The organism is Acidovorax sp. M14 (genome assembly GCF_049331375.1).
In the GTDB taxonomy this organism is placed as follows: domain Bacteria; phylum Pseudomonadota; class Gammaproteobacteria; order Burkholderiales; family Burkholderiaceae_C; genus Acidovorax.
The window spans coordinates 1,406,872-1,464,542 of sequence record NZ_CP186263.1 but is presented as its reverse complement, the minus strand read 5'-3'; the positions used below and the strand labels follow the sequence as shown (position 1 = coordinate 1,464,542).

Annotated in this window: 42 protein-coding genes and 1 tRNA gene (2 of these 43 only partly in view); 24 read left to right on the top strand and 19 right to left on the bottom strand. The window is 65.2% G+C overall.

The genetic code is table 11. The features are described from left to right. From ACOYR4_RS06805 to argH, 3 genes are all read right to left on the bottom strand, one after another. Positions 1-946: the 5' portion of a diguanylate cyclase domain-containing protein gene (locus ACOYR4_RS06805; RefSeq protein WP_422849047.1), read on the bottom strand. It extends 512 nt beyond the left edge of the window; only the first 946 of its 1,458 coding nucleotides appear in the window; it begins with the start codon at positions 944-946; its stop codon lies beyond the left edge, outside the window. A 200-nt stretch (positions 947-1,146) separates the two neighbouring features. Beyond that, the gene (locus ACOYR4_RS06800; protein ID WP_209817219.1) at positions 1,147-2,136 is read right to left on the bottom strand and encodes a Bug family tripartite tricarboxylate transporter substrate binding protein; all 990 of its coding nucleotides are present in this window, start codon (positions 2,134-2,136) and stop codon (positions 1,147-1,149) included. Positions 2,137-2,177: 41 nt separating this feature from the next. Beyond that, the gene (argH, locus tag ACOYR4_RS06795) at positions 2,178-3,647 is read right to left on the bottom strand and encodes an argininosuccinate lyase (protein WP_422849046.1); all 1,470 of its coding nucleotides are present in this window, start codon (positions 3,645-3,647) and stop codon (positions 2,178-2,180) included. A 52-nt stretch (positions 3,648-3,699) separates the two neighbouring features. On the opposite strand from argH, the gene ACOYR4_RS06790 reads away from it, so the two are divergent. Further along, on the top strand, positions 3,700-4,956 hold the full coding sequence (locus ACOYR4_RS06790; protein WP_422849045.1) for a sensor histidine kinase: 1,257 nt from the start codon (positions 3,700-3,702) through the stop codon (positions 4,954-4,956). Further along, positions 4,937-5,686 (top strand): LytR/AlgR family response regulator transcription factor, encoded by a 750-nt coding sequence (locus ACOYR4_RS06785; RefSeq protein ID WP_015013141.1) that lies wholly within the window; start codon positions 4,937-4,939, stop codon positions 5,684-5,686. Before ACOYR4_RS06790 ends, ACOYR4_RS06785 begins: the two co-directional genes overlap by 20 nt. A 100-nt stretch (positions 5,687-5,786) precedes the next feature. Here ACOYR4_RS06785 and arsA read toward each other — a convergent pair whose 3' ends face one another. The 3 genes from arsA to ACOYR4_RS06770 form a co-directional block, all read right to left on the bottom strand. After that, the gene (arsA, locus tag ACOYR4_RS06780) at positions 5,787-7,619 is read right to left on the bottom strand and encodes an arsenical pump-driving ATPase (RefSeq protein WP_422849044.1); all 1,833 of its coding nucleotides are present in this window, start codon (positions 7,617-7,619) and stop codon (positions 5,787-5,789) included. A gap of 66 nt (positions 7,620-7,685) precedes the next feature. Beyond that, positions 7,686-8,528 (bottom strand): ZIP family metal transporter, encoded by an 843-nt coding sequence (locus ACOYR4_RS06775; RefSeq protein ID WP_060985008.1) that lies wholly within the window; start codon positions 8,526-8,528, stop codon positions 7,686-7,688. A gap of 126 nt (positions 8,529-8,654) precedes the next feature. Then, positions 8,655-9,551 carry a dienelactone hydrolase family protein gene (locus tag ACOYR4_RS06770; protein WP_015013138.1) on the bottom strand — a complete coding sequence of 299 codons (897 nt, stop codon included), beginning with the start codon at positions 9,549-9,551 and terminating at the stop codon, positions 8,655-8,657. Positions 9,552-9,810: 259 nt separating this feature from the next. Between ACOYR4_RS06770 and ACOYR4_RS06765 the strand changes: the two genes are divergently transcribed. Both ACOYR4_RS06765 and ACOYR4_RS06760 read left to right on the top strand, forming a co-directional pair. After that, positions 9,811-12,201 (top strand): PAS-domain containing protein, encoded by a 2,391-nt coding sequence (locus tag ACOYR4_RS06765; protein ID WP_422849043.1) that lies wholly within the window; start codon positions 9,811-9,813, stop codon positions 12,199-12,201. 92 nt (positions 12,202-12,293) lie between these two features. Then, entirely contained in the window at positions 12,294-13,184 is an 891-nt protein-coding gene (locus ACOYR4_RS06760) for an NAD-dependent epimerase/dehydratase family protein (RefSeq protein WP_422849042.1), read from the top strand. A 21-nt stretch (positions 13,185-13,205) separates the two neighbouring features. On the opposite strand, the gene ACOYR4_RS06755 is transcribed toward ACOYR4_RS06760, so the two are convergent. The 3 genes from ACOYR4_RS06755 to ACOYR4_RS06745 form a co-directional block, all read right to left on the bottom strand. After that, entirely contained in the window at positions 13,206-14,162 is a 957-nt protein-coding gene (locus ACOYR4_RS06755) for an amino acid ABC transporter substrate-binding protein (RefSeq protein ID WP_422849041.1), read from the bottom strand. Between the two features lie 155 nt (positions 14,163-14,317). Beyond that, positions 14,318-15,130 (bottom strand): aspartate/glutamate racemase family protein, encoded by an 813-nt coding sequence (locus ACOYR4_RS06750; protein WP_422849040.1) that lies wholly within the window; start codon positions 15,128-15,130, stop codon positions 14,318-14,320. Between the two features lie 11 nt (positions 15,131-15,141). Continuing rightward, on the bottom strand, positions 15,142-16,032 hold the full coding sequence (locus ACOYR4_RS06745) for an amino acid ABC transporter substrate-binding protein (RefSeq protein ID WP_422849039.1): 891 nt from the start codon (positions 16,030-16,032) through the stop codon (positions 15,142-15,144). 359 nt (positions 16,033-16,391) lie between these two features. On the opposite strand from ACOYR4_RS06745, the gene ACOYR4_RS06740 reads away from it, so the two are divergent. After that, positions 16,392-17,606: a D-amino acid dehydrogenase gene (locus ACOYR4_RS06740; protein WP_422849038.1), complete on the top strand. Its 1,215-nt coding sequence runs from the start codon at positions 16,392-16,394 to the stop codon at positions 17,604-17,606. A gap of 75 nt (positions 17,607-17,681) precedes the next feature. Here the strand turns inward: ACOYR4_RS06740 and ACOYR4_RS06735 are convergent, their stop codons facing one another. The 5 genes from ACOYR4_RS06735 to polA form a co-directional block, all read right to left on the bottom strand. Next, the gene (locus tag ACOYR4_RS06735) at positions 17,682-18,611 is read right to left on the bottom strand and encodes a LysR family transcriptional regulator (protein ID WP_110959435.1); all 930 of its coding nucleotides are present in this window, start codon (positions 18,609-18,611) and stop codon (positions 17,682-17,684) included. 86 nt (positions 18,612-18,697) lie between these two features. After that, entirely contained in the window at positions 18,698-19,330 is a 633-nt protein-coding gene (locus ACOYR4_RS06730) for a glutathione S-transferase family protein (protein WP_295942835.1), read from the bottom strand. 22 nt (positions 19,331-19,352) lie between these two features. Next, positions 19,353-20,258, bottom strand: a complete 906-nt coding sequence (gene yghU / locus ACOYR4_RS06725; protein WP_422849037.1) for a glutathione-dependent disulfide-bond oxidoreductase — start codon at positions 20,256-20,258, stop codon at positions 19,353-19,355. 166 nt (positions 20,259-20,424) lie between these two features. Then, entirely contained in the window at positions 20,425-20,901 is a 477-nt protein-coding gene (locus tag ACOYR4_RS06720; RefSeq protein ID WP_422849036.1) for a polymorphic toxin-type HINT domain-containing protein, read from the bottom strand. A 52-nt stretch (positions 20,902-20,953) separates the two neighbouring features. Further along, entirely contained in the window at positions 20,954-23,752 is a 2,799-nt protein-coding gene (gene polA / locus ACOYR4_RS06715) for a DNA polymerase I (protein WP_422849035.1), read from the bottom strand. A 64-nt stretch (positions 23,753-23,816) separates the two neighbouring features. Here polA and ACOYR4_RS06710 point away from each other — a divergent pair, with 64 nt between their 5' ends. The 5 genes from ACOYR4_RS06710 to ACOYR4_RS06690 all read left to right on the top strand — a co-directional run bounded on the left by ACOYR4_RS06710 (position 23,817) and on the right by ACOYR4_RS06690 (position 29,192). Beyond that, on the top strand, positions 23,817-24,179 hold the full coding sequence (locus ACOYR4_RS06710; RefSeq protein ID WP_060986888.1) for a hypothetical protein: 363 nt from the start codon (positions 23,817-23,819) through the stop codon (positions 24,177-24,179). Positions 24,180-24,284: 105 nt separating this feature from the next. Continuing rightward, entirely contained in the window at positions 24,285-25,238 is a 954-nt protein-coding gene (locus ACOYR4_RS06705) for a homoserine kinase (protein ID WP_422849034.1), read from the top strand. 167 nt (positions 25,239-25,405) lie between these two features. After that, positions 25,406-26,260 (top strand): BPSS1780 family membrane protein, encoded by an 855-nt coding sequence (locus ACOYR4_RS06700; RefSeq protein WP_422849033.1) that lies wholly within the window; start codon positions 25,406-25,408, stop codon positions 26,258-26,260. Continuing rightward, positions 26,208-26,999, top strand: coding sequence for an iron dicitrate transport regulator FecR (locus ACOYR4_RS06695; RefSeq protein WP_422849032.1), 792 nt, complete (start codon positions 26,208-26,210; stop codon positions 26,997-26,999). Before ACOYR4_RS06700 ends, ACOYR4_RS06695 begins: the two co-directional genes overlap by 53 nt. A 240-nt stretch (positions 27,000-27,239) precedes the next feature. Then, positions 27,240-29,192, top strand: a complete 1,953-nt coding sequence (locus tag ACOYR4_RS06690; RefSeq protein ID WP_295944637.1) for a PhoX family protein — start codon at positions 27,240-27,242, stop codon at positions 29,190-29,192. A gap of 178 nt (positions 29,193-29,370) precedes the next feature. Here the strand turns inward: ACOYR4_RS06690 and ACOYR4_RS06685 are convergent, their stop codons facing one another. Then, entirely contained in the window at positions 29,371-31,845 is a 2,475-nt protein-coding gene (locus ACOYR4_RS06685) for a UvrD-helicase domain-containing protein (RefSeq protein ID WP_422849031.1), read from the bottom strand. A gap of 43 nt (positions 31,846-31,888) precedes the next feature. Between ACOYR4_RS06685 and ACOYR4_RS06680 the strand changes: the two genes are divergently transcribed. After that, on the top strand, positions 31,889-32,614 hold the full coding sequence (locus ACOYR4_RS06680) for a hypothetical protein (protein WP_422849030.1): 726 nt from the start codon (positions 31,889-31,891) through the stop codon (positions 32,612-32,614). Between the two features lie 204 nt (positions 32,615-32,818). Further along, the gene (locus ACOYR4_RS06675) at positions 32,819-33,796 is read left to right on the top strand and encodes a GMP reductase (RefSeq protein ID WP_422849029.1); all 978 of its coding nucleotides are present in this window, start codon (positions 32,819-32,821) and stop codon (positions 33,794-33,796) included. Positions 33,797-34,110: 314 nt separating this feature from the next. On the opposite strand, the gene ACOYR4_RS06670 is transcribed toward ACOYR4_RS06675, so the two are convergent. Next, positions 34,111-34,992, bottom strand: coding sequence for an alpha/beta hydrolase (locus tag ACOYR4_RS06670; RefSeq protein ID WP_422849028.1), 882 nt, complete (start codon positions 34,990-34,992; stop codon positions 34,111-34,113). Between the two features lie 210 nt (positions 34,993-35,202). Here ACOYR4_RS06670 and ACOYR4_RS06665 point away from each other — a divergent pair, with 210 nt between their 5' ends. The 11 genes from ACOYR4_RS06665 (at position 35,203) to ACOYR4_RS06615 (ending at position 52,476) form a co-directional block, all read left to right on the top strand. Further along, complete coding sequence (locus ACOYR4_RS06665) at positions 35,203-36,087, top strand: NAD(P)-dependent oxidoreductase (protein ID WP_043566181.1); 885 nt, start codon at positions 35,203-35,205, stop codon at positions 36,085-36,087. 83 nt (positions 36,088-36,170) lie between these two features. After that, a tRNA-Lys gene (locus ACOYR4_RS06660) sits at positions 36,171-36,246 on the top strand. 496 nt (positions 36,247-36,742) lie between these two features. Beyond that, on the top strand, positions 36,743-39,121 hold the full coding sequence (gene bcsB / locus ACOYR4_RS06655) for a cellulose biosynthesis cyclic di-GMP-binding regulatory protein BcsB (protein ID WP_422849027.1): 2,379 nt from the start codon (positions 36,743-36,745) through the stop codon (positions 39,119-39,121). Next, positions 39,114-40,268, top strand: a complete 1,155-nt coding sequence (bcsZ, locus tag ACOYR4_RS06650) for a cellulose synthase complex periplasmic endoglucanase BcsZ (protein WP_422849026.1) — start codon at positions 39,114-39,116, stop codon at positions 40,266-40,268. Before bcsB ends, bcsZ begins: the two co-directional genes overlap by 8 nt. Further along, complete coding sequence (locus ACOYR4_RS06645; protein WP_422849025.1) at positions 40,265-44,182, top strand: cellulose synthase subunit BcsC-related outer membrane protein; 3,918 nt, start codon at positions 40,265-40,267, stop codon at positions 44,180-44,182. Before bcsZ ends, ACOYR4_RS06645 begins: the two co-directional genes overlap by 4 nt. 1 nt (position 44,183) lies before the next feature. Beyond that, complete coding sequence (bcsE, locus tag ACOYR4_RS06640) at positions 44,184-46,004, top strand: cellulose biosynthesis protein BcsE (RefSeq protein WP_422849024.1); 1,821 nt, start codon at positions 44,184-44,186, stop codon at positions 46,002-46,004. Then, positions 46,001-46,186: a hypothetical protein gene (locus ACOYR4_RS06635; RefSeq protein WP_343735213.1), complete on the top strand. Its 186-nt coding sequence runs from the start codon at positions 46,001-46,003 to the stop codon at positions 46,184-46,186. Before bcsE ends, ACOYR4_RS06635 begins: the two co-directional genes overlap by 4 nt. Positions 46,187-46,199: 13 nt before the next feature. Further along, entirely contained in the window at positions 46,200-46,991 is a 792-nt protein-coding gene (bcsQ, locus tag ACOYR4_RS06630; RefSeq protein WP_422849023.1) for a cellulose biosynthesis protein BcsQ, read from the top strand. Between the two features lie 311 nt (positions 46,992-47,302). Then, positions 47,303-49,498 carry a UDP-forming cellulose synthase catalytic subunit gene (bcsA, locus tag ACOYR4_RS06625; RefSeq protein ID WP_422849022.1) on the top strand — a complete coding sequence of 732 codons (2,196 nt, stop codon included), beginning with the start codon at positions 47,303-47,305 and terminating at the stop codon, positions 49,496-49,498. After that, complete coding sequence (bcsG, locus tag ACOYR4_RS06620) at positions 49,495-51,072, top strand: cellulose biosynthesis protein BcsG (protein WP_422849021.1); 1,578 nt, start codon at positions 49,495-49,497, stop codon at positions 51,070-51,072. The genes bcsA and bcsG overlap by 4 nt, the downstream gene beginning before the upstream one ends. Before the next feature lie 171 nt (positions 51,073-51,243). Then, positions 51,244-52,476 (top strand): multidrug effflux MFS transporter, encoded by a 1,233-nt coding sequence (locus ACOYR4_RS06615; RefSeq protein ID WP_422849020.1) that lies wholly within the window; start codon positions 51,244-51,246, stop codon positions 52,474-52,476. Positions 52,477-52,488: 12 nt separating this feature from the next. Here the strand turns inward: ACOYR4_RS06615 and ACOYR4_RS06610 are convergent, their stop codons facing one another. The 3 genes from ACOYR4_RS06610 to orn all read right to left on the bottom strand — a co-directional run bounded on the left by ACOYR4_RS06610 (position 52,489) and on the right by orn (position 56,917). Next, positions 52,489-53,961, bottom strand: a complete 1,473-nt coding sequence (locus tag ACOYR4_RS06610) for a sensor domain-containing diguanylate cyclase (RefSeq protein ID WP_422849019.1) — start codon at positions 53,959-53,961, stop codon at positions 52,489-52,491. 154 nt (positions 53,962-54,115) lie between these two features. Then, on the bottom strand, positions 54,116-55,936 hold the full coding sequence (locus ACOYR4_RS06605; RefSeq protein ID WP_422849018.1) for a DEAD/DEAH box helicase: 1,821 nt from the start codon (positions 55,934-55,936) through the stop codon (positions 54,116-54,118). Positions 55,937-56,323: 387 nt separating this feature from the next. Beyond that, positions 56,324-56,917: an oligoribonuclease gene (gene orn, locus ACOYR4_RS06600; RefSeq protein WP_422849017.1), complete on the bottom strand. Its 594-nt coding sequence runs from the start codon at positions 56,915-56,917 to the stop codon at positions 56,324-56,326. Between the two features lie 37 nt (positions 56,918-56,954). Between orn and ACOYR4_RS06595 the strand changes: the two genes are divergently transcribed. Next, a protein-coding gene (locus ACOYR4_RS06595; RefSeq protein ID WP_422849016.1) for a M48 family metallopeptidase crosses the window boundary here: on the top strand, positions 56,955-57,671 show its 5' portion. Its footprint extends 591 nt past the window's final position; 717 of the gene's 1,308 nt are visible here — the first part of the coding sequence; it begins with the start codon at positions 56,955-56,957; the stop codon falls past the right edge of the window.

Below are 57,671 nucleotides of genomic sequence, written 5' to 3'. Positions count from 1 at the left end.
GGTTGGGCAAGCCTGTCAGGCGGTCATGGCTGGCCAGGGCCAATACCTGCTGGTGGGCGCGCACCAGCCGCGCGCTCAACAGCCCCAGCACCAGCGCAAACGCATAGGCCAGCATCACCACCAGCACGGGTGCGCGGCCTGCCGCTCCCCAGCCGCCGGTAGGGACCGCGCCCAGAATCCAGCTGCCGCCACCCGGCAAAGGCACATCGAGCGTGGCGGGCTCCTCGTCGAACAACTGGGGGCGGCCGATGAACACCGCGCCCTGCGCGCCCATGGCGTCCAGGCCACGTGCCGCCACCTGAAAGCCCATCTGATCAGAGTTCAGGCCCACATCGGCGAACAGGGTGTCGGCATTGACGGTGAGCGACACGATGCCCCAGTAACGGGGCCCGCCCACCGGTGCGCGCCCCGGCGGATGCGCCAGAAACACCGGCGTGCGGCTGATGATGCCGAGCCCCCCTTGCACCAGCGGAATGGGGCCCGCAACGACCGTGCGGCGGGTCTGGATGGCGCGCTCCACCGCGCCACGCTGCTGCGGGTTGTCCAGGTACCGCAGGCCAATCGCCCGCTCATTGCCAACGCGCGGGTACACATCGCTGATGACGTTGTCGGGCGCCAAGGCCAGGTTGCGGATATTGCGCTGGTGCTCCAGCAGGCGGCCCACCACGGTGGCAAAGATGTCGGGCGACATGCTGCCTTGTGCGGCAATGAAGGCGGACACCGTTTCGGGCACCGACAACGTGCTCTGCAATTGCCGGTCCAGGCGGTCGCGGATCTGTAGCAGGTGGCTTTGCGCTTGCGCAGCAATCTCGGCGCGTGCCTTGGTGTGCGAGATGTCGATGACCACCCAGGCCAGCAAGGCAGCCAGTGTGCTGCTGCACACGCCCACCGCGAGGGGCAGGTACCGGTGATGGATCCAGTTCGAAGGAAGGCGGCTGGTGGGCATGAATGAGGTCCGGGGTGGGTGCCGGATGGTGCCATGGTCTGCGCAGGCCAGCCAGCACCGAATGCGCAGACGCTGAACGCGCGGATAACATCCAGGGCGATCGGGCCAAAGGCCTCACGTCGGCCCCTCAGGGGACGCACCGCCCGCGCTGCGAATCCGGGCGGGGTCAGGTGTATGACCCGCCGCCCGTTTGACGGCCCTTACTGCGCCACAAACCCGCTGGTCTTGATGATGCGCGTCCAGGCTTCGGTGTATGCCTTTTCGCGCGTGGCCAGCTGCTGGGGCGACATGTAGCCCACCGTGAGGCCCATGGCAGTCAGGTGTTCACGCACGTCGGGCTGGGCCACCACCTTGGCCAGCGCGTTCGAGAAGTCAGTGATGAACTTTTGCGGCGTGCCGGTGGGGGCGTAGATGCCGTAGTACGGCAGGTCTTCAAAGCCTTTGAGACCCATCTCGTCGAACGTGGGCACGTCGGGCATGGAGGCCTGGCGCTTGGTGCCCAGCACGCCCACCACACGCACCTTGCCAGCCTTGTGGTTTTCCATGAAGTCCTGCACCGAGGCCACGCCCGCGCTGATCTGGTTGCCCAGCATGTCGGCCATCATGGGGGCGCTGCCCCTGTAGGGTGCCGACACCAGGTCCAGCTGGTACTTTTGCCCGATCAGCTTGACCAGGAACTCTGGCGTGGACGCCGGGGCCGGAATGCCCACCGCCCCCTTGCCGCCGCCCGAGGCCTTGACCCAGCCCACGTACTCGGTGAAGGACTTGGCCGGCGTGCCGCCCGACACGGCAAATGCGTTCACAAACGTGGCAAAACCGCCCACCGCCACAAAGTCGCGCGCGGGTTCGTAGCCGGGGTTCTTCACCACCTGGGGCAGGATGGAGATGGTGTGGTCGTGCGTGAGGAACAGCGTGGTGCCATCAGGCGCCGAGGCCTTGAGGGTCTGCGCGGCAATCTGGCCGCCCGCGCCGGGGCGGTTTTCCACCACCACGGGCTGGCCCAGCTCGTCCTTGAGCTTCTCGGACAAGGTGCGCGCAATGGCGTCCGTGCCGCCGCCGGGCGGAAAGCCCACGAGCAGGCGAATGGGCTTGGCCTGCTGGGCAGACGCCAGGCCCACGGCCAGTGCGGCCCCCACAAAAGCACCTGTGCGCACAAGGCGGGACAGCAGGCTGCGGCGAGAAGTTGTCATGAAAAAGCTCCAGGGTAGAAGGTCAAGCGGCGGTGCAAGGATCAGGCCAGGCGGGCGCGGTGGCGGGCCAGCTGGGCACGCACTTGCGTTGGGGCGGTACCACCCAGCGTGTTGCGGGCGTTGAGCGAGCCGCGCAGGCTCAGGCATTCGTACACGTCCTTTTCAATGGCGGGGTGGAAGCCCTGCAGCACGTTCAGGGGCAGCTCCGACAGATCGCAGTTGTGCGAGGTTGCCGCCTTGACGGCGTGGGCCACGGTTTCGTGCGCGTCGCGGAAGGGCAGGCCCTTTTTGACTAGGTAGTCGGCCAGGTCGGTGGCGGTGGCGTAGCCCTTGAGCGCGGCCTGCTCCATGGCCTGGGCGTTGACGGTGATGCCGCCCTCTTTCTTGCCCGTGGCGGGGTTCAACTGGCCGCCGACCATCTCGGCGAAGATACGCAGCGTGTCCTTGAGCGTGTCCACGGTGTCGAACAGCGGTTCTTTGTCTTCCTGGTTGTCCTTGTTGTAGGCCAGGGGCTGGCCCTTCATCAGGGTGATCAAGCCCATGAGGTGGCCCACCACGCGGCCAGTCTTGCCGCGTGCGAGTTCAGGCACGTCGGGGTTTTTCTTCTGCGGCATGATGGACGAGCCAGTCGTAAAACGATCGGCGATCTTGATGAAGCCGAAGTTCTGGCTCATCCAGATGATGAGCTCTTCGGACAGGCGGCTTACGTGCACCATGCACAGGCTGGCGGCGGCGGTGAATTCGATGGCGAAGTCGCGGTCGCTCACGGCGTCCAGGCTGTTCTGGCAGACGCCCTCCATGCCCAGCGTGCGCGCCACGCGTTCGCGGTCCAGCGGGTAGGTGGTGCCGGCCAGGGCCGCGCTGCCCAGCGGCAGCACGTTGGTGCGGCGGCGCACGTCGGCCATGCGCTCGGCGTCGCGCTTGAACATTTCCACATAGGCCAGCATGTGGTGGCCAAAGCTCACAGGCTGCGCTACCTGCAGGTGGGTAAAGCCGGGCAGGATGACTTCCACGTTCTGTTCGGCCACGTCGACCAGCGATACCTGCAGCTCTTTTAGCAAGTCGCCGATCAGGTCAATCTCGCCGCGCAGCCACAGGCGCACGTCGGTGGCCACCTGGTCGTTGCGGCTGCGGCCGGTGTGCAGGCGCTTGCCCGCGTCGCCCACCAGCTGGGTGAGGCGGGCTTCAATGTTCAGGTGCACGTCTTCCAGGTCCAGCTTCCACTCAAAGGCGCCGGACTCGATCTCCTCTTTGATCTGCGCCATGCCACGCTGGATGGAGGCATGGTCTTCGGGGCTGATGATGCCTTGCGCGGCCAGCATTTCGGCGTGCGCCAGGCTGCCTGCAATGTCGGCCTGCCACAGGCGCTTGTCGAAGAACACGCTGGAGGTGTAGCGCTTGACCAGGTCGCTCATGGGCTCGGAAAACAGCGCCGACCAGGCCTGTGCCTTGGTGTCGAGCTGGTTGTGGGACGGCGCAGAGTCGGCGCTGGTGGCTTGGGCTTTGGACATAAGGAGGGCAATAATCCGATGGTTCAGACACCCGGACTGCCCGGATGCCGCAATGCAAAACACCCAAATTTTATCGACCCAGCCCCCGCCGCCGGATTCCGCCCTGCCACACAGGCCCGTGCGCAGCGTGCGGGCGGCTGCAGGCGCCGGCCCGGGCGGGCAGCCGCCACGCGGGCGGGCCCTGGTGTTCGATGCCTGCCAGGTCGGTGTGGTGCTGCGGGCCGTGCTGTTTGTGGAGGTGGTGGTGGGCGTGGGCGCCATGTACGGCGCCAGCAGCCCGTCCGCATGGCTGGCCAGCTTGGCGCTGCTGACCGGCGGTGCGCTGCCGGCCACACTGGTGTGGCTGGTCACGGCGTGCAGCCTCAAGACAGTGCTGCAGCGCCTGACCACCGCGCAGCAATATGCCGCCGGGGTGCTGCTGGGCGCCGTGGCCGGTGCCTATGCCTGCGCCATGCTGGCGCTGGTGGGCCTGTCGGCATCGCCCCCCTGGCTGGCCAGCGCTGCCACCGGCGCATTGCTGGCAGCCATGCTGGTGGCCGCGCTGGTGCTGCGCGCCCGGGGCCGCACCCCAGCCGCCACCACGGCGCGCCTGACGGAGCTGCAGTCGCGCATTCGCCCGCATTTTTTGTTCAACACGCTCAACAGCGCCATTGCGCTGGTGCGTGAGGAGCCGGCCAAGGCCGAGTCGCTGCTTGAAGACCTGTCGGACCTGTTCCGCGTGGCCCTCATCGAGCAGGGCGAATCCACAACGCTGGCTGAGGAGATCACCCTGGCGCGGCGCTACCTGGGCATTGAGCAGGTGCGCTTTGGCAACCGCCTGCAAGTGCAGTGGAACCTGGACCCGCGCACCGACAGCGCGCGCCTGCCCCCACTGCTGCTGCAGCCGCTGGTGGAAAACGCCGTCAAGCACGGCGTGGAGCCCAGCGCCCGGGGCGGCAAGCTGCGCGTGCTGACCGAGCTGCGCGGCAACCGCGTGGTGGTGCGCATCACCAACACCCTGCCCCCCAAAGAGGGCAAACCCGGCAGGCACGACGAGCCCAGCACACGGGGGCACGGCATCGCACTGGCCAACGTGCGCGCGCGGCTGGCCTTGCTGCACGACGTGCAGGGCGAGTTCACCGCCGGTGTGCAGGACGGGCTGTACCAGGTACGCATCACACTGCCCGCTGCCGACCCCACGCCCCAGCCCACCTCCCGCCAGCGCAAGGCCCCACGCGGGCGTGGCGACCCACGCGGCAGCTCCCGCCGTGGCGTGGTCGCGCCCACCGAACCTACCCCCTCCAAACCCCATGAACATCCTGATCGTTGACGACGAAGCCCTGGCGCGCAGCCGCTTGCGCACCCTGCTGTCCGACTGCTCGGATATCCAGCGCTGCACGGTGGCCGAGGCCTCCAACGCCGCCGAGACCATGGCGCTGCTGGGCCCCACCGGGGGGCGTGCGTATGACCTGGTGCTGCTGGACATCCACATGCCGGGGCAGGACGGCCTGGCGCTGGCGCATGCGCTGCAGGCCCTGCCCCAGCCGCCGGCTGTGGTGTTTGTGACGGCCCATGCGGACCACGCGGTGAGCGCGTTCGAGCTGGACGCCGTGGACTACCTCACCAAACCCGTGCGCCGCGAGCGCTTGCAGCAGGCCCTGGCCAAGGTGCAGCGCACCAGCCGCCCTGCAGGGCCCAGCGCCGTGCCCAGCCTGCCCGAGGGCGAAACCTTGCTGATCCAGGACCGGGGCCGCACCGAACGCCTGCCCCTGGCCGAGGTGCTGTACTTCAAGGCCGAGCAGAAGTACGTGACCGTGCGCACCACCACCCGCAGCTACATCATGGACGGATCGCTGAGCGAGCTGGAAACCAAGTTCGCGCCGCGCTTTCTGCGCATCCACCGCAATGCCCTGGTGGCGCGCCGCGCCGTGCGCGCGCTGGAAAAGCACTACGACCCTGAAGAGGGCGAAGGCTGGGCGGTGCGGCTGCAGGGGTCGACCGAACTGCTGGCGGTGTCGCGGCGGCAGGTGGCGGCCGTGCGCGAGGAACTGGCGCGCTAGCCGCGGGGCTGCACAGGCCTGTGGAAGCCTTGGAACACCACTACGGATATTTTTGAGCCATTTTGGCCGCTAGCGCTAGTTCCATATACCCAAGCAGCTATCAATGAGATAGCAAATTCCCTGCAACGGCAGAAGGCGCAGCCACCAGCTGCTCTAACGCCTCCACCCCCACCGGCGGTGTCGCCAGCCAGGGCAGCACGTAGGTGCGCTGCGCCAAGCCGCTGGCAATGCGCGCGGCCTGCTGCTGCTCGCCCACCAGTCGGGCCTGTAGCAGCGGGTCGCTGGTACCCGTGGCCGCCACGCTTTTGTTGATGACCCAGGCCCAGGGCTCGATGCGGGCGCGGCGCAGGTCGTCCTGCAGCGCGGCGGCCTGGCTCACGGGCGTGACCTCGGGCAGCGTGACGATGACCACGTGGGTCATGTCGGCGTCCTGCAGGCGCATCAGCGGCGTGATGATGTGTTTGGCGTTGGCGCTGCCTTCGTACTGCTGCGTCATCTGCCGGTGGTAAGCGCCGGTGGCGTCCATCAGCAGCAGGCTGTGGCCAGTGGGCGCCGTGTCCAGCACCACAAAGGCGCTGCGGGCCTCGTTCACCACTCGGCTGAACGCGTGGAACACGGCCACCTCTTCGGTGCAGGGTGACTGCAGGTCTTCCAGCAGCAGGGCGCGGCCCGCGTTGTCCAGCGCCTTGCCGCGCGTGGCCATGATCTTGTTGATGTAGGCCTGGGTTTCAGCGCGCGGGTCGATGCGCCCCACTTTCAGCCCCGGCAGGCTGCCGTCGAGCTGGCTCTGCACATGGGCCGCCGGGTCGGTGGTGGTGAGGTGCACGCTGTGCCCACGCTGCACCAGCCCCACGGCCAGCGCGGCGGCAATGGTGGTTTTGCCCACGCCGCCCTTGCCCATCACCATGATCAGGCCGTGACCCTTGGCGGCCAGCGCGTCGGCCAGGGCTGCGAGCGGCTCGGCCTGCAAGGGCGCTGCGCCTGTGGCGCTGTGCGGACTGGAAGGCACGTCGCCGCCGCCCAGCAAGGCCCGCAGCGCGGGCAGGCCCACCGTGTCAAAGGCGCGCAGCGGCACCTCGTCGCGCGGCAGTTGCGCCAGGGCGTCTGGCATCTGGTCCAGGGCCTGGCGGCCCAAGGCCTCGATGGCGTCGGCCACCGCATCCTGCCCCGGCTGGCTGGCATGGAACACGCCGTTGATGGCCAGGCGCTGGTTGGCCAGGCCCAGGGCGCGCAGCTCCAGCGCGGTGCGCGCGGCCTCTTGCATGGGGCGGGGGTCGGGGCGGGTGACCAGCACCACGGTGGTCAGTGACGGGTCGCTCAGTGCGGCCAGGGCAGCGTTGAAGCGCGCCTCCTGCATCTTGAGGCCCGAGTGCGGGCCCAGACACGACGCCCCCCGGTCGTTGCCCGCCAAAAACCCGGTCCAGGCCTTGGGCAGGCTCAGCAGGCGCAGGGTGTGGCCGGTGGGTGCGGTGTCGAACACCACATGGTCGAACCGGTGGCCCACCGCGTCGCCCTCGCTGGCCAGCAAGGCCGCAAATTCGTCGAACGCCGCAATCTCGGTGGTGCAGGCACCCGAAAGCTGCTCGCGCACGGTGGCGCGCTCTTCGCTGGTGGCCGTGGCCTCCAGCTGCGCCAGCACGCGCTGGCGGTAGGCTTCGGCCGCCGTGTCGGGGTCGATATTGAGCATGTGCAGCCCCGGCACGCCGGGCACGGCCACGGGCTGGTTGGACAGCGGCACGCCCAACATTTCATCCAGATTGGAGGCTGCATCGGTGCTGACCAGCAGTACCTGCCGCCCGGCATCCGCCAGGGCAATGGCCGTGGCGGTGGACAGCGAGGTTTTGCCCACCCCTCCCTTGCCGGTGAAGAACAGAAAACGCGTGGGCTGGGCGAGCAGGCCCAGGGAGACGGTGCTGGCGTGTGGAGCAGTCATGCGTCCAGCATGGCATAACCGCCTGGTACGGCCTTGAGCAAAGTCAAGGCCTCAACTCCCTGCGCATCAATGCGCGTGCGCCGCCCCGCTCACCAACGTCACGATCACCATGCCCGCGATCAGCCAGGCAATCTGCGCAATGGTCTCCCTGGCCGTAAGGCGCTTTTGCAGCTGGGGGATCAAATCGGCCAGCGCCACGTACACAAAGCTGCTCGATGCCACGGCCAGGAAGTAGGGCAAAAAGTCTTGCAGCTGGCCCACCAGAAAGTAGCCCACCACGCCGCCCAGCGCCGTCACGGCGCCTGCCAGCGACACCTTGACCAGCGCCATGCGGCGGTTGGGGCTGGTTTGGCGCAGCACCACCAGGTCGCCCATGTGGTGCGGCACCTCGTGCGCCAGCACCGACACAGCGGCGATCACGCCCAGGCGGATGTCAGCCATGAAGGCGGAGGCGATCAGGATGCCGTCGCCAAAACAATGCACGCTGTCGCCCGTCAGCACCGCCCAGCCGCCCGAACGGGGGCCGTGGTGATGGTGGTGGGCATGGCCATGGCTGTGGTCATGCGCGTGGCCGTGGTCGTGCGGGGCGTGACTGTGTGCAGCGGTCTCCGCATGGCTGTGCTCGTGCCCGTGGTGCCACAGCTCGGCCTTGTCGAGCAGGAAGAAGAACACCACCCCCACCAGCAGGGTGGCAAACAGGTCGTGGGCGCCGGCCTGGCTCTCGAACGCCTCGGGCAGCAGGTGCATGAAGGCCGTGGCCAGCAGGGCGCCCGCCGCCAGGCTCAGCAGGTGCTGCGGGCCCACGCTATCGCCCCGCCCGCCCAGACCCAGCCGCATGAGCAAGGCGGCCAGCCACACGCTGCCGATACCAGCGGCCAGGGTGGCCAGAATGATTGCTACCAATGTCATAGCTTGTTGCGCTTTATCTGTATGCCTTAAAACCTGTTCAAGCTCTGCACGCCCGATGCAAGATGAAAAAAGCCGCCCCGGGTGTGGGGCGGCTGTGGGTGGCCTGGTGGGCCGGGGGTTTGTGCATCAAACCACACCGTGCGTCTTGAACCAGGCCAGCGCACGCTTCCAGCCGTCTTCGGCCGCTTCCTTGCGGTAGCTGGCGCGGTAGTCGGCATGGAAGGCATGCGGTGCATCGGGGTACACCACAAATTCCGACGCCTTGGCCTGTGGCGAGCCGCTGGACAAGGCCGCTTTCATCTTATCAACCGTGTCAAGGGGGATGCCGGTGTCTTTTTCACCATACAGGCCAAGCACCGGCGCCTTGAGGATAGGCGCCAGGTCCACGGGGTGCTTGGGGGTGAGTTCGCTGGCCTGGCCCACCAGCCGTCCGTACCACGCCACGCCAGCCTTGACGGGGCCGTGGGCGGCATACAGCCAGGTGATGCGGCCGCCCCAGCAAAAGCCGGTGATCCCCACGCGGGCGCCATCGCCCCCGTTGGCGGTGGCCCAGGCCACGGCGCCATCCAGGTCGGCCATCACCTGGGCATCGGGCACCTTGGACACCACTTCGGCCATCAGCTTGGCGATATCGGTGTAGGCCGAGGCGTCGCCCTGGCGCGCGTACAGCTGGGGCGCAATGGCCAGGTAACCCGCCTTGGCAAAACGGCGACAGGTGTCGGCGATGTACTCGTGCACACCAAAAATCTCCTGGATCACCAGCACCACGGGCAGGCCGGTCTTGCCTGCGGGCGCCGCGCGGTAGGCGGGTACCTTGAAACCGTTGACCGTGAAGCTCACCTCCCCCACCGTCAGACCGTCTGCCGGCGTGGCAATGGCCGTCTGCGCCATGATGGGTGCGGCTGCGGCCGCATAACCCAGGCCCAGCGCCGCCTGCAGCGCAGTGCGGCGCGTGGCGCCCGCTTCGGTGGTGCGGCCGGGCAACAGCGCCTGGGCGTCGGCATGGAGGTCGTCATTGAACATCGGGTTTCTCCAAAAGAAGGGATGGGCGAGGGGTATGAAGTGCCAGCCCCGGAGTCTATGGGGTTTGCACCGCCTCCGCATTTTCGGATACCGGAAAACGGGGAGCGCTGCTAGACTTTCTGCGAGCACCGTCGTCAGGGGCCTGCGTCCACGGACTGCCGCCACTCAAACGTCTGCTCGCCCGCCCCTTTGTTGTCGATTTTTTCTCACCCCCACCCGCCCGACCACTTTCCGCAGTCCATCGCAACGACCCCAGCGCATGCCCCCTCACCCCACCCCCCTCCCCCTGCGCGGACAGCTGCTGGTCCGGCTGGTGGCCGGGATTTGCGGCGCCGGGGGCCTGGGGCTGCTGACCTGGGCCCTGGCCCGCCAGAGCATGGACCCCGCCATGCGCCTGGCCAGCGTGGGCGCCGGGCTGGGGCTGGTGGCCAGCGCGGTGCTGTGCTGGTGGCTCAGCCTGCGGCTGGTGGCCCTGCATGCCACCGCCAGCGCCGCCCAGGACGCCGCGCAGCGGGCCACCAACCAGCTCTGCGCCACGCTCGACATCCTGCCTGATGGCCTGGCCATCTACGACGCCGACGACCGCCTGGTGCTGTGCAATCCCCGGTACCGGGAAGTCAGCCCCGGCACCACCATGGCCGTCGAGTACGGCACCCGCTTTGAAGATGTGCTGCGCCGGGCGGCCGAGTCCGGCCACATCGTGGCCGCACGGCAGGACACCAACGCCTGGCTGGCCGACCGCATGGCCCGCCATCGCTCGCCCGGCCAGCCCGAGGTGCAGGAGGTCGAGGGCGACCGCTGGATGCTCATCACCGAGCGCCTGCAAGACGAGGGCGGCATGGTGGTACTGCGCGCCGACATCACGGACGCGGTGCACAAGGAGCGCGCACTCAAGCAGGCCCTGCATGACGCCGAACGAGCCGAACGCAGCCTGCGCGAAGCCGTCAATGCCATGCCCGCCGGGCTGGACATCTACGACGAACAAGACCGGCTGGTGCTGTGCAATGACCAGATGGCCCGCCTGCGTCCGCACCTGCCCGTGGCGGAGTCCCTGGGCAAGACCTACGAAGAACTGCTGCGCGAAGGCCTGCGCCACGGCATCCCCGAAGAAGCCAAGGGCCAGGAAGAACTTTGGCTGGCCCACGAGCTGGCCATCCGAGGCCACCGGCCTGGCCCCGAGGTGCGCCACTACCCCAACGGCACGTGGATGCACATGCACGAATGCCGCACCCCATCCGGCATGACGGTGTGCGTGCGCCTGGACATCAGCGACCTGATCGAACAGCGCCAGAAGGTCGAGGCCGCCCGCCAGGAAAGCCAGCGCATGCGCCAGCTGCTGGAGCGCGCGGTGGAGGCACTGCCCGTGGGCATCGAGATCTTCGACGAGCAGGACCGGCTGGTGCTCTACAACCAGCAGCTGTCCCGCATGTACCCCTACATCGACTATGCCGAGCACCTGGGCAAGGGGTTTGTGGACATCCTGCGCTATTCGGTCTCGCGGGGCCTGATCCCGTCGGCCAAGGGACGCGAAGAGGCCTGGATCGCAGAGCGCCTGTCGGAGCATGGCAGCAGCACGTCCACCCTGGTGCAGCGCCTGAGCGACGGCCGCTGGATCAACATCTACGAAACCCGCACGCCCGAGAACTATGTAGTGGCCGTGCGGCTGGATATCACCAACCTCATCGAGCAACGCCAGGCCCTGGAGGCCGCCCAACAGGCCGCGCAGCAGGCGCGCCAGCTGCTGCAGGACGCCGTGGAGTCGCTGCCCGAAGGGTTTGCCCTGTTCGATGCGGAGGACAAGCTCGTGGTGTGCAACGCCCAATACCGGCGCCTGTACCCCATCTCGGCCCCCATGATCGTGCCCGGCAGCACGTTTGAGCAGATCGCGCGCTACGGCGCGGAGCGCGGCCAGTACCCCGACGCCGTTGGCAACGAAGAAGCCTGGCTCGCCCAGCGCATGGCCGACCACCGTGCGGCCAACCATGCCGTGCTGCAGCGCCTGCCCGAGGGCCGCTGGCTGCAGGCCGACGAGCGGCGTACCCCCCAGGGCGGCATCGCCGGTGTGCGCACCGACGTGACCCAACTGGTGCGCAAGGAACAGGAACTGGCCGCCGCCAACGCCAAGCTGGCCCTCCTGTCCACCACCGACGGCGTGACGGGCATTGGCAACCGCCGGCGCTTTGACGAGCGGCTGGCCACCGAATGGATGCGCTGCGGGCGGCACCAGCTGCCGCTGGCCGTGATCCTGATCGACATCGACCACTTCAAGCTCTACAACGACCACTACGGCCATCTGGCCGGTGACGAATGCCTGCGCCGCGTGGCGCAGCTACTGCAGGGCACCATCCGCCGGGCCGACGAGGTGGCCGCGCGCTACGGCGGCGAGGAGTTCGTGCTGCTGCTGCCCGATGTGCCCCTGCCAGAGGCCGTGACGGTGGCAGAGCGCTGCATGGCCAGCCTGCGCGAGGCGGCCCTGGCCCACCCCCGCTCTCCCACGGCGCCCTACATCACGGCGAGCATGGGCATTGCCAGCCTGGTGCCACGCCCCGGCACCAGTTCTGACACACTCGTGCACGCGGCCGATGCGGCCCTGTACCGCGCCAAGTACGGGGGGCGCAACCGCTTCGAGGTCTTCACGCCTCCGCAGTGACCGTGTTGCCTGCGGGGTAGCGACGGCCTGAGCAGGTCCGCGCCGGGCCCTCGGTTTTTTGCGCGCTTCACCTTCTTCGCAGGACAACGCTGATGAACATTTTGCTCACCGGCTCCACGGGTTTTGTGGGCCGCACCGTGGCTGCCGCACTCACCCGGGCAGGACACCAAGTGCACGGCGGCATATCGCCCCGCCACCGGTCACCCGGCGCCTTGCAGGTGCCCATGAACTTTGCGCGGGACACCTCGGCCCAGGCCTGGCTGCCGCGCCTGGCGGGTATCGATGCGGTGGTCAACGCCGTGGGGGTGCTGCGCGACAGCCGTGCGCGCCCGATTGATGCCGTGCACCAGCACACGCCGGTCGCGCTGTTTGACGCCTGCGCCAAGGCGGGCGTACGGCGGGTTGTGCACGTCTCGGCACTGGGCATTGAAGGCAGCGCCACCCGCTACGCCACCACCAAACGCGCAGCAGACACGCACCTGCTGGCGCTGGCCCAACAAGGTGCATTGCACCCCGCCATCCTGCGCCCCAGTGTGGTGTTTGGCAAAGGCGGTGACAGCAGCGCGCTATTCATGAACTTGGCGCGCCTGCCGGTGGCACTGTTCCCCGGCCCCATGCTCACGGCGCGGGTGCAGCCCGTGTCGGTGCACGACCTGGCCGCCGCCATCGTTGCCCTGCTGGGCCCTGCCATCGCCACGCAGGGCATCGTCGAATGCGCTGGCCCCGAGGCCCTGACCATGGGCGACTTCATTGCCAGCCTGCGCCAGCAACTGGGCCATGGCAAGGCGCATGTACTGCGTCTGCCCGACCCGCTCACCCAGTTGAGTGCCCGCCTGGGCGACGCCGTGCCCAGCGTGCCCTGGTGCACCGAAACCCTGACCATGCTGGGCAGCGACAACGTGGGCAACCCTGCGGTGTTCGAGCAGCTGTTGGGCCGCAAGGCGGTGCACTACAGCCAGTTGGTGGCGACCGCCTGGCGGTGACGCGCACAGCCTGAGCCCTTGTCACTGGGGCACGTAGTCCGACGGATACCGCAGCGAATCCACCAGCAGGTGCGACATGCGCATGCCCAGGTTGATGCCGTGGGGTGGAATGGGCTGGGTGAACCACTTGTCGTACAGGCGGTGCAGCTCCCGCGTCTGGATGAGCCGCCGCAGCTCGGCGTCGACCTCGGCCTTGAGTGCCAGGTCGCTGCGGTCAAACGCCACGGCATAGGGCTCGATGGTCATGGGCTTGCCAATCACCTTCAGGTCTTGTGGTCGCGCATGGCTGGCACGCAGGCCGTAGAGCAGCACATCGTCCATCGCGAAGCCGTCCACCTTGCCATCCACCACCCAGCCAAAGCCCTCGGCATGGTCCCGGGCGGGCTCGATGCGCAGGCGCACCGATTTGTTGGCGGCCTCGCGCGCCAGCGAATCGATGTTGGTGGTGCCCACCGTCGAGGCCACGGTCTTGCCGTCCAGGTCTTCAATGCGCTCGTAGGGGCGCTGGCTCTGCACCACGATGCGCGACGACGCAATGAAGTGCGCAATGGTGAAGGCCACCCGCTGCCTGCGCGCGGCCGTGTTGGTGGTGGAGCCGCATTCCAGGTCCACCTCGCCGCGCTCGATGGCCTCAAAGCGGTTGCCCGACGTGACCTGCCGGTAGTCCACCCGCAAATCCCGCCGCTGCAGATGGCGCCCGATGGCCTGCGCAATCTGCAGGCACACATCCACGCTGTAGCCCATGGGCACCCCGTTGGCCACGTAAGACATGGGCAAAGAGGACTCGCGGTGGCCGATGACCACCACCCCGGAGGCCTGGATGCGCTGCAGCGTCCTGCCCGGCGGCTGGGCAGAGAGCGCAGCGACGGTGGCAGACGCGCCTGCCTTGGGCAGTAACGATGGGCTAGCTGCCGCACCACTGCTCTGCGCCATGGCGCCCGCCATGGGCCCCATGGCACAGGCGATCAGGGCACACACCAGTCCCCGTCTCGGTAGGGTTGCTCCAAAGCCCATGGCGTACCTCTAATCAATCTGGATAACTGCCGCCGTCGAAGTGGCCTTTGTTTGCCCTTTGCATCAGACCCGGCAGGCGCGGCGGCGCTACCGGTCTGCAGCGCAACGGCGCGAGGCCGCTACACCAACGCTCGTGGGGTGGAGGACGCAGCGGTGGGTGACACTCCCGCGCCCATGGACCCGTACGCATGCCGCGCCAAGGCGGCCGCCAGCACCAGAGACGGGTTGACCAGCGTCAGCCCCTCCAGCCGGGAATGCTCCGACAGTGCCAGCGGAATCTCGGTGCAACCCATGATGAGCGTGGAGATCCCATAGCGCTGTTGCAACACCAGCGACACCGCCTCAAACCGCTGGCGGGCCAGTGCGTAGTTGCCGGCCTTCACGCCGTCATAGATGCCCTGCATCAGCTGATCACGTTCGCGCGGTTCGGGCACAAAGCAGTCGATGTCGCGGTGCTCCAGTTCGCGCTGGTACAAGCCCGCCTCGTACGCGCCTTGTGTGGCGAGCAGGCCCACGCCGTGCACCTTGCGCAGCGCCAGGTCGGCAGCCACTTCTTGCACCCCATGCAGCACTACCAGCTGCGGGAAGCGCTGCTGCAGCAGACCATGCCAGGCATGGGCCGTGTTGCAGGCAATGGCCACCACGCGCGCGCCCAGCGCCGCCAGGCGGCCCGTGGCCTGCAGCATCGGGTCCGCAGGCTGGTGTGCGCCGGGCCGCGTGTCGTGCAGGGCGGCAGTGCGGTCGGGGATGGGCACCTGCGCCAGCCAATGTTCAGGGTAAGCCTGGTCGTGCACGGGGATGCCCAGCGCCGCCATGCGGTCGGTGCAGGCCTGCACGAACAGGCGCACAAAGTCGGCCCCTGCAGCAGGCCCCATGCCGCCCAGAATGCCCACCACCTGCGGTGCCTGGAGCTGCGGGGGGGACGGCAACATGCTCACGCTCATCACAGCGCAGGCTTGTCGCTCTGGGCCACCAGGTTGTCGCGCAGTTCCTTGCTCATGGGCAGGTTGAGGTTCTGGCCGCGCGGGGGCACGGGCGACATGAACCACTTGGCGTAGAGCTTTTCGAACTCGCCCGACTTCATCATCCCGCCGATCACGCCGTTGACCAGCGCCTGGAACTGCGGGTCGTCCTTGCGCAGCATGCACGCATAGGGCTCCACCTGCAGCGAGTCGCCCACCACCACCCAGTCGGCCGGGTTGCGCGTGTTGCCCATCAATCCAAACAGCAGGATGTCGTCCATGGCAAAGGCCTCTGCACGGCCGGTGTCCACCAGCAGCAGCGAGTCCTCGTGGTCCTTGCCCAGCACGATGTCCATGTCCAGGTTGTTATCACGGTTGTACTTGCGGATCACCTGCGCGTTGGTGGTGCCCGAGGTGCTGGCCACTTTTTTCTTGGCGAGGTCGGCGTAGTTCTTGACGCCCGAGGCCTTCTTGGTCAGCAGCCGGGTGCCGGTGTAGAAATAGTTGATGGCAAATTGCACATCCTTGCCACGCGCCGTGTTGTTGGTGGTCGATCCACACTCCAGGTCCACGGTGCCGTTGGTCAGCAGCGGAATGCGGTTTTGCGAAGTCACGGCCTGCAGCTCCACCTTGATGGCGGGGTTATTCAGGCGCTTCTTCACCGCATCGACGACAGCGTTGGAGATGTCCACCGACATGCCCACCGGGTTGCCCGGGCCCGCCAGATAGCTGAAGGGCACGGACGACTCGCGGTAGGCCAGTGTGATCTTGCCGGTGTCGGCAATCTTCTTGAGGGTGTCGGCACTGGCCACGGTACTGGCCAGCACACCGGCGACCACGAGGACAGCAGCGGTGATAGCGGAGAGCTTCATGGGAATCCCTTTGCAAAAAATCAGGTGAACAGACAGTCGGACAGACGAGAAAACAGGACGCAGGGGCACTGTAAAAATTTGCGGCGGTCTTGAACAATTCATTTACACGGGTCCACCATGATGAAAAGTTATGGCTCTGTTTCGGTGCTCATCCATGCACCATCGTGGACCGCCTCGCCCTCTTTTTGAACCATGGCGTCGGCAGCCCCCCACTCCACCTCCACATGCCTGGTTGAATGCGTCAGGCGCGGACATGTACATAACTTCCCGGCATGGCAAGGCACTGCTTTGGCATTGTTCAGCAGGGGCATCGCCCCCTACATTCGTTGGCACCTCCTCCAACCGTTTCACTCTCTCCGATGCAGGTATGTGTATTGGGCGCAGGCATCGTCGGCCTGGCCACGGCGTATGAACTTCAACAGCGCGGCCTGCAGGTCACCGTCATCGACCAAGCGCAGCCCGGCACGGGCGCCAGCGGTGGCAATGGCGCGCAGCTGAGCTACAGCTATGTGCAGCCCCTGGCAGACGCCAGCATCTGGCGGCAGCTGCCCCGGCTGCTGCTGTCGCCCAGCTCACCGCTCAAGCTGCGCCTGCAGTGGGACACCCACCAGTGGCGCTGGGGGCTGAAGTTTCTGCGCGCCTGCAACCGGCGAACCTCTGAACGCAGCACCGCGCAGCTACTGGCGCTGGCCGCCCTGAGCCGCCACCACTTCGAGGCCATGCTGCGGGCAGAAGCTCTGGACTGCGACTTCTCCCGCACCGGCAAGCTGGTGCTGTACGACACCGCCACCGGCCTGGCCGCTGCGCAACGCCAGATGGACCTGCAGCGCCAGTGGGGCTGCGAACAACAGGCGGTGTCAGCCCAGCGCTGCACAGAGATCGAGCCCGCGCTGCAGCACTACCAGCCGCGCATTGCCGGAGCCATCTACACCCCCAGCGAATGCGCGGCCGACTGCCTTATGGTCTGCCAAGGCTTGCAGGCCGTGCTGGCCGCACGGGGCGTGCGCTTTGTACTGGGTGCCACAGTTCAGGGCTTTGTGCGCCAGGGCTCCCGCATTGCTGCGGTGCGGACCAGCGCAGGCGCCATCGAGGCGCAGCAGTTTGTGCTGGCCCTGGGCAGCCGCAGCCACCAGGTGGCGCAGGCGCTGGGCTTTCGCCTGCCCGTGTACCCCCTCAAGGGCTACAGCATCACACTCGATACCAGCGCTGCACCATCGGCAGCGCCTCGCGTCAATGTGACCGACGCTGCACGCAAGGTGGTGTTTGCGCGCATCGGCCAGCGCCTGCGGGTGGCGGGCATGGCCGAACTGGTAGGGCACGATGCCCGCATACCTGCCGCGCGCATACAGAGCCTGCGCGACGCCACACGCGCTGTCTTCCCCCACTGCCATCAAGGCGGGGAGCTGCATGCCTGGACCGGCATGCGCCCCGCCACGCCCACCGGGCTGCCTGTGGTGGTCCGGTGGGTGGGCGCGCCCGACAACCTGTTGCTCAACACAGGCCATGGGTCTCTGGGGTTCACGCTGGCGTTTGGCACGGCGGCACAGGTGGCCGAGCTGCTGGCACCCGCCTGATCCCATCGCACTCACAACCGCGCTCCAGCGCTCTATAGCAACCTAAGGTGCCGCCCGCCTCGGCGGGGGGAGCGTTCATTCCACCTCAGGCTGCAGACCCACCGCTTCCAGCGTCTCAGCCACCGCCTGGCGCATGCATTGCGTCATGGCACTGGCCAGCAGTGAGCTGGGCCGGTTCACGGTGCGCAGCGACTTGATGGGTACGGCAATGCGCGGCGCGAGCGCCAGCACATCCACCTTGCTGCGGTCGGCCGATGCCGCCGTGCAGGCATCCACCAGCGCCACCGCGTGACCATGGTGTGCCAGTGCCAGCGCCGCATGGTAGGTCTGCACCGTGAACGCTGTCTGCAGGCCCACACCCGCCTCGCGGCACGCGTGGTTGACCACCGTGCCGATGGGGTCGCGCACATCCAGCCGCACCACGGGCGTGTCTGCCAGGTCGGCCAGATGCACCACCCCGGCCATCACCAGTTCAGCACCCAGCATGCCCTTGGGCGCCACACACACCATGCGCCCATCGGCCAGATGCTCTTGCGTCAACGCGGGGTGGGCGATGGCACTGAACACAAAACCCACATCCGCCTCCTGCAAAACCAGGGCCGAGACGATCTGGGGCGAGTGCAGCGCATCGATGGTGACCTGCACATCCGGGTGCTTTTGCCTGAAGAATCGCAATGCACGCGGCAGCACCTCGTAGCTCAGCGCCAGCACGCTCAGGATGTGTAACTCCCCTTCGCGCCGGTCGCTCTTGAGGCTGTTGGCCAGGCGCTGCACATCATCCAACTGGGTGAACAGGCGCTCGATGTGCGGGTACAACGTCTGCGCCTCGGTGGTGGGCACCAGCTTGCCCTTGAGCCGGTGAAACAGCGGAAAGCCCAGCTGCAATTCAGCATGCGCCAGGATGCGGCTGACCGCAGGCTGCGTGACGTTGATGAGGCGGGCCGCCGCGCTCACGCTGCCGGTGAGCATGACGGCGTTGAAAACTTCTATGTGGCGAAGGCGCATCAACTAACAATGCAAGGAACAGGCCCGATGCGCAATCCTTGCATCCACCCATTGCAACTAGAACGGGTGCTTGAGCAGCGCGATAGTTAGAGCGACATCGACGGCCGCTGCGCCATGGCTGCACGCCAGCGCAGCAAGTGTGGGTGCTGCTCACCCGGCTTGTGCTTGACCACTCGCGCAAAATCCACCGCCACCACGGCCGTGATGTCGGCCACGCTGAAGCGGCCAGTGGCAATGAAGTCGCGGCCCGCCAGGCGCTCATTGAGCAGCTGAAAGAACTGCCCCACACGCACCAACCCACGCTCGGCCAGGGCCGGGATTTGGGGGTAGTCCACCGCGCCGGGCAAGGCCCGGTTGGCCATGGCGGGCGCGCTGTTGCGCAGCGCCTCGGCAATGGCCTGCAGCCCCTCGAACTCCATGCGCCAGTTCCAGCTCGCAATCTCGGCCTTTTCTGCAGGCGTCTCGCCCAGCAGTGCAGGCTGCGGGTAGCGCGCTTCGACATACGCGGTGATGGCCGCGTTGTCGGTCAACAGCAAACCGTCTTCCGCGCGCAGCGCAGGCACCGTGCACTGTGGGTTGATCTGGCGGTAGGCATCGCTCAGTTGCTCGCCATTGCGCAGATCCACCTGCACGGTGTCGTGGGCCACGCCCTTTTCTGCCAGCAGGATGCGCGCACGGCGCGGGCTGGGGGCGGTGGAGCAGTCGTATAGGGTGATCATGGAGACGCCTTGCAAAAAACAATCAGCGTGCGGGTGAAGAATCTGCTGCTGCCGCAGCCTCGATCTTGTCCTGCGTCTTCGTGTCAAAGTCGCTCGCGTCATGCCGCTCGCGCAACTGGCTGGCCGGGTCGCCCTGCACGCGGTTCACCTTGCGCCCCCGCTGCACTGCAGGGCGCTTGGCTACTTGCTCGGCCCAGCGCACCACATGCGTGTATTCGTGCACCTGCAAAAACTCGCCAGCGTTGTAGGCCTGCCCTTTCACCAGCAAACCATACCAGGGCCAGATTGCAATGTCGGCCACCGTGTACTCATTACCCGCCACGTACTCGGTTACGGCCAGGCGCTGGTTCAGCACATCCAGCTGGCGCTTGGCCTCCATCGCATAGCGGTCAATGGCGTACTCGATCTTGACCGGCGCGTAGGCATAAAAATGCCCAAACCCGCCGCCCACAAACGGCGCACTGCCCATCTGCCAGAACAACCACGACAGGCACTCCGCCCGCGCCGCGCCATCTTTGGGCAAGAAGGCGCTGCCGAACTTCTCGGCCAGGTACATGAGGATGGCACCGGACTCGAACACCCGCACCGGGTTGGCCGGGTCGGTGCGGTCCAGCAGCGCGGGGATCTTGGAATTAGGGTTCACAGACACGAACCCGCTGCCAAACTGCTCGCCCTCGTTGATGCGAATCAGCCACGCGTCGTACTCCGCCCCGCTGTGGCCCAGCGCCAGCAGCTCTTCCAGCATGACAGTGACTTTTACGCCATTGGGCGTGCCCAACGAATAGAGCTGCAGCGGGTGGCGACCTACGGGCAGTTCCTTGTCATGCGTAGCACCGGCAATGGGCCGGTTGATGCTGGCGAACTGACCGCCGTTTGCTTTGTTCCATTGCCAGATGGCGGGGGGGGTGTAGGAGGTAGGTTCAGACATCAAGGACTCCCAAATGAAGTTAGAAGGGGCGATTGACTTGCGGTTGCCGGACGGCGAGAGCAAAAGAAGTCGCGCCGGGGCTCCTGCAATGGCGGGCAGTCCGCCGACTACGCTGCCTCAGTCTGGCTTGAGAGGGGAAACCTCTCAATCAACAAGGGAAAGCGGGTCAGTCGATGCTGCACGAGTGCGCCCAAACGCCATGAACACCGACGTAAAACGTGTGATGCTTGTCCAGCGACAGGTTATAGGCAACCCCAGGCTTCGCGTCAGCGTAGTTCCTGGCCACCATCAAATTCCCGAAGTAATAGTTCTCCAACGTGCTTGTAGCCCTCAGGCTTTGTAACTTTGCCCAACCATGGTTCGCCAAATAGATGGGTTGGTTGGGCGTCGCAAAAATTTCATCACGCTGGTTATTGGCCAAGTGATCAATCAGCAACCTCGATAGAGAACTTTCTGGAATACGCCAGACTTCCGCGACCTTTGCGAATATGTACTCGCTTTCCTCCCTTTTGTGGCTTGGGGGTGTCTGCATATCGGGAAATGTCAGAACCCACTCACCCACTTTGACATCTTCGATCGGTTTGGAGCCTTCCTTCGTACGGACCAAGGTTCCAGCGGCAAATCCAAAGTCAGGATCGCTCATATCAGGTCTCACTCTCATTAAATTAATTTGCAGAGCTTGAGCATGGGTGGGCTCAATGCGCCTTATCCCAATTAGCCCCCACCCCCACCTCTGCCAACAACGGCACCTTCAGCGCCGCCACCTCCGCCATCAGGCGCGGAATGTGGGTCTTGAGCCAGTCCACCTCGCTCTCGGGCAGCTCGAACACCAGTTCGTCGTGCACCTGCATGATCATCTGGATGTTCGGCTTGTGAGCATCCAGCTCCTTCTGCACGGCCACCATGGCCAGCTTGATCAAATCTGCCGCCGTGCCTTGCATAGGGGCGTTGATGGCAGCGCGCTCGGCACCGGCGCGGCGGGGGCCGTTGGGGGAGTTGATTTCGGGCAGGTACAGGCGGCGGCCAAACACGGTTTCGACGTAGCCCATGGATTTGGCGGCGGCCTTGGTGTCGTCCATGTACTGCTTCACGCCGGGGTAGCGCTGAAAGTACTTGTCGATGTAGGCGGCTGCGGCCTTGGTTTCGATGCCTAAGTTCTTGGCCAGGCCAAAGCTGCTCATACCGTAGATGAGGCCAAAGTTGATGACCTTGGCGTAGCGGCGTTGCTCGCTGGTGACCTGATCGACCTCCACACCAAACACTTCGGCGGCGGTGGCGCGGTGCACGTCCAGCCCGGCGTGGAAGGCGTGCAGCAGCGAGTGGTCGCCGCTCAGGTGGGCCATGATGCGCAGCTCGATCTGGGAGTAGTCGGCGCTCGCAATCACGCGGCCTGCGGGCGCCACAAAGGCCTCGCGCACGCGGCGGCCTTCGGGGGTGCGGATGGGGATGTTTTGCAGGTTGGGATCGTTGCTGGACAAGCGGCCGGTGACGGCCACGGCCTGCGCGTAGTGCGTGTGCACGCGGCCGGTGCGTGGCAGGGCCAGTTGGGCCAGCTTGTCGGTGTAGGTGCCTTTGAGCTTGACGAGGCTGCGGTGCTCCAGCAGCTTGGCGGGCAGGGGGTAGTCCTCGGCCAACTTTTCCAGCACTTCTTCGTCGGTGCTGCGGGCGCCGGTGGCGGTTTTCTTCACCACAGGCATGCCCAGCTTGTCGAAGAAGATTTCGCCGAGCTGCTTGGGGCTGCTCAGGTTGAAGGGCTGGCCTGCAATCTCATACGCCTCGGTTTCGAGCTGCAGGATGCGCTGGCCCAGCTCGTGGCTTTGCGCGGCCAGTGTGGGCGCGTCGATCAGCACGCCGTTGCGTTCGATGCGGTACAGGGCTTCGCTGCTGGCAATCTCCAGCTCGTAGATGAAGCGCAGTTTGTCGTCCGCCTGCAGCAAGGGCCACAGGGCGTTGTGCACGTCCAGGGTCTGGTCAGAGTCTTCGCACGAGTAGGCGGCGGCTTTGTCCACGGGCACCTGCGCAAACGGGATCTGGTGCGCGCCTTTGCCGCACAGGTCTTCGTAGGTGATGCCCTTGCGGCCGGTATGGCGCTCGGCCAGGCTGGTGAGGTTGTGGGGCTTGTGCACTTCCAGCACGTAGCTTTGCAGCATGGTGTCGTGCGCGTAGCCCAACACTTCGATGCCGTGGTTGGCAAACACATGGCGGTCGTATTTGATGTGCTGGCCCAGCTTGTGGTGCTTAGGGTCTTCGAGCCAGGGCTTGAGACGGGCGAGCACTTCATCCATCGGCAACTGCGCGGGGGCGTCAGGGCCTTCGTGGCGCAGGGGGATGTAGGCGGCTTCGCCGGGCTGCACGCTGAAAGAGATGCCGACGATTTGCGCGCGCATTTCGTCGAGCGAGTCTGTCTCGGTGTCGATGGCAGTCAGCGGGGCCTTGAGCAGGCGCTCCAGCCACTGGTCAAAGTCGGCCCAATTCAGGATGGTGTCGTACACCACCGTGCGGTGCTGGGCTTCCTCGGCCACGGTGCTGGCGGAATGGTCGGCAAACAAATCGCCGCTCTGGCCGGGCATGGCAACGGTGGGGGCCGTGGCTGCAGGGGCAGTCGCGCCCTTGATGGCCGCAGCCAGGCCCTTGAAGCCGTACTTTTCGTAAAACGGCAGCAGGCCCTCGTTGTCGGGCGCATCCAGCGTGATGTCGTCAAACGCGGGCAGGCCGGGGATGTAGTCGGCCAGCGCGCAATCGGTCTTCATGGTGACCAGCTGGCGGCTCAAAGCCAGCTGGCCGCTGGCAATGGCTTCGCGCAGGTTGTTGCCCGCCACGCCCTTGATGGCGTCGGCGTTGGCAATCAGGTTGTCGAGCGAGCCATATTCTTCCAGCCACTTGGCGGCGGTCTTGGGGCCCACCTTGGTCACGCCGGGCACGTTGTCCACGGTGTCGCCTACCAAGGCCTGGTAGTCCACCATCAGCGCGGGTGGCACGCCAAACTCGGCCGTCACGCCCGCCACGTCGCGGCGCTTGCCGCTCATAGTGTCGATGATGGTGATGTGCTCGTTGACCAGCTGGCTCAAGTCTTTGTCGCCGCTGGACACGATGACTTCAATGCCTTGCGCTGCGGCCGTGTGGGCCAGGGTGGCGATCACATCGTCGGCCTCCACGCCGGGCACGGCCACCACCTTCCAGCCCAGCAGGTCCACCACCTCGTGGATGGGCTCGATCTGGCTGCGCAGGTCGTCGGGCATGGGCGAGCGCGTGGCCTTGTATTCGGTGTACAGCGCATCGCGGAAGGTGGGGCCCGAGGCGTCGAACACGCATACAGCGTAGTCGGCAGTCACCTCTTTGCGCAGGGCCTGCATCATGTTGATCATGCCGCGAATGGCGCCTGTAGCAGGGCTGGTGGGGTCGCCCGGCACGGCCCGCAGGTCGGGCATGGCGTGGAAGGCGCGGTACAGGTAGCTGGAGCCGTCCACCAGCACCAGGGTCTTTTTGTTGCTCATCCGGCAATTGTGCACGTCCACGCCCTATGACAATGCCTGCCGGGCGGCGCTCTACAATCGCCCGATGCGCGCTGTTCACCTTCTCCTGCTGCTGGGCATGGCCTGCGGCAATGCCCTCGCCCAAGCCCCGTCTCCATCCCCTGCACCCGCCGCTGCGGGCGCCCAGCGCGAGGCGCTGCCCGATCCCGAGCCGCTGTCAGGCCGCAGCAACCAGCGCACGGAGCGCATCCAGATCGAAGACGCGGGCAGCCGTGTGGATGAACTGCGGGTCGGCGGGCAAACCCAGAACATCTCGGTGCAGCCCAAAACCGGCAACCTGCCCGCCTACGAAGTGCAGTCGCCTGACGGCGCGCGCAGCCGCTCTGGCGGCAACAATGGCGCCGAGACCACCACAGCGCCCCGCGTCTGGAACGTGTTCAAGTTCTGAGGGGCTGCAGGGTGGCGCGCGCACTGCGCAGCCACCGGTTGAGCCCCCGCTTGCCGCCCGTTGTCCCGCCCCTTCCTCTTTCTCATTTCTTCGACCCCCTGAGCGATGGCCGTTTTTACCGAAGTCTCCAATCCCGAGGCGCGCGAGTTGCTGCGCCGTTTGCAACTGGGCGAGCTGGTGGAGCTGCGCGGCATTGAGGGCGGCATCGAGAACACCAACTACTTTCTGACCAGCGACCAGGGCGAGTTCGTGCTGACGCTGTTCGAGCGCCTCACGGCCGAGCAGTTGCCGTTCTACCTGTACCTGATGAAGCACCTGGCGCACGGCGGCGTGCCCGTGCCCGACCCGCGTGCCGACAAGAACGGCGACATCCTGCACACCGTGTGCGGCAAGCCCGCCGCCGTGGTCAACAAGCTGCGCGGCAAGAGCCAGCTGGCCCCACAGGGCGTGCACTGCGCAGCCGTGGGCACCATGCTGGCCCGCATGCACCTGGCGGGCCGCGACTTTGACCGCCACCAGCCCAACCTGCGTGGGCTGCCCTGGTGGAACGAGACGGTGCCGGTAGTGCTGCCTCACATTGACGCTGCGCAGGCTGCCTTGCTGCGGTCCGAGCTGGCCTACCAGAACCATGTGGCGGCCAGCTCCGCCTATGCTGCCCTGCCACGCGGTCCCGTGCATGCCGACCTGTTCCGCGACAACGTGATGTTTGAAGGGGAAGAGCTGACGGGCTTCTTCGACTTCTACTTTGCAGGGGTGGACACCTGGCTGTTTGACCTGGCCGTGTGCCTGAACGACTGGTGCATCGACCTGCCCACCGGCACTCATGACGCCGAACGCGCCACGCGCATGCTCGACGCGTACCAGGCCGTGCGCCCGCTGACGGCGGCCGAGCGCGAACTGCTGCCTGCCATGCTGCGCGCCGGGGCGTTGCGGTTCTGGATCTCGCGCCTGTGGGACTTCTACCTGCCGCGCGAGGCCTCCATACTCAAGCCCCACGACCCCACGCACTTCGAGCGCGTGCTGCGCGGGCGCCTGGCACTGCCCGTGCACGCGGGCTGAGCCCACCACAGGCGAGCAGCCTCTAACCCCTGGCCAAGCCACCGGTTTGGGGCGGTGGGGTAAATTCGGTCTTATTCGCCCACCCGACATCCGATGCCACTCGGCGCCCCCTGTTGGCGCCAAGGCACAGCTGGCGGTGCGGGCCTCTCCTCCTTTCCAACGTATTCATGAAACTCCACATCGTTCCCGCACGCACCGGCATGGCCTGGGTCAAGCTCGGCGTTCGGGCGTTCTGGCGGCAGCCCATGGCGCTGGCTGCGCTGTTCTTCATGACCATGGCGGCGATGTCGCTGGCCACGATGATTCCGCTGGTGGGCCCAGCCATTGCCCTCGCACTGCTGCCCTCGGCCACGCTGGCCATGATGGTGGCGGCGGCGCAGGCATCGCAAGGGCGGTTTCCGATGCCCACGGTGCTGCTGGTGGCGTTTCGCACCGGGCGCGAGCGGCTGCGCGACATGCTCACGCTGGGTGTGCTGTATGCGGTGGCTTTCCTCGGCATCATGGGGCTGTCGGCCCTGCTGGACGGCGGTCAGTTTGCGCAGGTGTACCTGGGCGGCGCGCCCATGACCCGGGAGATTGCCGAGAACCCGGACTTCCAGCGCGCCATGTGGCTGTCGATGCTGTTGTACCTGCCGCTGTCGCTGCTGTTCTGGCATGCACCGGGCCTCGTGCACTGGCATGGCGTGCCGCCGGTCAAGGCGCTGTTCTTCTCCATCGTGGCCTGCGTGCGCAACTTTGGCGCGTTCCTCGTCTATGGGCTGGGCTGGCTGGGGGTGTTTTTGCTGGGCGGGCTGGTGGTCAGCATCGTGTCGGCCCTGCTGGCTGTGGCGGGGCTTGCGGGATCGATGGCCGGTGGCATCATGGTGGGCGCTGCCATGATGTTGGCGGCCATGTTCTTCACCTCGGTGGTCTTCACCTTCCGCGACTGCTTCGAGCCCCCCTACACCCCGCAGCAAGAAGAGGCGCCCCATGACAACCCGCCCCCCAGCCCCCCTGACGCACCACCTGCAGGGCCGCTCTGACGACGAGCTGGTCTGGTTCCAGCGCCGCAGCGTGGTGCAGGCCGCGGCGCTGTGGGTAGCGGGCGGTGGCTGGGCTGCCGCCCATGCGCAGGCGCGCAGCAATATCGTGGAAGCGCGCGGCGATGTGCTGCGCAATGGCGAGCCCCTGACGGCGCAGCACACCATCACCGCCAACGACCGCATTGAGACCGGGCCGGGCGCCAGCCTGGTGTTCTCGGTGGGCGACAGCGCCTTCATGGTGCGGCAGAACTCACGCATGGCGATGGAGAGCGACACCCCCACAGCCGTCAAGCTGTTGCGCCTGCTCAGCGGTGCGGTGGCCACGGTGTGGGGGCGCGGCCCCGACCGGCAGATTGCGCTGCCCACCGCCACGGCGGGCATCCGCGGCACAGGGGTGTATGCCGAGGTGTTTGCCGACCAGGACCAGCGCGGCTACCTCTGCAACTGTTATGGCACGGTGGAGCTGACGGCGGGCGGCGAACGCCTGGTGAGCCAGTCCAGCTACCACCAGTCGTTCTGGGCCGAGCCCGCGCCCCGCAATGGCCGGCTGCTGACACCGGCCGGTGCCATCAACCACACGGACGAAGAAATGGAGTTTTTGGCCGGCCTGGTCAATCAGCGCACCGCGTGGCAGGTGTCGGGCCGCAAGGGCATCAAGGACGGCAGCGGCGGCGCGGCCGCACCGGCCAACAGTTACGGAACCGGCAACTCCTACGGCCCGCCCGGCTCCCGGGACTAGGGCCTGTCCCGCAGCGCACGCGCAGCCATGCCTGCGCGGCGCGCCTTGGGCGGGCGTCACGCGCTGCGCAAGGCGCCGCGTCAAACCGTCACACAAACGTCAAACCACTGTCACGGGGCGTTCCTAGGATCGCGGGCTGGACTCCATGCCACCCGCCTACTACGCCTTTTCCAACAAGGCTCCTGGTCGGATCAGGGCTTGGCATGCCCGTTCGCATACCCACTTGGAAACACCCCGAAAATGACCCAACCGACGATGCCCACCCGCCGCAAGGCCCTGCAACTGCTGGCCGGCGTTCCCATGCTGCCGCTCAGCGCCAGCGCCTCGGCCGCACTGCTGACCGCCTGCGGTGGCAGCGACTCCGCCGCGCCCAGCTTTGTGTCGGCCAGCTTCACGTCGATGGCAGCCCCCACCCTGGCCAACGCCGCTGCCATGGCCACCACCACCGTGGGCTCCACGCTCAACATCAAGCTCAGCGACGATTCGGTGCGCTCGTACCAGCTGGCTTACCAGCCGTTCTTCGTGACGGGCGACATGGTGTCCGACGGCAAGGGCGGCACCATCCTGTCGGGTGGCTACTACGACATCAACAACAAGCCCATCATCGACGCCACGGTGGCTGGCAAGGAGCGCCAGTACTTCTCGGACTCGCCCGACGGCACCTCGCTGCTGACCGTGGCCAACCCCACCGTGACCGGCCTCAAGGGCAAGGCCGTGTTTGCTGTGGTGCAGTTTGAATACACCACCTGGGCGCAAGACGGCAAGACCGACATGTACGGCAAGCTGCCCTCTCCCATCGCCGTGCTGACGCTGGACCAAGACCAGACCACCGGCAAGCTGAGCCTGGTGAAGTACCACAACGTGGACACCTCCAAGGTGCACGGCCTCTGGATCACCTGCGGCGCCAGCCTGTCGCCCTGGGGCACCCACCTGTCGAGCGAAGAGTACGAACCCGATGCGTTCAGCATTGCCAGCAACGCCATGTTCAAGGCCTACAGCAAGAACCTGTATGGCGACGAAACCAAGGCCAACCCCTACCACTACGGCCACATGCCCGAAGTGACGGTGAACCCCGACGGCACCGCCAGCATCAAGAAGCATTTCTGCATGGGCCGCATCTCGCACGAGCTGGTGCAGGTGATGCCTGACAACCGCACGGCGCTGATGGGCGACGATGCCACCAACAGCGGCTACTTCGTGTTCGTGGCCGACAAGGAAAAAGACCTGTCGTCCGGCACGCTGTACGTTGCCAAGGTGGGCAGCGGCTTCTCCATCGACCCCAAGGTGGGCACGGCGGCTCCCCTCACCTGGATCAAGATGGGCTCGGCCACCAGCGCCGAGATCGAGAACCTGGCCAACACGCTCAAGCCCACGGACATCATGACCGTGAAGACCACCGACCCGGCCGATGCCAGCTACACCAAGATCGTGGCCAACGGCAAGACCGAGTGGATCAAGCTGAACCCCGGCATGGAAAAGGCCGCTGCCTTCCTGGAAACCCACCGCTACGCCGCCTACCTGGGCGCCAGCCTGGGCTTCACCAAGATGGAAGGCACCACGGTCAACGCCAAGGACAAGATTGCCTACTCTGCACTGCAGAACATCCAGTCGTCCATGGTGGCAGGCAACGCCGCCAACGTGCCGGGCAACGGCATCTCGGTGCCCAAGCAACTGGTGGCCGGCGCCGTGATGGCGCTGAACCTCAAGGGTGGCCAGAAGGACACCGCTGGCGGCACCATCAACAGCGAATGGATGCCCGTGGACACCAAGGTGCTGCTGGCCGGTGAAGACATCACCGCCGACGCCCTGGGCAACACCGCCAACCCCAACAACATCGCCAACCCGGACAACCTCAAGTTCTCCGAAAAGATGCGCACCCTGTTCATCGGCGAGGACAGCAGCCAGCACGTCAACAACTTCCTGTGGGCCTACAACGTGGACACCAAGCAGCTGTCGCGCGTGATGTCGATCCCAGCAGGCGGCGAATCCACCGGCCTGCACGCCGTGGACGAGATCAATGGCTGGACATACATCATGAGCAACTTCCAGCACCCCGGTGACTGGGGCAGCATCCACAGCGTGGTCAAGGACACGTTGGACCCGATGATCAAGGCCAACTACAAAAACAAGAACGGCGCGGCCGTGGGCTACCTGACGGCCGCGGCCAAACAGCCCAGCCTGAACCAGGCCTGAACTCAGCCTGAAACCAGCCTGAGCTAGAGGCCAACAGGGCTGCACCCGGTGCGGCCCGCTTCAAAAACCAACGGGGCCCGAGGGTCCCGTTGTCATTGGCGGCTCTGGATTGCTATATATACGATAGCTATCCAGGCATAAGGTACTAGCGCTGCCAGGCGATTTTGCTCAAAACCTGCTACTCGACCACCGTCAGCTTGGCCACCGACAGCGCCAGCCACTTGGTGCCGTGGCGCGGAAAGTTGACCTGCGCACGCGCGTCGTCGCCGGTGCCTTCAATGGCCAGCACCTTGCCCTCGCCAAACTTGGTGTGAAACACGGCAATCCCCGCGCGCAGGCCGTGCGATGGCGCAGCCTTCTGCGCAGGCACTGGGGGGCTGGCAAATGTCTCAGACTTGAAGCCAAATTGGCCTCTAGCGCTAGATCCGTATGCGCCGCCAGCTCCTGAATTAGTAGCAAAACTAGGCGTATACGAGCCAAAGCCCTGCTGCTTGGGCGTGATCCACTTGAGGGCCGCTTCGGGCAGCTCGTCAAAAAACCGGCTCTTGATGTTGTAGCGCGTCTGGCCGTGCAGCATGCGCGTCTGCGAGTGGCTCAGGTACAGGCGCTTGCGGGCGCGGGTGATGGCCACGTACATCAGGCGGCGCTCTTCCTCCAGGCCGTCCCGGTCGCTGGCCGAGTTCTCGTGGGGGAACAGGCCCTCTTCCATGCCGCCGATGAACACGCAGTCAAACTCCAGCCCCTTGCTGGCATGCACGGTCATGAGCTGCACCGCGTCTTGCCCAGCCTGGGCCTGGTTGTCGCCCGCCTCCAGCGCGGCGTGGGTCAGGAAGGCAGCCAGGGGCGAGAGGGTTTCGCCGGTGTCGGCGTCCACGATGCCGGGCACGGCGGGTTTCAAAGGCTCGTCGAGCAACGGCGCGTTGGGGTCCAGCCCTTGGCTCACAGGGCTTTGCACGCTTTGGGTCAGCGGCGTGCCGTGCTCATCCAGCGGCAGCGCCACCGCGTCGCGGCCAAAGCCCTCTTGCGTGACAAAGCTCTCGGCGGCGTTGACGAGTTCCTGCAAGTTCTCGATGCGGTCGGCGCCTTCCTTTTCGGTGCGGAAGTGCTCGACCAGGCCGGTGGATTCGAGCATCTGCTCGATGATGCCGCGCAGGTTCAGCCCTTGGGTCTGCTCGCGCAGCACATCGACCATGGCGACAAACGCGCCCAGGTTGGCGCCCGCCTTGCCGGGCACAGCGCTCACCGCGTCGTGCAGCGAGCAGCCTGCGGCGCGGGCAGCGTCCTGCAGCACCTCGATGCTGCGCGCGCCAATGCCGCGCGGCGGAAAGTTGACGACGCGCGTGAAGCTGGTGTCGTCGTGCGGGTTCTCCAAGAGGCGCAGGTAGGCCAGCGCGTGCTTGATTTCGGCGCGCTCAAAAAAGCGCAGGCCGCCGTACACGCGGTAGGGCACGCTGGCATTGAACAGCGCCGATTCGATCACCCGGCTTTGCGCATTGCTGCGGTAGAGCACGGCGATTTCCTTGCGCTCAAAGCCGTCGTTGCGCACGAGTTGCTTGATCTCGTCCACCATCCACTGCGCCTCGGCTAGGTCAGAGCTGGCCTCGTACACCCGCACCGGCTCGCCTGCTCCCTGCGTGGTGCGCAGGTTCTTACCCAGGCGGCGGCTGTTGTGGCTGATGAGGTGGTTGGCCGAGTCGAGGATGTTGCTGTAGCTGCGGTAGTTCTGCTCCAGCTTGATCTGGCGCTGCACATCAAACTCGCGCACAAAGTCGGTCATGTTGCCCACGCGGGCGCCACGGAAGGCGTAGATGCTCTGGTCGTCGTCGCCCACGGCGATCACGCTGCCACGTGCTTCGTAGCGCCCGTCCACCTCGTTGCCCGCCAGTTGTTTGAGCCAGGCGTACTGCAGCTTGTTGGTGTCCTGGAACTCGTCCACCAGGATGTGCTGGAACCGGCGCTGGTAGTGCTCGCGGATCGGGTCGTTGTCGCGCAGCAGCTCGTAAGACCGCAGCATCAGCTCGCCAAAGTCCACCACGCCTTCGCGCTGGCATTGTTCTTCGTACAGCTGGTAGATCTCGACCTTCTTGCGGCTGTCGCTGTCGTGCGTAGGCACATCGCCAGGCCGCATGCCCTCTTCCTTGCAGCTGGCGATGAAGTACGACAGCTGCTTGGGCGGAAAGCGCTCCTCGTCCACGTTGTGCTGCTTGCACAGGCGCTTGATGGCCGAGAGCTGGTCTTGCGTGTCGAGAATCTGGAACGACTGCGGCAGTCCCGCCGCCTTGTGGTGCGCGCGCAGCAGCCGGTTGCACAGGCCGTGGAAGGTGCCGATCCACATGCCCCGCACATTCACCGGCAGCATGGCCGACAGGCGGGCCACCATCTCCTTGGCGGCCTTGTTGGTAAACGTCACAGCCAGAATGCCGCCGGGCGTGGCATAGCCGTTTTGCAGCAGCCAGGCGATGCGGGTGGTCAGCACACGGGTCTTGCCCGACCCGGCCCCCGCCAGGATGAGCGCATGGCCCGCGGGCAAGGTCACCGCAGCCAGTTGCTCGTCGTTCAGGTAGGCGAGAAGGGGGGATGCGGCCGACGGCGCACCGGAGTGTGGGGGCACCAGGGCGTCTGGCGCACCCGAAAACGGGTCTTGTGGGAACATTCGGCCATTGTAGAAAGCACCCCGCCCCACGCTGCCCCGCACCATGAAAAACATTGCCCTCACCTTGGCCAGCCTGTCGCTGGCACTGGCGCATGCCCCGCAGGCGCTGGCCCAGACCCATTGCAGCAGCGACGGAGCCCCCAAGCCCGTGGCGCTCTTCGAGCGCTTCATCAGCGCCGACTGCGAGGCCTGCTGGGGCGATGCAGCCCCCCCGGCGCCATCGGCCAAGGCAGGCGCCGTGGTGCTGGACTGGATCGTGCCCGGCGCGGCGGGCGACGATGCCCCCTTGTCGGCGGCGGCCACCACCGACGCCCTGTCCCGCCTGCAAGCCCTGGGGCGCAAGCCCCCCTCCCTCACCGACGTACACGTCAGCCCGGTCGATGCGGACGCACATGGGCGGCTGCGCGTGGCCCACGGGGTGGCGTTCAACGACTATGTGGGTGTGGGCATCAACTTCGCGCCTTCCGCTGCGAAGCCACAGCGCAAGGTGGCCGCAGCCCCCTTTGCCTTTCACCTGCTGCTGGTGGAAGCCATCGCCGCCGGCACGGACGGCACGGTGGTGCCCCGCCATGTCGTGCGCAACGCGTTCGAGGGCGAGTGGCTCCTCGCCCAGCGGCAAGCGCGCACCCCAGGCAAACCGTGGGCCTGGATGGAGACCCGGTCCATGCGCATTCCCGAAGGCGCGCGGGCCGAACGGCTGCACCTGGTCGGCTGGGTACAGGATGCGTCGGGCCAGATCGTGGCGGCTGCGCAATCCGTATGCAGGTAATACCGGGGCCGTTATGACGGCCATTTGTCAGGCGGGTAGAATCAATCACCGGGCCCAAGTTTCTTGACGCCCGGTTTTTTGTGCCTGCGCTCAGCAGGGTTCGGAGTGACTGTCACGTTCACTCCCGCAAAGCCGGTCTGACAGCCAAGCGCCCACCGCCGTCGAAATAGTTTGGCGGCGTCCCTTTATGGAGCTTGGAATCTCATGGAAATCTTCGACTACGACAACATCCTGCTGCTGCCCCGCAAGTGCCGCGTGGAAAGCCGCTCGGAATGCGACGCCAGCGTGGAGCTGGGCGGCCGCCGCTTCCGCCTGCCGGTGGTGCCGGCCAACATGAAGACCGTGGTGGACGAAACCATCTGCACCTGGATGGCACAGAACGGCTATTTCTACGTCATGCACCGCTTTGACCTGAACAACGTCCAGTTCGTCAAAGACATGCATGCCAAGGGCTGCTATGCGTCGATCTCGCTGGGCGTGAAGCAACCCGACTACGCCACGGTGGACCAGCTGGTGGCACAGGGCATCACGCCCGAGTACATCACCATCGACATCGCCCACGGCCATGCCGACAGCGTGAAGAACATGATCGGCTACCTGAAAAAACACCTGCCGCAGTCGTTTGTGATTGCCGGCAATGTGGCCACACCCGAAGCCATCATCGACCTGGAAAACTGGGGCGCCGACGCCACCAAGGTCGGCGTGGGCCCGGGCAAGGTGTGCATCACCAAGCTCAAGACAGGTTTTGGCACGGGCGGCTGGCAGCTCAGCGCGCTGAAGTGGTGTGCCCGCGTGGCCACCAAGCCCATCATTGCCGACGGCGGCATCCGCAGCCATGGCGACATTGCCAAGAGCATCCGCTTTGGCGCCAGCATGGTGATGATCGGCTCGCTGTTTGCAGGCCATGAGGAATCACCGGGCAAAACGGTGGAAGTGGACGGCGCGCTGTTCAAGGAGTACTACGGCTCGGCCAGCGACTTCAACAAGGGTGAATACAAGCACGTCGAAGGCAAACGCATCCTGGAGCCCATCAAGGGCAAACTGGCCGAAACACTCATCGAGATGGAACAGGACGTGCAAAGCTCCATCAGCTATGCGGGTGGCACCAAGCTGATGGATGTGCGCAAGGTCAACTACGTGATTCTGGGCGGCGACAACGCAGGCGAGCACCTGCTGATGTAACCCAGCCACCGGGCGCGAGCCGCCGCCCGGTTAGGAGAACCCTTAGAACCTGTTCAAAGTCTTGTTGGAGTTGCACAAGTGCCTTGCCGGGATGGGATGCAAGGCGCGGTGCACAGCCGATAGCCCGTGCTATCGGCAAGCGCCGCAACGCCGCAGACCGCCCGGCAAGGCACTTGCCCGCAGGGTTGGAGGGAAATCGGGCGATTGGACGCCCCGGCTGCTTGCATGGGCACGAGCCCATGCGGCGCATCCGAAGCATCCACTCATCCCGATTGCACTCCAATGCAATCTCCAAAAAGACTTGGAACAGGTTCTCAGGCCCGCAGCAGGTTCTGCGCCATGTGGTGCAGGTCATGCCCCGGTTTGGCCAGGGCATCGACGATGCTGAAGTGGTTCAACCCCGGCAAGGCCACACTGCGGGGCACAAAATGGCTGCCCCAGGCGTCCTGCATGAGCTGGTTCTGGCGCAGGAATTCGGGGCTTTCATCGCCCCCCACGGCGCAATACAACGTGCCCGTGGGCGGCTCCAGCAAACGTGCGGGGCTGCACTGCAGCACCTGCTGCTCAGTCAGGTGCAACACCGACTGGTACATGGGCGTGTGCATGATGGGCTCCAGGTCGTGCACCCCCGAGATCGACAGCGCATTGCGCACCAGGCCATCGGGCAAGCCCTTGCCGATCAAGGGCCACACGCTGGTGAGCAGCAGGGCCGCCAGCTGCCCGCCCGCCGAGTGCCCCGCCACGGTGATCCGCCGGGGGTCGCCACCATGGGCGGCGATCTGGTGCCACACCCAGCCCAGCGCCTTTTCCATCTGCCGCGCAATGTGGGGAATGTTCACCGGCGCATCGGGGGTGCCCGGGCACAGCGCGTAGTTCACCACCACCACACAAAACCCGGCCTGGGTGAAGGGCGGCGCGATGAACGAGTGGTCGGATTTATCGAGCGACCGCCAGTAGCCTCCGTGGATGAACACCAGCACCGGCACCGGCCCACCGGTGGCGCGGGCGGAGGGGAACACGTCCAGGGTTTCACCCACACCGGTTCCATACGCGATATCGAGCGCACAGGGAATGTTGGCGCGCACCTGGGCGGAGTCCCGGGCCCAGCGCTCAAAGTAGTCCATGTGGTCGGGGACCAGGGCGCGGTTGTTGTACATACGCTCCAGCCAGGCAGGGTCGTACAGGGGCAAGGTCATGGGCAAGGGTCTCCGGTTTGTGTGAGCGGCCTTCGGTGCCATACCGCGGCCCGGCCCACAGGCTCGGCAGACGCAGGAACGGCGCTGGCGCTGCAGAATCATCTGGCCAATCGCTGTGCGCTGCAAGCTCCGTGACAGACTGCAGCGCCAAAAAGGCACATGATGGCAACAGAGACGCTCTTGAACTCCTTTCCCAAGAAGAACAACGCCATGACTACCACTCCGCTTCGTATCGCCGTTCTTGGCATTGGCATGATGGGGTTGCCCATGGCCCGACGCCTCAGCGAAGCAGGCCACCAGGTACACGCATGGAACCGCACCCGCGCCAAGGCAGAACCGCTGACGCAATGGGGTGTCACCGTGCACAGCAGCCCTGCCGATGCCGTCAAGGATGCCGACGTGGCCATCAGCTTGCTCGAAAACGGCCCGGTCGTAGGCCAGGTCCTGTTTGAGCAAGGCACAGCCCAGGCCATGCGCCCGGGCGCTCTTTTCATCGACATGGCCTCCATCCAGCCCAGCGAGGCGCGCGACCATGCGGCCCGCCTGGGCGAGCTGGGCGTGGCCCACCTGGACGCACCGGTATCCGGAGGCACCGTCGGGGCCGAGGCCGGTACCCTGGCCATCATGGCTGGGGGCCGCCCCGAGGACTTTGCGCGCGCCCAGCCCGTATTCGCCTGCCTGGGCCGCTCCACCCATGTCGGGCCGCACGGTGCGGGTCAGCTGGCCAAGCTGGCCAACCAGATGATTGTGGGCATCACCATCGGCGCCGTGGCCGAAGCCCTGCTGTTTGCCGCCAAGGGCGGCGCCGACATGGCCAAGGTCCGCGAGGCCATCAGCGGTGGTTTTGCCGACAGCCGCATCCTGCAGCTGCACGGCCAGCGCATGGTGGAACGCGACTTTGCCCCCAGGGGCCGCATGGCCGTTCAGTTGAAGGACATGCGCAATGCGTTGGCCACTGCCCGAGAGACCGGCTTCGATGCCCCCATCACGGCCCTGTTTGAGGCACTGTATGCCGAGGGCGTGGACCACGGCCTCGGCGAACTGGACCACAGCGGCCTCTTTGTGGAACTGGCCAGCCGCAACGCGATGCAATAATTTTTGGGCGCGAGTTGCAAAGGTCGCAAAAACTAGTGCATAATTCGAGGCTCTGCAGCGATGCAGACAAATTTTAAAGATTTGGGTTCTTAGCTCAGTTGGTAGAGCAGCGGACTCTTAATCCGTAGGTCGAGTGTTCGAGTCACTCAGGACCCACCAAATCAAGCCGCAAGGCACAAAAAAAGCCTGCTACCCATAAGTAGCAGGCTTTTTTGTTTTCAGACCGATTGCTTCCCCGTCAGCGGCAGCCCGGGCCCCAGGGTCAGGAGTCATCCGCCGGCAGCATCATCGTCTGGCCGCCTGGGGCCTACGGCCCCGGTGTCCGCCCTCCACGGGCGGCAACGGATGTGTCTTTGCAAGAACCACCGCGTGAGCTTCTTGCTGTTCGCTGGCCATGGACATACAACACCATGTCACGGGCCCCGAACAGTGCAGCAGTCGCGCACCGTTTTTTCGAACCATGAATCCAGGCAACCACTCTTCGCGTATTTGCTGCTGTGAAGCAGCAACGCTGTCGGCCCCGCAATTGCAAACAACTGTCTTGCGAAGCCGCCGCGCACTGCCTCCTCGATACACTTTGTCATACAAGTGACACCGCCCCGGCATGGGTCCAACGCACCCCATCCACCAGGTACGAGCCAGCAAAAAGAACACTGTGAAATCCACTTCCGCTACCCGCGCACTCCCCCTTTTGATTGCGCTGATCACTGCCGGGCTGATCTCCGCCCCCACCCCTGAAGCCAAGGCCCAGACCAGCAAGGCCCGCAACGCCGCGGCCAAGGAGAAGGCGATGGCCCGCCAGGAACGCGAGGCAGACCGCGCAGCGCAGGCTACTGACAACACGAGCGGGGCAAGTCCGTCCGCCCCCAACGCGGCGTTGCCTGCGCGGCAGTGGAAGGTCAGCCTCAAGGAGCTGGGCGTGGGGCGCCCCATCGCCTTGCGCGGCGTGGAGAGCGAAGCCAGCGTGGGGGTGGGTGTACGGCGCGACGAAATCGTCGAAGCTGCCAAGCTGCGCCTGACCTTCACGCTGTCACCCGCGCTGATTCCGTCGCTGTCGCATCTCAAGCTGATGCTCAACGACGAAACCTTGCAGACGGTGGTGCTGGACAAGGAGCGCCTGGGCACCCCACAAACGGTCGAGCTGAACATCGACCCCCGCTATTTCACGGACTACAACCGGTTCCGCTTCCAGTTCATCGGCCACTACACGATGGAATGTGAAACGCCCACCCATTCCAGCCTGTGGGCCACCATCAGCAACGATAGCCAGTTGGAGCTTTCTCTGCGGCAGATCCCTCTGCGCAACGACCTCGCGCTGCTGCCGGCACCGTTCTTCGACCCCCGGGACAACCGCCCCGTCAAGCTGCCGTTTGTGTTCGGTAGCCAGCCCAGCACCGGCACGCTCAAGGCGTCTGGCTCCATCGCCAGCTGGATCGGCATGCTCGCAGGCTACCGAGGCAACCAGTTCCCGGTGCTGGAAAACCAGCTCCCCCGCTCGCACGCCGTGGTGCTGGCCACCAACAGCCAACGTCCCGCCTTCCTGCAGGACATGGCACCCGTGACCGAACCCACGATCTCGGTGGTCAACCACCCCGAAGTACCAGGCGCCAAACTGCTGCTGGTGCTGGGCAAGGACGACGCCCAGCTGCAGATGGCGGCCGACGCCCTGGCCCTGGGGAAAGCGGTTTTGTCCGGGCAAACCATTGCCGTGAAATCGCTGGACTATCCCGCGTTGACCAAGCCCTATGACGCCCCCCGCTGGATCACCACCCAGCGGCCCGTGAAGCTGGCCGAGCTGGTGGGCAGTCCTTCGGATCTTCAACTGCGCGGCTCGGTGCTCAATGACACGGTGAACATCTACACCCGCATGGCCCCAGACCTGTTCACCTGGAACGCCAAGGGCGTGCCGCTGGACCTCGCCTACCGCTACACCCCCAGCAGCGTCTCGGACCATGGCAGCCTGAACATCTCCATCAACAACCAGTTCATCCAGTCCTATCCGCTGCAGTCGCGAGACGACCGCACCAGCGGCAAGAACACGGTGATGCTGCCCCTGTTCGACGATGGGAATGCCCAGAACCGTTCGGACCTCAAGATTCCGGCTTTCATGATCGGTGGCGACAACCAGTTGCAGTTCGCGTTCCAGATACCGCCCAACGACCTGGGCCGGTGCAAGTCCGCGCCGCCGACCGAACTGTTTGCGGCCATCGATCCACAGTCCACCATCGACCTCACGGGTTTTCGCCACTACCTGGCCATGCCCAATCTGGCGGCCTATGCCAACAGTGGCTTCCCATTCACCCGCGTGCCGGACCTGGCCCAGACCTCCATCATCCTGCCCAACCAGCCCAGCACCGCAGACATCGAGGTCTTCCTGACCTCCGTGGGCCGCATGAGTGCATCGACCGGCTATCCCGGTACCCGCTTTCAGCTGCTGCGCGCCGCAGATGCCAACAAGGCTGGCGACACAGACATCCTGATCGTGTCGCAGGCCGACGCCGATGGTTTGCTGGAGCAATGGAAGAACCATCTGCCGGCGCTGCTGGCCGCTGGCGCGCGGTCCGTCCAGCCCTTGGAGCGGGCCCTGGGATCGTTCATCGAACTGTTCAACCTGGAGTCCGAGCACCGCCTCTCCGCGTCCGGCGGGCAAGCCGTGTTGCAAGGCACAGGGCCGCTGGCCGCCGTCACCGGCTTTGAATCGCCTTTGCACAGCGGGCGCAGTGTGGTGGCACTTACCGCCACCGACAAGGAAGCCATGGGGCTGCTGAGCCAGAGCCTGAACGACGCGGGCAAGATCAAGAGCCTGCGCGGCGATCTGGGACTGATGCGCGGCGACGCCATCGAAAGCTTCCGCATCAAGCCGGTGTATTACGTGGGCGACCTGCCGTGGTGGCAACGCCTGTGGTTCCATCTGCACAGCCACCCCCTGCTGCTGGCGCTGGCGGGCATCGCGACCGGCCTTCTGCTGACCTTCATCGTTTATGGCGCCTTGCGCACCATGGCGCGCCGCAGACTGGCCTCCCAGCATGACTGATTCCCTCCGTCGGCGCACGGCCCTGCAGGCTGGCGGCGGTGCCGCGCTGCTGTCCTGGCTGCCAAGTCTCCGCGCGCAACCCCAATCCGCAGCAGAACGCTCCGGATGGCCCGCCTGGGAGGCCTTCAAGGCCCAGTTCATCAACGAAGGCGGCCGCGTCGTCTCAGACGATGCGGGGGGAGGGCAGACGTACTCCGAGGGCCAGGCTTATGCCTTGTTTTTTGCCCTGGTGGCCAACGACCGCGCCGCCTTCGACAAGCTGCTGCGCTGGACGGAAAACAACCTGTGCGACGGCGACATGACCGCCCGCCTCCCGGCCTGGCTGTGGGGCAAACGCCCCGATGGCTCTTGGGGGGTCATCGACAGCAACGCCGCTTCTGATGCCGACCTCTGGATTGCCTACGCACTGGGCGAAGCTGGCCGCCTGTGGAATGTGCGCAGCTACCGGGCACTCTCGGCCTTGCTGGCAGCCCGCATCCTGCGTGAAGAAACCGCGCAACTGCCCGGCCTGGGACTGACCCTTCTGCCAGCCCCCCAAGGCTTTACGCAGGGGAACGGGCGCTGGCGCCTGAACCCCAGCTACATGCCCATGCACCTGATGCACTGGCTGGCAGAAGTGGACCCGCAACCCGAATGGAAGCAACTGGTGGACAGTTCGCTCAAGGTCATCCAGGGCGCGTCGCCCAAGGGCTTCACGCCGGACTGGACCGTGTACGACGCCAAGCAGGGCTTTCTGGTGGACGAGAAGGGCAAGGAAAAAGGCCAGGGCAGCTACAACGCCATCCGCGTCTATCTGTGGGCGGGCACCTTGCACGCCAACTCCCCCGGGCGCAAGGCCCTGCTGGAGACCCTGCAGCCGATGGCCCGCTTTGTGCGGGAGCAGGGATACCCGCCGGAATCCATCGACATCCTGACGGCGCAGGCCTCGGGCCCCGCTCCGTCCGGGTTCTCGGCGGCAGTCCTGCCGTTTTTGCGCGCGGTGGGGGATGATCGCGCCCTGCAATCGCAGCGCATGCGCCTAGAGGCCCGCCCCTTGCGCCCCACGGCCTACTACGAGCAGGTCCTCGGCCTGTTTGGGCTGGGCGCGATGGAGGGGCACTATCGCTTCACCGCCAACGGCCAACTCACTGTGCGATGGAAACCGTGAAACGCCGTACACGCCGCTGGCTGCCCTCACTGACCCTGCTTGCCGCCGCCTGCCTGCCTGGGCAGCACGGCGTGCATGCCAGCACCCCACCCGCTATCGAAGCGGAGCTGCTCAGCGGCGCCCGCCTGTGGGCCAGCAAGAACCGGCCGGACATGGCCCGCCAGCTGGTGGACAAACTGCTGGCCATGGACCCGAACTCTCCTGAGGGGCTGGCAACGCTGGGCGACCTGGCTCTGCGCGAGAAGAAAACCGATGAGGCCCAACGCGCTCTGGCCACCTTGCGTGCCCGCCACCCCAGCCATGTGCTGACCCAGGAACTGGAAACTCTGGTGCGCGTGTATGGCCCCGACCGGGAAAAACTCGCCCAGATGCGCCTGATGGCACGCGCAGGCCGCAAGGCCGAGGCCGCCGACCTGGCGCGCGAGCTGTTCCCGCAAGGCCCGCCCACGCTCGGCGGACTGGCGCTGGAGTACCACCAAATCATGGGCTCCACCGCCAAGCAGAGCACCGAATCCCAGCGCCAGCTGGCCAAGCTGTACCAGCAGACCGGGGAGTCCCGCTACCGGCTGGCACAGCTGGAGCTGCGGATGTACCAGGGTGGCAACCCAACGGCCGTGGTGCAGGAGATCGAGGCCCTGGCAAAGCAGCCCGATACCAATGCCCAGCAGCTGCAAGACCTCTGGCGCCGCGCCCTGGACCGGCTGACCAACACACCCGCCAACCTGCCCCGCGTGCGCGCATTTCTGCAGCGCTATCCGGCTGACAGCGCCATGGTGGAGCGACTGGCCGCCATGCAACAGGCGGTCGAACGCGCAGAGCGCGCGGCCCGCGACCCGGCCAACATCGCCCGTCAGGCAGCGCGCACGGCACTGGACCAGGGCGATATGGAGCTGGCGGAAGAGCAGATCCAGGCGACGCTGGCCTTGCGCCCCCAGGACGGAGAGAGCCTGGGGAACTTGGGGTTGATCCGCCTGCGCCAGGGCCAGCATGCCCAGGCGCAGGACCTCTTCAGCCAGGCCTATGCGCTCACACGCCAGGGCCGCTGGAAGGACCTGCAGGCTACCGCCAGATTCTGGGGACTGCTGCGACAGGCCGACCGAGCTGTCGAGCAGAACGAACTCGTCACCGCTGCCAGCTTGGCCGAACGCGCACTGCAGATGCAGCCCCAAAGTGCTGACGCATTGACCACCCTGGCGAGCATTCGTGACCTGCAGGGTGACCATGCGCTGGCAGAGAATTTCTACCAACAGGCCCTCCAACAGGAGCCCAACAGCACCTCCGCCATCAAAGGCCTGGCAAGTCTCTATGCCCGCACCGGGCGGGTGACCAAAGCGCAGTCCCTGCTGGCAGAGGCCGCTGCACGTGACACCGCACTCGCCGAAAAACTCGCCAGTGCCCAGGCGGACGTGCTGGTGGCCCAGGCAGAGGACGACCTGCAGGCCCAGCGCCTGAGCCCCGCACTGCGTGCGCTGGAGTCTGCCGTGGTACTGACCCCTGACGATGCGTGGTTACGGCACCGCCTCGCACGTGTTTACTTGCGCCTGGGCCGCCCCCAGGAAGCGCTGCACGCCATGGATGAGGGCGTGGCACGTATTCAGTCCGGCACCATCGGTGCCGAGATGTTGTATGCCCGCGCCCTGATACGTTCGGCCTTGGACGATGACACCGCTGCCCTTGCAGACATGCAGCGGATACCCTCCACCGATCAAACGGACGCCATGCGCGCGCTGGTGCGGCGCTCCCAGGTTAAGTCGCTCGTCACGCAGGCCCTGAAACCCCTGCCGGCAGCTGAAGTCGAGGCACTGCTACAGCAAGCGGAACGGACAGCAGGCAATGAGGCAGACCTGCTCTACAGCGTTGCCAATGCCTGGTTTCGCCGTGCGCAGCCGGCGCGGGGCGTGGCAGTCTTTCATCGCCTGGCAGCGCGTGTTCCCACGCTGGCGCCAGACACGCAGCTGGACTACGCACAGCTGCTCAACCGGGCGGAGGACGATGCCGGCCTGGCCGAGCAATTGCCTCGTCTGCTGCAAGCCAAGGGCTGGAGCGCGGAGCAGGAAGACCGGCTGGTAGCGCTGTATGCAGCGCACCAGGAACGGCTCATCGAGAAGCAGCGGCAGGCCGGACGTGCCAACGAAGCCTCGCGCCTGGCACGCCAGGCGACGCCACTGCCGGACACACTCTCGACACCACGCCAACGCAGCCTGGCCCAGGCCCGGTTGCTCATGGCTGCGGCCGAATATGCCGATGCCGCCCAGTTGCTCAAGCCTTTGGCATCCGCACAACCGGATGATCTGTCTGTGCGCATGGCGCTGGCGGACACCCTGTCACGACTGCAGGACACCGGAGACCGGCGGGCTGCGGCCAATGAGGCCGACTGGTTGAAAGACCGCATCCCTCCGAGCGATGTGGGGCAGCAACTGGCACTGCTACGCATCTGGCAACGCATTGACCGCATGGACGAGGCACGGGCATTGGCGACCCGTTTGCTGGACGGTTTTCCTCAGGACAGTGACGTGCTGCTGCATGCAGCGCGCCTGGAGCGGGCCAACCGCAACTACGCACAGGCCATGGTGTTCTTCCGCAGTGCGCTCATGCTGGAGACGCACGGAAAGACCAACGCCCCTGATGCAACGGCCCCAGACAGCCAGGCCCAGGTGCCGGCTGATTCCGACCGACCACTGACTCTCCAGCAGAGTTACACACTGTCCGTACCCGCCGACCCTGCAGTCGTTGCCAAGATCCAGGGCGAGATCGACGCGATCGAGGCACGGCGCCAGCCGCGTATCGAAGTGGGACACCAGGCACTGAGCAAGCGCTCCACCGACGGCATCTCCAGCCTGCACGGCTGGGAGCGACCTGTGGTGGCGTGGATGCCGCGTGGCTACGACGGGCACTACTTCCTGCACGTGGATCGGGTGCAGTTGGATGCGGGCGATCTTCCCACTGACGGTCCGGACCTGCTCACCTACGGGCAGGTGGCTGCTCTACCGCCCGGGTCGCCCTTTGCCACCGAGCGACGCCAACGCGGCCAGGGCACCAACCTGGGGCTCGGCTACGTAGGCGACGACATCCAGTGGGACATCGGAACCACCGGGGTGGGTTTTCCGGTGACCAATGTCGTCGGGGGACTGTCCAAGACCGGCGATATCGGCCGCTACAGCTACAAGCTCGAAGCGTATCGGCGCCCCATCACCGGCAGCCTGCTGTCGTACGCAGGGGCACGCGACCCCATCACAGGCCAGGTATGGGGCGGCGTGGTGGCGACGGGCGCTGCAGGCCGCCTCTCCACCGACATGGGCCCCTACAGCACTTCGCTGAGCCTCAGCCTGGCCGCGCTCACCGGCAAGAACGTGGCGACCAACACCCGCATGCAACTGCGATGGGCCCTGGACCGCGACGTATGGCGTCATGCGGACGGGGTGGTCAACCTCGGGGTTGCCGTGTCGGCCTGGCGCTATGGCAAAGACCTGTCCGAGTACAGCTTCGGGCACGGGGGCTACTACAGCCCGCGCAACTACGTGTCCGTCACCCTGCCACTGGAGTGGAGCGGACGCCGTGGCCCACTCACGTGGCTCGCGCGCGGGTCTGTGTCCGTCTCGCGCAGTAGCAGTGGCGACAGCGACTATTTTCCGCAGAGCGCACTCCTGCAGTCTCTGGCGCGTGCCAGGCTGGCGGCCGACGGTGGCGTTCCGGTGTATGCGGGCAGTTCGGGCTCGGGTTTCGGTCGCTCATTCAGGGGCGCACTGGAGTACCAGGTCACCCCCCACCTCGCACTGGGTGCACAGTTGGAGCTGGATCGTTCGGCCTACTACGCGCCCACCAATTTCATGGTGTACGGCCGCTACCGCTTTGAGCCCGGGAACGCTCCGCTGGACAACCGCCCCCGTCCGGTGCAGACCTATTCCAGCTTCTGACATGTCCTCTGCCGCTTCATCCCCAAGCAAGAGCCCACCCGCCAGCGGTGTGCTGCGTTCGCTCGCCACACGCCTTTGGCCCTCCAAGGGGGCAGCCGGCAACGCGCTGCGACCGACTAACATCGGCATTGCAGGGCTGCCGGACGGCATCGGCCAACTGCCAGCCCATGTACCCGTATCCCTCATTGCCGCCGACAGCAGCAGCGCTGCGGCATGGTTCCCAGCACTCATTGAAGACGCCCTGGCAGCAGGCCCTTTGGGGCTGGTCGCATCCGGCACGCAGTGGCTGGACGAGTTGCTGAAGCGCCCTGCAGTACAAGCCGCCTACCAAGCGGGTCGGCTGAGGCTCTGGACACTTTCACCGGGATTGCACGCGCAAGTCCGGCGCAACGGCCTCAGTGCGTTGCTTCAGGAGCTTGAACGCACCGGCCTGCCACCACAGCACGCGCTATATCTGTACGACGCACAGCACCTGCTGTCTGGGCTCAACGTGGCGCAACTCGCCCGGGTCAGTGACCAGCTCAGCACACTGTGCCGCCAACGGCCTCGCCCGGTGGTGCTCGGATTCACCCCGCCACTGGACACCAGCGCCCTTTTACCAACGCTACGCAACCTGTGCCGGATGTCCATGCACATTGCCACGTTGCATGCCGACGCAGACCGCTGGCGCCTGAGCCTGGACCGCTGGAGTTCGGACACCGGGGCGCTCTTTCAGACCGGTTTTGGCCTGGTGCAGGACGCCAGCACCCACCGGCTGGCTGCCGACGGCACGCGCACCCAGGGCGCCACCCCCGAGCTGGTGAGTGCAGCCGACCAATGGAGTGTGCTGGCCACCCGGGCATCAGTGGAGGGGCAGCGCGGGATCCCCGGCCACTGGCGCATCTTCGACGGGCTGGAGGACATCGAAGTGGCTGCCGCCACCTGCGTGGCATCCACGGTGCTGATCGATGCGGGCTCTGCAAGCGATTTCGAGTCCCGCGCACGCCTGGTGCACCACTTGCGCCTCTCGCGCCCTCCCACGCTCAAGATCGTGGTGCGCGAGAACCTGGGCAAGTTGCGCACCCACAGCGAACAGGCACTGCTCCAACTGGGCGCCAGCGTGGTGGTCTACAGAGAGGTGGGGTTCTCGCGCCTGCTGCAACTGCTGCAGGACATCAATGCCCAGAGCCACACCCGCAAAGTGCACCCCGACTACGCGCAGGCGCTCGACAGCTTCATGCCGCCCCGCGAGCGGGGCTACCAGGCCCCGGCACGGTTCTGTACGCTGGTACGGGGGATGCTGGACCGCACCCATGACATCGGTCTGTCGCACAGCATGGTGCGGCTAAGCATGCTGGACCAGATGCCGCACATCGATGCCTTGCGTGCCTGCCACACCTCTCGCGATGGAGACCTGTTCACGGCCGACCACGAAGCAATCTACGTGTTCCTTTTTGCCTGCCGGGAGCCCGATGTGGAGCTGGCCCTGCAGCGTGTGTTTGCGCTCCCACTGACCCAGTTGTTCACCTCACAGGCCACAGATTGCTCCGCACCCGGCATACGCGCCATGACCGACCAATTGCAGGAGACCCTGCGCAAAGGGGTGCCTGACTACAGCGCCCTGTTGGCCGACGCCAGCGCTCCACCGGCGGCCGTCCTTGTGAACAGTTCCGCTACACCCAAGGCGCAGGCGCCGAAGGCAACGCCGGCATTGCCCCAGCACAACCCTATGGAAGACCCGCAACCCAGCGCCCAGCCGCGAGTTGCGGCGAGCCCGCAAGTGCGACCTCACCCCATCGGACGGCGCGCCGTGCCACGTGCACTCGGGATGGCTTCAGCATGAGCAATGCGTGGATGCTCGTTTACGTGCTGCTGGGCGCCTTGCTGGCCTGGCCCTGTTCCAGGCTGCTGCGCCGCATGCTGCAGGCGCGCCAGCCGCTGCGCTGTGTGCAGCCCTACCGCCCTGTCCTTCTGCCCAAAGAACCCCCTGTTCCTCCGCAAGACGGGGTGAACAAGGCCCCATGAACAAAGAGTTTGCATGCGCGTGATTGCTGTTGTTTCGCCCCTCGGCGGGTCCGGGCGTACCACCCTGGTTGCACACCTGGCATCACTAGGTGCCCGGCAAGGTCAGTCCATCTTGGCCATAGAGCTCTGCGCCCAGAATCTGCTGGGCATGCACCTGGGGATGCCACACCCCGCCAGCCAGGGGTGGGCAGCACTTGCGGCCACGGGCTCATGGTGGGCGGATGGCAGCTTTGACAACACCGACGGCGTCGGCGTTCTCCCCTTTGGCCCGGCGGCGCCGGACACCATCACCACACTCCACCAACTGCTGGCGGCCAACCCGCAGTGGCTGCAAGACCAGTTGGCACTGCTCGATATCCCGGAGGATTGCACGGTGCTGCTGGATACACCGCAATGGCCTTCGCCACTGGCCCAGGCAGCGCTGCGCTGCGCGGATGCAGTGTTGGTGGCCATGGAAGCGTCTGCACGCGGATGTGCCAGCATGGACACCGTACGCGCCATGCTGCAGGCATCGCCAGCAGCGCCCAAAGCGCAGGGCATCGCAGTCACACGTTTCGACCCGCGCCGCGCCTCACACCGGGAAGCACTCACCACTCTGCGCCAGCAGTGGGGAAGCCAGTTACTACCGTACACGGTGCACGAAGACGAGAACCTCTCGCGTGCGCTGGCGGCATCGCAGTCCGTGAACAGCATGGCCCCCCACGCACAGTCGGCACACGATCTACAGGGCATTTTCCATTGGTTGTCGGCAGTGTCCCCTGTGCAGGCTCCGTCTTTGCCCGCGGCAGAAGTGGCGGCACCATGACGGACCAGGCCCCGTCCAGCATCACGACGCCCACGCCGTCCGCTGAGCGAACGGGTGTACAAGCACCTGCCCAGCAAGTGCTGGGATGGCTCCGAGTCTGGTTGGAGATTGAGCCTGGTGCTCCCTGGTGGATGTGGCTGTGGCGCTTCTTTGTGCTGCCGCCCTCGCCGCAGCGTGCTTTACGCCCTTGGTTGCTGCGTCCAGTGCGGGGTCTATGGGTGGGCCTGGGCTGGGCGATGCGCTGGCTCTGGAGGGGTGTGGCATTCGCACTGAATCTGCTTTTCTGGCCAATCCGGCTTTTCCTGCAGGCCATGGATCGCCTGGCCACCCATGTCAACGTGGGCAAGGGCATGCAGCTGGCAGACCAGTGGCTCACACCAGCCCTGGAGATTCCGGGTCTGCGCTGGGTGATCCTGGCGATTGGAGCGATCACTGGTCTGGTCGTCATGACCACCCCATTCAACTGGTTTGGGCAACTGTTGTTCATGCTGCTCTGCTGGGGGCTTTCCCTGGTGCTTCGGCGCCTGCCAGGCCGCTATCCATCGCTGGCGCTTGCAGCCATCAGCCTGCTGGCCATGGGGCGCTACGCATGGTGGCGCCTGACTTCGTCAATTGAATTCGACTCGGTCATCGAGTCCTTCCTGGGCTATGGCCTGCTGGCGGCAGAGGCCTACACCTGGCTGGTGGTGGTACTGGGCTTCATACAAACGGCCTGGCCCCTGCACCGCCGTCCGGCGGAGCTGCAAGGTACGCCCGCGTCCTGGCCCACGGTGGATGTGTATATCCCCACCTACAACGAGCCGTTGAGCGTGGTGCGCACCACAGTGCTGGCGTCGATGGCACTGGACTGGCCCAAAGACAAGGTCAAGGTCTTCATCCTGGACGACGGACGGCGCGAGGAATTCCGTGCATTCGCCGAATCCATGGGCGTGGGCTATATCGTGCGGCCCGACAACAACCACGCTAAGGCTGGCAACCTGAACCACGCGCTCAAAAAGACCGATGGTGAGCTGGTTGCCATTTTCGACTGCGATCACATCCCCACACGCTCCTTCCTGACCACGGCCGTGGGCTGGTTCCAGCGCGACCCCAAGTGCGCGATGCTGCAGACACCGCACCACTTCTTCTCGCCCGACCCATTTGAGCGCAACCTAGGCACCTTCCGCCGCGTCCCCAACGAGGGTGCGCTGTTCTACGGGCTGATCCAGGATGGCAATGATTTCTGGAACGCCACCTTCTTCTGCGGCTCCTGCGCGGTGATACGGCGCGGCCCTTTGCTGGAAGTGGGCGGCATTGCCGTGGAAACCGTGACCGAGGATGCGCACACCGCCCTCAAGCTGCACCGGCGCGGTTACACGACGGCCTACATCAACGAGACGCAGGCTGCCGGTCTGGCCACGGAAAGCCTGTCGGCACACGTGGGCCAACGCATCCGCTGGGCGCGCGGCATGGCGCAGATCTTTCGCGTGGACAACCCCTTTCTGGGCAAGGGGCTCACTCTGTGGCAGCGCATCTGCTACGCCAATGCCATGGTGCACTTCTTCTTCGGGCTGCCGCGGCTGGTGTTCCTCACTGCGCCCATGGCCTTCCTGTTTTTTGAATGGCACATCATCAATGCGGGCGCCATCATGATTGCGCTGTACGTGCTGCCGTACATCCTGCAGTCCAACATTGCCAATGCGCACGTGCAAGGCGAGCACCGGCACACCTTCTGGGCGGAGGTCTACGAGACGGTATTGGCCTGGTATGTGGCGCTACCCACCACGGTGGCGTTGATCAACCCGCGCTTGGGCAAGTTCAATGTGACCGCCAAGGGCGGTCTGGTGGATGAGCCGTATTTCGACTGGGTGATCTCCCGCCCCTACACCATCCTGGTTCTGCTTAACTTTGCGGCCTTTGGCATGGGCCTGTTGCGCCTGTTCTTCTGGAACACCGAGGAAACCGCCACCGTGCTCCTCAACCTGTTGTGGACGGTCTACAGCATCCTCATGCTCGGTGCTGCATTGGGTGTGGCGTCCGAGGCCCGCCAGGTGCGGCGCATGCACCGCGTGGCCACGCAATTGCCCGCGACCTTGTACCTGGACGATGGGACAGTGCTACGGTCCGTTTGTATCGACTTTTCCATGACCGGCGTGGGCCTGCAGTTGCCTGAAGGCATACCGCTGGCCATAGGAGACAAGGTGCAGGTAGGACTGTGGCGCAACGATTTGGAATGCGTGTTTCCAGCCACGGTGATGCTGCACAGGGGCCAGAGCGCCACCGGTTTTCAGTTTGATCCCATGACACGCGAACAACAAATCGACCTGGTGCAGTGCACCTTTGCCCGCCCCGACACCTGGACGCAATGGAACGACAGCCACGATACCGACCGGCCTTTGCATGGCCTGCAGGAAATCGCGCAGCTGGGTGTTCTGGGCTACCGCAAGTTCTGGGCTTCGCTGGTCGAATCAGCACGCAGCCGATGGCCCCTTCGCACGCAGCGCGGGCAAGAAAGGCTGTCGGCATGAGCTTCTGGCACCTGATTTTCCTTGCCAAGGTAGGCCTGTACTTCGGTGGTTACATCGGCCTGAACTGGTGGCTGAACCTGCTGCTGTGGGCGTCCATGCTGCCCCCTATTGCGCACAACGGGTGGCGACGTGCACGCACGGCCATCGCCATACCGGCAGCCATCGCACTGCTGTATGCCGACTCCTACCTCCCCAGCCCGGCGCGCGTGCTGTCACAGCTCAAAGCGCTGAGCGGTTTCAGCGCAGACTACTGGCTGGAACTCGCCCAGCGGGTTTTCAACCCTGAAATGTTGCTGGTGGGATTGGCCGGTATCGTGCTTTATTCGGCACTGGCCCGGCGGGTGCGTGCAGGAACCTTTGCATTGCTGGCGTTGTTGAGCGTTCCGGTGGTCGCGGCCTTGCAGGAGCAGTCAGCCACGTCCCAGGCCACCATGGCCGCAGCCAATGGATCGAACTCGGCTGCTGCGCCCAACGACAGTCAGGACACGTCGCCAGACACTCTGCTGCAACGCTTTTACGCCAGCGAAAGCCAAAGGCGCGTCCAGTTCACCGCGCCCAATGCGCCCCCGGCATTCGACATCATCCTGCTGCATGTGTGCTCCTTGTCGTGGGATGACATGGACTTTGTAGGACAGCGCGACAACCCGTTCCTCAAGCGCTTTGATGTGCTGTTCACGAACTTCAACAGTGCCGCCAGCTACAGCGGGCCGGCCTCGCTGCGGGTATTGCACGGCACCTGCGGACAAACACCGCACAACAAGCTGTACGAGGGCATCGATCCGCAATGTTATGTGTTCCCCAACCTGGAGAAAGTGGGCTACCAAACCGCCGCGCTGCTCAACCACGACGGGGTGTATGAAGAGTTTGCGCATGCACTGGAGCAACGCGGAGGCCTTGCAGGCAAACTGCAATCCAACCAGGGGGCACCCGTGCACATGCAGAATTTTGATGGCTCGCCTATCTACAACGACCACGCCCTGTTGGCGCAGTGGTGGAAAAAGCGCAGCACTGACCGCAGTACCGGACCGGTAGCGCTGTACTACAACACCATCTCCTTGCACGATGGCAATCGCGTACCGGGCATGGCGTCACGCAACAGCCTGGAGACGTTCAAGCCCCGCCTGGTGCAACTGCTCGCCGACTTCGACAAGTTCATCTCTGAGCTGGAGGCATCTGGACGCCCCGTGGTCGTGATGTTGGTCCCCGAGCATGGGGCGTCGCTGCGCGGAGACAAGATCCAGATGTCGGGCATGCGGGAGATCCCCGGCCCCCGTATCACTCTCGTCCCCGCTGCGGTGAAGCTGGTGGGCATTAAGGCGTCAGAGGCATCCCCTCCTCCCGGTCCCCTGGTCGTGAACCAGCCGATGAGCTACCTGGGCTTGTACACCTTGCTGGGCGATCTGATTCGCGACAACCCTTACGCCAACTCCGCACGCCCTCTGGCAGAGCGGCTCGCGACACCGGTCACTACCCCCTTTGTGTCAGAGAACGCGGATGTGATCGTGATGCGCAACATGGAAGGCAAGTACCTGATGCGCTCGGGGAACGGCGAATGGGTTCCCTACAACTACTGAAGGCGTTGGCTTGAAGCCGAAGGGGGCGTGACCAGGGGGTTGCGCGACGGTGCCCTCTTTCACAGACGCCCAAGTGCGTCCCGCATAATCCATCCGCCCTCCGCGCCATCCCACAATGGCACGGCGGTGTGATGTCCTTCCGCGCGTCTGCAACTCCATCGGTCTCCATCCATGAATCCTCAAGCCCATCTGCTCTGGAAAGCACCCCGCTGGGCGCTCGCGATCCTGCTGGCTGTGCTGGGCATGCTCGGGCCTTTCTCCATCGACACCTACATCCCCGCGTTCTCAGGCATCGCCGCGGCGCTGGGAGCCACACCGGTGGAGATGCAGCAGACGCTGTCGGCCTACCTTTTCGGCTTTGCATTCATGAGCCTGTTCCATGGCGCGCTGGCGGACAGCTTCGGGCGCAGGCCCGTGATCTTGTGGGGTATTGCCGTGTTCACGCTCGCCTCCGCCGGATGCGCCCTGTCACAAACAATTGGGCAGTTGGTCTTTTTCCGCGCGCTGCAAGGTTTGTCCACTGGGGCAGGCATCGTGGTCTCGCGCGCGGTGATCCGCGACATGTTTCCCCCGGCACAGGCCCAGAAGGTCATGAGCCAAGTGACCATCTACTTTGGGGTGGCTCCGGCGATTGCACCCATTATTGGTGGCTGGCTGTTTGTCCACGCGGGTTGGCACAGCATTTTCTGGTTCCTGACCCTGGTAGGCGTTGCCCTCTGGACCGCCAACTTCCGGCTGCTGCCCGAGACCCTGCATGTGGAGCAGCGCCAGCCCTTTCATGTGCGCCACCTGATGCGGGGCTACATGCAGCTGGGCACCAGTGCACGCTTTGTGCTGCTGGCACTGGCCAGCGGCGTTCCCTTCAATGGCATGTTCCTGTACGTGCTGTCGGCCCCCGCGTTTCTGGGGGAGCACCTATCGCTGGCACCGACACAGTTTTTCTGGTTTTTTGTGCTCACCATTTCAGGGATCATGGGCGGTGCATGGCTCAGCGGAAGGCTGGCGGGACGCATTCCGCCCAAGCGCCAGATCCGCCACGGGTTCGTCATCATGTTTTCGGTGGCCGTGTTGAACCTGGGCGCCAACCTCCTGTTCACCGCCCACGCCTGGTGGGCCCTTGCGCCCATTGCGATCTTTTCTTTTGGCTGGGCGCTGATGGTGCCCGTGGTGACGCTGCTGGTACTGGACCTCTACCCCGAGCGGCGAGGCATGGCCTCGTCCATGCAGGCGTTTGTCGGTTCGACGGCCAATGGGCTGGTGGCGGGCCTCATTGCGCCGCTGGTGATGCATTCCACGGTTTTGCTGGCACTGTCATCGCTGCTGATGTTGTGCATTGGCATGCTGTCGTGGATCTTTCTGCACCATCGCTGGCCCGAGATCGGCCGCACCCCGGTCCACCTCTGATCCAGCTGCGGATCAAGGACTGCTGGACTGCCGCCGGTCCACGTTCTTTTGCTGGTAGTAGCGGTTCTTTTCCGCGTACATCGCTTGGTCTGCACGGTGGATTGCAGCCTCCACCGCATCGCCCGACTGGCAGCAGGCGATTCCCATGGCCAGGCTGAGGTGCTGGCCCGGGTAGAACTGGTTGTTGAGTTCGAGCATCGACAAGATGCGTTCCTGCAGGGCCATGGCTCCGCGTTCATCCGTACCGGGCAACAACACCGTGAACTCATCGCCGCCAATGCGCGCTGCACAGGCCGGTGCATCCACAGCCTTGGCCAAGACCTCGCCAACGCGGCGCAGCATGGAGTCTCCCGCCGCATGGCCCTGCTCGTCGTTCACCACCTTGAGCCCATTGAGGTCGATGGCGATGATGGACAAAGGCCAAGGGCCCTTGCGGGTCAGGCGGTTGAGTTCCTCGGCGTAAAACGCCCGGTTGCGCAACTGCGTGAGCACATCGTGCTTGCCCAGGTACTCCAGATAGGCCTCGGCCTTCTTGCGCGCCGTGATGTCCACCAGCGACAGGAGCACCAGCCCCCAGTCGCTCATGTGATCGGCCAGCACCGAGAATTGCATGTGGATATGCACCGCATCGCCAGACAGTGCGTAATTGACCACTTCGCGCTGCTGGAAGGTCTTGCCCTCCCACAGGTCCAGCAACTGCTCCGCAAAGGACTCGTGCATCTCCCCGCGAAACACCCGGCCAATGTTGTTCAGCAGCATCTCCTTGCTCTCTGCGCCAAACATGCGCAGGGTCTGCTGGTTCACGTCAATCACCCGGATTTCGTGCATGCAGCGTGTCACGAACTCGGGATGCACCCGAATGAATGTCTTGAAATCGTCGATGCCCTGCGCACGCACACCATCGAGCAGGCTCTTGACCGCGCTGAAGTCCTCCACCCACAAGGACACGGGCGAATGTTCGAACAGGTCGCGAGCGTACCGCTCGCTACGGCGCAGCTCCGCCCCTGCGCGCACGGTGGCCGTCACATCCTCCAGCGACACCAACACACGGCTCCAGTTGTCCTCATAGCCGGGCAAGATGCGCGCACGGATCTGCACATCCAGCCGTCGACCGTCGAGCGCGTAGTTCACGGTCTGGTTGGAAAACTCCAGCTGCCCATCCCACAACTGCGACAGCTCATGCGCCACCGCGTCGTGCATGTCGTCCCGAAACACCTTGTCCAGGTTGGCTTCTAGGATCTGCTGGCTCTCGGCGGCAAACAGATCCAGCGTGCGCTGATTCACCTTGAGCACTTTGAGTGCGGCACTGCAGGCCCTCAGGCGGGCCGGGTCCTGGGCCAGGAACTGGCGGATGTCGGTCACGCCTTCGGCACGCCACTGATCAAAAAGCTGCTTGAGCGCGCTGTAGTCCTCCAGCCATAGTGACACCGGCGCCAGCCCGAACATGTGCTCAAAGTCCGCACCCGAAGATAAAGAAGACGACACAGCAGATTCCTCCGGAGGCCATTATTGACGAGCCGCCCGCCGCCTCTGCGACACACCGGGCCGCCACCATGAAAAAAGGCCGGCACCTTGCGGTACCAGCCTCTGCAACAGGAGCGGCACTAGCTAGCTAACTAGCGCCATTAACCCTCAACGCTCAGCGAGCCGGGCGAGCGGGACGCTTGCGAGCGTCATGGGCTACAAAAGGCTTGCCGCCACCACCCGCAGGCTTGGCAAACGCGGGCTTGCGGGGTGGGAAATCACCGCGCGGTGCGCCCGCGTCGCCACGGGGAGCAAAGCCACCACGGCCTGTATCGCCAAAACCAGGCTTGCGGCCATAACCCTCGCTGTCACGGCGTGGAGCAAAACCACGATCACCGCCGCGATCGTCACGGCCGGCAAAACCGCTGCCAAAGCCACCACCGAAACCACCACGGTCGTTGCCACCGCGTGCTGGACCACCGAAACGGCCACGCGATGGGTTGTCGCGGTTGTCATACGAGCGGCCACGGCCACCACCAAAGTCCCCACCGCGAGGCGCCTGCGGGGCGCGCTGCGAAGGCTCCATGCCCGGAATCACTTCGGCCTTGAACTGCTGGCGGCTGTACGACTCAATGTCGTAGATCTTGCGGCGATCGCGGAACTCGGCAAACGTGACGGCCAGGCCATCGCGGCCCGCACGGCCGGTGCGGCCGATGCGGTGGGTGTAATCCTCAGCCTTCATAGGCAGGCCGAAGTTGAACACGTGGGTAATGGTGGGCACGTCGATGCCACGGGCAGCCACATCGGTCGCCACCAGGATCTGCACCTGACCAGCGCGCAGCGCCATCAGGCGACGATTGCGCAGACCCTGGCTCAGGGCGCCATGCAGCGCCACGGCGGAGAAACCGTCTTGCTGCAGGTCGTTGGCCAGACCATCGCACTCCACCTGGGTGCTGGCAAAGACGATGGCCTGGTTGATCGTGGTATCACGCAACCAGTGGTCGAGCATCTTGCGCTTGTGCTGGGCATTGTCAGCCCAGTACAGCACTTGCTTGATGTTGGCGTGCTTCTCTTGCGGCGAATCGATGGTCACCTTTTGTACCGACGAACCACCGTCGTGCATCACGCGCATGGCCAGTTGCTGAATGCGCGGGGCAAAAGTCGCGCTGAACATCATGGTCTGCTTGCGCTGGCTGGTCAGCTGGTTCAGCTCTGCCAGGTCGTCCGAGAAGCCCAGATCGAGCATGCGGTCGGCTTCGTCCACCACCAGGAACTGCACCTTGTCGAGCTTGATCTGCATCGAGCGCTGCAGGTCCAGCAGGCGGCCAGGGGTTGCCACCACGAGGTTGGCGTTCTGCAACTTGGCAATCTGCAGTTGGTAAGGCATGCCACCCACCACGTTGGCCACGCGCAGACCGCGGCAATGCTTGACCAGGTCGATCGCGTCGTGCGCAACTTGCTGCGCCAGTTCACGCGTGGGGCACAGAATCAGCGCGCCAGGGGTCGCTGCCTTGAAGTTGCGCGAGCTGGTGGGGTCCTTGCGCTTGGCGCGCTTGGGGGCAGGTTCTCCACGGGCGGCAGCCTCTGCAACAGCGCGATCGAAAGCAGCGCGTTCTTCGGCTTCGGCGGCGGCCTGCTGCTTGATCAGGGTGTGCAGCACGGGCAACAGGAAGGCAGCTGTCTTGCCCGAGCCGGTCTGGCTGGAAACCATCAGGTCGATGAACTTAGTGGAGTCGTTGCCGCTACCCATGGCCAGGGGAATGGCCTTGAGCTGAACGCCCGTGGGCTGCGTGTAGCCCAGGTCGGCCACCGCCTGAACGAGTTCAGGCGCCAGGCCCAGCTCCACAAAACCGTTGGGTTCGGCGGTCACAGCGGCATCGGCCTCAATGGCAGATGCCATCACGGCGTCTAGAGGGGAAGACTGCACGGAAACGTCGGCAGCAAAGGAAGTATCGGCAGGCGCGAATTCGCCCTGCACCAAAGAGGTGTCGGTCATGATTTTTCTCTCACGAAGACGATCGCAGGCGGCGCCTGCGAGGGGCTTCGTCAATGGTTAAAAAACATCAACCATCAAACGAAACCTGCGTTGGCTCTCTCGGTAGAGGCCAGTGCGGGTGGGCGTTGTTCGCTAGTCCTGCACTGTCTGAGACAGTCGGCTGGCAAGCCCGGTGTGTGAGGGGAGATGCACAAACTGCGAGGATTTCCTGCGCAGCCTTGGATTATCGCACGGTTAAGGGTTTCCCCGCAACCCCATCCCCTGTGGTTCAAATGAGGAGTCTTCCGAATACGAAGAATTCGATCCTGCTCCAAGCGAAGCAAGCACGTTGAGATCGGCGCTTCGAGGGATTCTTGCGCCTCCTCGCATCGGAAGAGGGTTGGCAACTCAAGGCGCTTTTACCTCCACCGCCAACAGGTGCTGGCGGTAATGTGCAAGTTCGTCAATGGACTCATGGACATCTGCCAGGGCCGTGTGTTTTTGCGCCTTCTTGAAGCTGGTGTAGGCCTCGGGCTTCCAGCGCTTGGCCAGTTCCTTGAGCGTGCTCACATCCACGTTGCGGTAGTGAAAAAACTTTTCGAGCTTGGGCATGTAGCGCACCAGGAAACGCCGGTCCTGGCCAATGCTGTTGCCGCACATGGGCGCAGTGCCCTTGGGCACGTACTGGGCCAGGAAGGCGAGGATCTTCTGCTCCGCTTCCTCCTCCGTCACCGTGGACGCCTTCACCTTGTCGATCAGGCCACTGCGGCCGTGCGTTCCCTTGTTCCAGGCATCCATCTTGTTCAGCAATTCGTCCGACTGGTGAATGGCAAACACGGGACCTTCAACGCGGGGTTCCAGGCTCGGGCCGGTCACGACCACAGCAATCTCCAGCAGGCGGTCGGTGTCGGGCTCCAGGCCGGTCATTTCACAGTCCAGCCAGACCAGGTTCTGGTCGGATTTGGCAAGCGTGGCAGGGGTGGGTTTGTTGGCTTCTGACATGGCGCGCATTGTCGCCGATGGCCTAAACTCGCCGCACATGCCCACCTCTGACGACATTTCCCCCTCTTTGCTGCTCACCGTGGCCTTTGCCGCCGCGCTGCTGCTGGGCCTTGCCCTCAAGTTCTGGCTGGCGACACGCCAGGTCCGGCATGTGGCCCGCCACCGCACTGCAGTCCCCACCCCGTTTGCCGAACGCATCGCGCTGGCCGCACACCAGAAGGCGGCTGACTACACCATCACCAAAGCCCGCCTGGGCATGCTGGAGATGGCGCTGGGGGCGGCCGTGCTGCTGGGCTGGACCTTGCTGGGCGGCCTGGATGCACTGAACCAGGCGCTGCTTGGCGCGCTGGGTGGCGGCATGTGGCAACAGATGGCATTGCTGGTGGCCTTTGCTGCCATCAGCGGACTGATCGACCTGCCCCTGTCGCTGTACCAGACCTTCGTGGTGGAAGAACGGTTTGGCTTCAACAAAATGACCTGGCGCCTGTGGCTGGCGGATGCCCTCAAGGGCCTGCTGGTGGGCGCCATCATCGGGCTGCCGATTGCCGCACTGATCCTCTGGCTGATGGGCGCTGCAGGCCCGCTGTGGTGGCTGTGGGCCTGGTGCTTCTGGATGGGTTTCAACCTGCTGCTGATGGTGATCTACCCCACCTTCATCGCACCGCTGTTCAACAAGTTCCAGCCACTCGAAGATGAATCGCTCAAAGCCCGCGTGACGGCACTCATGCAGCGCTGCGGCTTCTCGGCCAAGGGC

Excerpts from the sequence above, each read along its gene's own strand:
- ACOYR4_RS06800 (WP_209817219.1), bottom strand. The coding sequence starts at position 2,136 with ATGACAACTTCTCGCCGCAGCCTGCTGTCCCGCCTTGTGCGCACAGGT.
- argH (WP_422849046.1), bottom strand. The coding sequence starts at position 3,647 with ATGTCCAAAGCCCAAGCCACCAGCGCCGACTCTGCGCCGTCCCACAAC.
- ACOYR4_RS06790 (WP_422849045.1), top strand. The coding sequence starts at position 3,700 with ATGCAAAACACCCAAATTTTATCGACCCAGCCCCCGCCGCCGGATTCC.
- ACOYR4_RS06785 (WP_015013141.1), top strand. The coding sequence starts at position 4,937 with ATGAACATCCTGATCGTTGACGACGAAGCCCTGGCGCGCAGCCGCTTG.
- arsA (WP_422849044.1), bottom strand. The coding sequence starts at position 7,619 with ATGACTGCTCCACACGCCAGCACCGTCTCCCTGGGCCTGCTCGCCCAG.
- ACOYR4_RS06775 (WP_060985008.1), bottom strand. The coding sequence starts at position 8,528 with ATGACATTGGTAGCAATCATTCTGGCCACCCTGGCCGCTGGTATCGGC.
- ACOYR4_RS06770 (WP_015013138.1), bottom strand. The coding sequence starts at position 9,551 with ATGTTCAATGACGACCTCCATGCCGACGCCCAGGCGCTGTTGCCCGGC.
- ACOYR4_RS06765 (WP_422849043.1), top strand. The coding sequence starts at position 9,811 with ATGCCCCCTCACCCCACCCCCCTCCCCCTGCGCGGACAGCTGCTGGTC.
- ACOYR4_RS06760 (WP_422849042.1), top strand. The coding sequence starts at position 12,294 with ATGAACATTTTGCTCACCGGCTCCACGGGTTTTGTGGGCCGCACCGTG.
- ACOYR4_RS06750 (WP_422849040.1), bottom strand. The coding sequence starts at position 15,130 with ATGTTGCCGTCCCCCCCGCAGCTCCAGGCACCGCAGGTGGTGGGCATT.
- ACOYR4_RS06745 (WP_422849039.1), bottom strand. The coding sequence starts at position 16,032 with ATGAAGCTCTCCGCTATCACCGCTGCTGTCCTCGTGGTCGCCGGTGTG.
- ACOYR4_RS06740 (WP_422849038.1), top strand. The coding sequence starts at position 16,392 with ATGCAGGTATGTGTATTGGGCGCAGGCATCGTCGGCCTGGCCACGGCG.
- ACOYR4_RS06735 (WP_110959435.1), bottom strand. The coding sequence starts at position 18,611 with ATGCGCCTTCGCCACATAGAAGTTTTCAACGCCGTCATGCTCACCGGC.
- ACOYR4_RS06730 (WP_295942835.1), bottom strand. The coding sequence starts at position 19,330 with ATGATCACCCTATACGACTGCTCCACCGCCCCCAGCCCGCGCCGTGCG.
- yghU (WP_422849037.1), bottom strand. The coding sequence starts at position 20,258 with ATGTCTGAACCTACCTCCTACACCCCCCCCGCCATCTGGCAATGGAAC.
- ACOYR4_RS06720 (WP_422849036.1), bottom strand. The coding sequence starts at position 20,901 with ATGAGCGATCCTGACTTTGGATTTGCCGCTGGAACCTTGGTCCGTACG.
- polA (WP_422849035.1), bottom strand. The coding sequence starts at position 23,752 with ATGAGCAACAAAAAGACCCTGGTGCTGGTGGACGGCTCCAGCTACCTG.
- ACOYR4_RS06710 (WP_060986888.1), top strand. The coding sequence starts at position 23,817 with ATGCGCGCTGTTCACCTTCTCCTGCTGCTGGGCATGGCCTGCGGCAAT.
- ACOYR4_RS06705 (WP_422849034.1), top strand. The coding sequence starts at position 24,285 with ATGGCCGTTTTTACCGAAGTCTCCAATCCCGAGGCGCGCGAGTTGCTG.
- ACOYR4_RS06700 (WP_422849033.1), top strand. The coding sequence starts at position 25,406 with ATGAAACTCCACATCGTTCCCGCACGCACCGGCATGGCCTGGGTCAAG.
- ACOYR4_RS06695 (WP_422849032.1), top strand. The coding sequence starts at position 26,208 with ATGACAACCCGCCCCCCAGCCCCCCTGACGCACCACCTGCAGGGCCGC.
- ACOYR4_RS06690 (WP_295944637.1), top strand. The coding sequence starts at position 27,240 with ATGACCCAACCGACGATGCCCACCCGCCGCAAGGCCCTGCAACTGCTG.
- ACOYR4_RS06685 (WP_422849031.1), bottom strand. The coding sequence starts at position 31,845 with ATGTTCCCACAAGACCCGTTTTCGGGTGCGCCAGACGCCCTGGTGCCC.
- ACOYR4_RS06680 (WP_422849030.1), top strand. The coding sequence starts at position 31,889 with ATGAAAAACATTGCCCTCACCTTGGCCAGCCTGTCGCTGGCACTGGCG.
- ACOYR4_RS06675 (WP_422849029.1), top strand. The coding sequence starts at position 32,819 with ATGGAAATCTTCGACTACGACAACATCCTGCTGCTGCCCCGCAAGTGC.
- ACOYR4_RS06670 (WP_422849028.1), bottom strand. The coding sequence starts at position 34,992 with ATGACCTTGCCCCTGTACGACCCTGCCTGGCTGGAGCGTATGTACAAC.
- ACOYR4_RS06665 (WP_043566181.1), top strand. The coding sequence starts at position 35,203 with ATGACTACCACTCCGCTTCGTATCGCCGTTCTTGGCATTGGCATGATG.
- bcsZ (WP_422849026.1), top strand. The coding sequence starts at position 39,114 with ATGACTGATTCCCTCCGTCGGCGCACGGCCCTGCAGGCTGGCGGCGGT.
- bcsE (WP_422849024.1), top strand. The coding sequence starts at position 44,184 with ATGTCCTCTGCCGCTTCATCCCCAAGCAAGAGCCCACCCGCCAGCGGT.
- ACOYR4_RS06635 (WP_343735213.1), top strand. The coding sequence starts at position 46,001 with ATGAGCAATGCGTGGATGCTCGTTTACGTGCTGCTGGGCGCCTTGCTG.
- bcsQ (WP_422849023.1), top strand. The coding sequence starts at position 46,200 with ATGCGCGTGATTGCTGTTGTTTCGCCCCTCGGCGGGTCCGGGCGTACC.
- bcsA (WP_422849022.1), top strand. The coding sequence starts at position 47,303 with ATGGATCGCCTGGCCACCCATGTCAACGTGGGCAAGGGCATGCAGCTG.
- bcsG (WP_422849021.1), top strand. The coding sequence starts at position 49,495 with ATGAGCTTCTGGCACCTGATTTTCCTTGCCAAGGTAGGCCTGTACTTC.
- ACOYR4_RS06615 (WP_422849020.1), top strand. The coding sequence starts at position 51,244 with ATGAATCCTCAAGCCCATCTGCTCTGGAAAGCACCCCGCTGGGCGCTC.
- ACOYR4_RS06605 (WP_422849018.1), bottom strand. The coding sequence starts at position 55,936 with ATGACCGACACCTCTTTGGTGCAGGGCGAATTCGCGCCTGCCGATACT.
- orn (WP_422849017.1), bottom strand. The coding sequence starts at position 56,917 with ATGTCAGAAGCCAACAAACCCACCCCTGCCACGCTTGCCAAATCCGAC.